General features: G+C 60.2%; 56 protein-coding genes (2 of these 56 only partly in view). 30 read left to right on the top strand and 26 right to left on the bottom strand.

Going from position 1 to position 55,846, the window contains the following annotated elements; all coding sequences use genetic code 11:
* The 3 genes from M0654_RS07930 to M0654_RS07920 all read left to right on the top strand — a co-directional run.
* Positions 1–665: the 3' portion of a substrate-binding domain-containing protein gene (locus tag M0654_RS07930; protein ID WP_248682603.1), read on the top strand. Its footprint begins 301 nt before the window's first position; 665 of the gene's 966 nt are visible here — the last part of the coding sequence; its start codon lies beyond the left edge, outside the window; it ends in the stop codon at positions 663–665.
* Between the two features lie 65 nt (positions 666–730).
* On the top strand, positions 731–1,318 hold the full coding sequence (locus M0654_RS07925) for a DJ-1/PfpI family protein (RefSeq protein ID WP_248682602.1): 588 nt from the start codon (positions 731–733) through the stop codon (positions 1,316–1,318).
* Positions 1,319–1,479: 161 nt separating this feature from the next.
* Complete coding sequence (locus tag M0654_RS07920; protein ID WP_248682601.1) at positions 1,480–1,791, top strand: EthD family reductase; 312 nt, start codon at positions 1,480–1,482, stop codon at positions 1,789–1,791.
* On the opposite strand, the gene M0654_RS07915 is transcribed toward M0654_RS07920, so the two are convergent.
* Entirely contained in the window at positions 1,781–2,383 is a 603-nt protein-coding gene (locus tag M0654_RS07915) for a TetR/AcrR family transcriptional regulator (RefSeq protein ID WP_248682600.1), read from the bottom strand. The two genes, M0654_RS07920 and M0654_RS07915, sit on opposite strands and share 11 nt — an antisense overlap.
* Before the next feature lie 120 nt (positions 2,384–2,503).
* On the opposite strand from M0654_RS07915, the gene M0654_RS07910 reads away from it, so the two are divergent.
* Positions 2,504–3,721 carry an MFS transporter gene (locus tag M0654_RS07910; RefSeq protein WP_248682667.1) on the top strand — a complete coding sequence of 406 codons (1,218 nt, stop codon included), beginning with the start codon at positions 2,504–2,506 and terminating at the stop codon, positions 3,719–3,721.
* 43 nt (positions 3,722–3,764) lie between these two features.
* On the opposite strand, the gene M0654_RS07905 is transcribed toward M0654_RS07910, so the two are convergent.
* Together M0654_RS07905 and M0654_RS07900 are read right to left on the bottom strand one after the other, a co-directional pair.
* On the bottom strand, positions 3,765–4,493 hold the full coding sequence (locus tag M0654_RS07905) for a class I SAM-dependent DNA methyltransferase (protein ID WP_248682599.1): 729 nt from the start codon (positions 4,491–4,493) through the stop codon (positions 3,765–3,767).
* A gap of 40 nt (positions 4,494–4,533) precedes the next feature.
* Positions 4,534–4,818, bottom strand: a complete 285-nt coding sequence (locus M0654_RS07900) for a DUF1127 domain-containing protein (RefSeq protein ID WP_248682598.1) — start codon at positions 4,816–4,818, stop codon at positions 4,534–4,536.
* Positions 4,819–4,915: 97 nt separating this feature from the next.
* On the opposite strand from M0654_RS07900, the gene M0654_RS07895 reads away from it, so the two are divergent.
* Together M0654_RS07895 and arsK are read left to right on the top strand one after the other, a co-directional pair.
* The gene (locus tag M0654_RS07895) at positions 4,916–5,731 is read left to right on the top strand and encodes an AraC family transcriptional regulator (protein WP_248682597.1); all 816 of its coding nucleotides are present in this window, start codon (positions 4,916–4,918) and stop codon (positions 5,729–5,731) included.
* Complete coding sequence (gene arsK / locus M0654_RS07890) at positions 5,724–6,926, top strand: arsenite efflux MFS transporter ArsK (RefSeq protein WP_248682596.1); 1,203 nt, start codon at positions 5,724–5,726, stop codon at positions 6,924–6,926. Before M0654_RS07895 ends, arsK begins: the two co-directional genes overlap by 8 nt.
* A 20-nt stretch (positions 6,927–6,946) precedes the next feature.
* On the opposite strand, the gene M0654_RS07885 is transcribed toward arsK, so the two are convergent.
* Entirely contained in the window at positions 6,947–8,029 is a 1,083-nt protein-coding gene (locus M0654_RS07885) for an FUSC family protein (protein WP_248682595.1), read from the bottom strand.
* Between the two features lie 303 nt (positions 8,030–8,332).
* Between M0654_RS07885 and M0654_RS07880 the strand changes: the two genes are divergently transcribed.
* The gene (locus M0654_RS07880; RefSeq protein ID WP_248682594.1) at positions 8,333–8,872 is read left to right on the top strand and encodes an AAA family ATPase; all 540 of its coding nucleotides are present in this window, start codon (positions 8,333–8,335) and stop codon (positions 8,870–8,872) included.
* A gap of 79 nt (positions 8,873–8,951) precedes the next feature.
* On the opposite strand, the gene M0654_RS07875 is transcribed toward M0654_RS07880, so the two are convergent.
* Positions 8,952–9,941, bottom strand: coding sequence for a LysR family transcriptional regulator (locus tag M0654_RS07875; RefSeq protein WP_248682593.1), 990 nt, complete (start codon positions 9,939–9,941; stop codon positions 8,952–8,954).
* A gap of 181 nt (positions 9,942–10,122) precedes the next feature.
* On the opposite strand from M0654_RS07875, the gene M0654_RS07870 reads away from it, so the two are divergent.
* The 7 genes from M0654_RS07870 (at position 10,123) to M0654_RS07840 (ending at position 17,895) form a co-directional block, all read left to right on the top strand.
* Positions 10,123–10,983 (top strand): D-amino-acid transaminase, encoded by an 861-nt coding sequence (locus tag M0654_RS07870; protein ID WP_248682592.1) that lies wholly within the window; start codon positions 10,123–10,125, stop codon positions 10,981–10,983.
* A gap of 37 nt (positions 10,984–11,020) precedes the next feature.
* Positions 11,021–11,866 carry an ABC transporter substrate-binding protein gene (locus M0654_RS07865; RefSeq protein ID WP_248682591.1) on the top strand — a complete coding sequence of 282 codons (846 nt, stop codon included), beginning with the start codon at positions 11,021–11,023 and terminating at the stop codon, positions 11,864–11,866.
* 4 nt (positions 11,867–11,870) lie between these two features.
* Positions 11,871–12,986, top strand: a complete 1,116-nt coding sequence (locus M0654_RS07860; protein ID WP_248682590.1) for an amino acid ABC transporter permease — start codon at positions 11,871–11,873, stop codon at positions 12,984–12,986.
* A 4-nt stretch (positions 12,987–12,990) separates the two neighbouring features.
* Positions 12,991–13,734 (top strand): amino acid ABC transporter ATP-binding protein, encoded by a 744-nt coding sequence (locus tag M0654_RS07855; protein WP_248682589.1) that lies wholly within the window; start codon positions 12,991–12,993, stop codon positions 13,732–13,734.
* Between the two features lie 25 nt (positions 13,735–13,759).
* Positions 13,760–14,797: a DmpA family aminopeptidase gene (locus tag M0654_RS07850; protein ID WP_248682588.1), complete on the top strand. Its 1,038-nt coding sequence runs from the start codon at positions 13,760–13,762 to the stop codon at positions 14,795–14,797.
* Positions 14,794–15,594 (top strand): M55 family metallopeptidase, encoded by an 801-nt coding sequence (locus M0654_RS07845; RefSeq protein ID WP_248682587.1) that lies wholly within the window; start codon positions 14,794–14,796, stop codon positions 15,592–15,594. The genes M0654_RS07850 and M0654_RS07845 overlap by 4 nt, the downstream gene beginning before the upstream one ends.
* A gap of 261 nt (positions 15,595–15,855) precedes the next feature.
* The gene (locus M0654_RS07840; protein WP_248682586.1) at positions 15,856–17,895 is read left to right on the top strand and encodes a TonB-dependent receptor domain-containing protein; all 2,040 of its coding nucleotides are present in this window, start codon (positions 15,856–15,858) and stop codon (positions 17,893–17,895) included.
* Positions 17,896–18,017: 122 nt separating this feature from the next.
* Here the strand turns inward: M0654_RS07840 and M0654_RS07835 are convergent, their stop codons facing one another.
* From M0654_RS07835 to M0654_RS07815, 5 genes are all read right to left on the bottom strand, one after another.
* Positions 18,018–18,320 (bottom strand): DUF2218 domain-containing protein, encoded by a 303-nt coding sequence (locus tag M0654_RS07835; RefSeq protein ID WP_248682585.1) that lies wholly within the window; start codon positions 18,318–18,320, stop codon positions 18,018–18,020.
* 56 nt (positions 18,321–18,376) lie between these two features.
* Positions 18,377–19,135 carry an iron ABC transporter ATP-binding protein gene (locus tag M0654_RS07830; protein WP_248682584.1) on the bottom strand — a complete coding sequence of 253 codons (759 nt, stop codon included), beginning with the start codon at positions 19,133–19,135 and terminating at the stop codon, positions 18,377–18,379.
* Positions 19,132–20,097 (bottom strand): iron chelate uptake ABC transporter family permease subunit, encoded by a 966-nt coding sequence (locus M0654_RS07825; RefSeq protein WP_390919784.1) that lies wholly within the window; start codon positions 20,095–20,097, stop codon positions 19,132–19,134. The genes M0654_RS07830 and M0654_RS07825 overlap by 4 nt, the downstream gene beginning before the upstream one ends.
* Entirely contained in the window at positions 20,087–21,049 is a 963-nt protein-coding gene (locus tag M0654_RS07820) for an ABC transporter permease (RefSeq protein ID WP_248682583.1), read from the bottom strand. The genes M0654_RS07825 and M0654_RS07820 overlap by 11 nt, the downstream gene beginning before the upstream one ends.
* A 75-nt stretch (positions 21,050–21,124) precedes the next feature.
* Positions 21,125–22,051, bottom strand: coding sequence for a siderophore ABC transporter substrate-binding protein (locus M0654_RS07815; RefSeq protein WP_248682582.1), 927 nt, complete (start codon positions 22,049–22,051; stop codon positions 21,125–21,127).
* Positions 22,052–22,304: 253 nt separating this feature from the next.
* Between M0654_RS07815 and M0654_RS07810 the strand changes: the two genes are divergently transcribed.
* Complete coding sequence (locus M0654_RS07810; protein ID WP_248682581.1) at positions 22,305–23,768, top strand: glycosyl transferase family protein; 1,464 nt, start codon at positions 22,305–22,307, stop codon at positions 23,766–23,768.
* On the opposite strand, the gene M0654_RS07805 is transcribed toward M0654_RS07810, so the two are convergent.
* Positions 23,765–24,886 (bottom strand): gluconeogenesis factor YvcK family protein, encoded by a 1,122-nt coding sequence (locus tag M0654_RS07805; protein WP_248682580.1) that lies wholly within the window; start codon positions 24,884–24,886, stop codon positions 23,765–23,767. The two genes, M0654_RS07810 and M0654_RS07805, sit on opposite strands and share 4 nt — an antisense overlap.
* A gap of 132 nt (positions 24,887–25,018) precedes the next feature.
* Here M0654_RS07805 and M0654_RS07800 point away from each other — a divergent pair, with 132 nt between their 5' ends.
* Positions 25,019–25,441 (top strand): ester cyclase, encoded by a 423-nt coding sequence (locus M0654_RS07800; RefSeq protein WP_248682579.1) that lies wholly within the window; start codon positions 25,019–25,021, stop codon positions 25,439–25,441.
* On the opposite strand, the gene M0654_RS07795 is transcribed toward M0654_RS07800, so the two are convergent.
* On the bottom strand, positions 25,438–25,881 hold the full coding sequence (locus M0654_RS07795) for a MarR family winged helix-turn-helix transcriptional regulator (protein WP_248682578.1): 444 nt from the start codon (positions 25,879–25,881) through the stop codon (positions 25,438–25,440). The genes M0654_RS07800 and M0654_RS07795 overlap by 4 nt on opposite strands.
* A 156-nt stretch (positions 25,882–26,037) precedes the next feature.
* On the opposite strand from M0654_RS07795, the gene M0654_RS07790 reads away from it, so the two are divergent.
* The 3 genes from M0654_RS07790 to M0654_RS07780 all read left to right on the top strand — a co-directional run bounded on the left by M0654_RS07790 (position 26,038) and on the right by M0654_RS07780 (position 27,640).
* Positions 26,038–26,850 carry an SDR family oxidoreductase gene (locus M0654_RS07790; protein WP_248682577.1) on the top strand — a complete coding sequence of 271 codons (813 nt, stop codon included), beginning with the start codon at positions 26,038–26,040 and terminating at the stop codon, positions 26,848–26,850.
* A gap of 99 nt (positions 26,851–26,949) precedes the next feature.
* Positions 26,950–27,180, top strand: a complete 231-nt coding sequence (locus tag M0654_RS07785; protein ID WP_248682576.1) for a hypothetical protein — start codon at positions 26,950–26,952, stop codon at positions 27,178–27,180.
* A 61-nt stretch (positions 27,181–27,241) separates the two neighbouring features.
* Positions 27,242–27,640, top strand: a complete 399-nt coding sequence (locus tag M0654_RS07780) for a hypothetical protein (RefSeq protein WP_248682575.1) — start codon at positions 27,242–27,244, stop codon at positions 27,638–27,640.
* 84 nt (positions 27,641–27,724) lie between these two features.
* Here M0654_RS07780 and M0654_RS07775 read toward each other — a convergent pair whose 3' ends face one another.
* Together M0654_RS07775 and M0654_RS07770 are read right to left on the bottom strand one after the other, a co-directional pair.
* Entirely contained in the window at positions 27,725–28,240 is a 516-nt protein-coding gene (locus M0654_RS07775; RefSeq protein WP_248682574.1) for a hypothetical protein, read from the bottom strand.
* Positions 28,241–28,246: 6 nt separating this feature from the next.
* Positions 28,247–28,684, bottom strand: a complete 438-nt coding sequence (locus tag M0654_RS07770) for a hypothetical protein (RefSeq protein WP_248682573.1) — start codon at positions 28,682–28,684, stop codon at positions 28,247–28,249.
* A 422-nt stretch (positions 28,685–29,106) separates the two neighbouring features.
* On the opposite strand from M0654_RS07770, the gene M0654_RS07765 reads away from it, so the two are divergent.
* Positions 29,107–31,056, top strand: a complete 1,950-nt coding sequence (locus M0654_RS07765; protein ID WP_248682572.1) for a methyl-accepting chemotaxis protein — start codon at positions 29,107–29,109, stop codon at positions 31,054–31,056.
* Positions 31,057–31,109: 53 nt separating this feature from the next.
* Here the strand turns inward: M0654_RS07765 and M0654_RS07760 are convergent, their stop codons facing one another.
* The 8 genes from M0654_RS07760 to M0654_RS07725 form a co-directional block, all read right to left on the bottom strand.
* Entirely contained in the window at positions 31,110–33,416 is a 2,307-nt protein-coding gene (locus M0654_RS07760) for a polysaccharide biosynthesis tyrosine autokinase (RefSeq protein WP_248682571.1), read from the bottom strand.
* A 118-nt stretch (positions 33,417–33,534) separates the two neighbouring features.
* Positions 33,535–34,533: a glycosyltransferase family 2 protein gene (locus M0654_RS07755; protein ID WP_248682570.1), complete on the bottom strand. Its 999-nt coding sequence runs from the start codon at positions 34,531–34,533 to the stop codon at positions 33,535–33,537.
* Entirely contained in the window at positions 34,530–35,438 is a 909-nt protein-coding gene (locus M0654_RS07750) for a glycosyltransferase (protein ID WP_248682569.1), read from the bottom strand. The genes M0654_RS07755 and M0654_RS07750 overlap by 4 nt, the downstream gene beginning before the upstream one ends.
* A gap of 20 nt (positions 35,439–35,458) precedes the next feature.
* Entirely contained in the window at positions 35,459–36,457 is a 999-nt protein-coding gene (locus M0654_RS07745; RefSeq protein WP_248682665.1) for a glycosyltransferase family 2 protein, read from the bottom strand.
* Positions 36,457–37,656 (bottom strand): glycosyl transferase family 1, encoded by a 1,200-nt coding sequence (locus M0654_RS07740; protein ID WP_248682568.1) that lies wholly within the window; start codon positions 37,654–37,656, stop codon positions 36,457–36,459. Before M0654_RS07740 ends, M0654_RS07745 begins: the two co-directional genes overlap by 1 nt.
* 40 nt (positions 37,657–37,696) lie before the next feature.
* Complete coding sequence (gene exoK, locus M0654_RS07735) at positions 37,697–38,494, bottom strand: endo-1,3-1,4-beta-glycanase ExoK (protein WP_248682567.1); 798 nt, start codon at positions 38,492–38,494, stop codon at positions 37,697–37,699.
* Positions 38,495–38,497: 3 nt separating this feature from the next.
* The gene (locus tag M0654_RS07730) at positions 38,498–39,655 is read right to left on the bottom strand and encodes an acyltransferase family protein (RefSeq protein ID WP_248682566.1); all 1,158 of its coding nucleotides are present in this window, start codon (positions 39,653–39,655) and stop codon (positions 38,498–38,500) included.
* 303 nt (positions 39,656–39,958) lie between these two features.
* Entirely contained in the window at positions 39,959–41,425 is a 1,467-nt protein-coding gene (locus M0654_RS07725; protein WP_248682565.1) for a lipopolysaccharide biosynthesis protein, read from the bottom strand.
* A 94-nt stretch (positions 41,426–41,519) separates the two neighbouring features.
* Here M0654_RS07725 and M0654_RS07720 point away from each other — a divergent pair, with 94 nt between their 5' ends.
* Entirely contained in the window at positions 41,520–42,506 is a 987-nt protein-coding gene (locus M0654_RS07720; RefSeq protein WP_248682564.1) for a glycosyltransferase family A protein, read from the top strand.
* On the top strand, positions 42,503–43,438 hold the full coding sequence (locus tag M0654_RS07715; RefSeq protein WP_248682563.1) for a polysaccharide pyruvyl transferase family protein: 936 nt from the start codon (positions 42,503–42,505) through the stop codon (positions 43,436–43,438). The genes M0654_RS07720 and M0654_RS07715 overlap by 4 nt, the downstream gene beginning before the upstream one ends.
* On the opposite strand, the gene M0654_RS07710 is transcribed toward M0654_RS07715, so the two are convergent.
* Positions 43,429–44,430: a glycosyltransferase family 2 protein gene (locus tag M0654_RS07710; RefSeq protein WP_248682562.1), complete on the bottom strand. Its 1,002-nt coding sequence runs from the start codon at positions 44,428–44,430 to the stop codon at positions 43,429–43,431. The genes M0654_RS07715 and M0654_RS07710 overlap by 10 nt on opposite strands.
* Positions 44,431–44,525: 95 nt before the next feature.
* On the bottom strand, positions 44,526–44,795 hold the full coding sequence (locus M0654_RS07705; RefSeq protein ID WP_118851763.1) for an exopolysaccharide production repressor protein: 270 nt from the start codon (positions 44,793–44,795) through the stop codon (positions 44,526–44,528).
* 690 nt (positions 44,796–45,485) lie between these two features.
* Between M0654_RS07705 and M0654_RS07700 the strand changes: the two genes are divergently transcribed.
* The 5 genes from M0654_RS07700 (at position 45,486) to M0654_RS07680 (ending at position 50,397) form a co-directional block, all read left to right on the top strand.
* Positions 45,486–46,166 carry a sugar transferase gene (locus tag M0654_RS07700; RefSeq protein ID WP_248682561.1) on the top strand — a complete coding sequence of 227 codons (681 nt, stop codon included), beginning with the start codon at positions 45,486–45,488 and terminating at the stop codon, positions 46,164–46,166.
* Positions 46,167–46,257: 91 nt separating this feature from the next.
* Positions 46,258–47,511: a polysaccharide biosynthesis/export family protein gene (locus M0654_RS07695; protein WP_390919777.1), complete on the top strand. Its 1,254-nt coding sequence runs from the start codon at positions 46,258–46,260 to the stop codon at positions 47,509–47,511.
* A gap of 7 nt (positions 47,512–47,518) precedes the next feature.
* Positions 47,519–48,799, top strand: a complete 1,281-nt coding sequence (locus M0654_RS07690) for an O-antigen ligase family protein (protein ID WP_248682560.1) — start codon at positions 47,519–47,521, stop codon at positions 48,797–48,799.
* A 40-nt stretch (positions 48,800–48,839) separates the two neighbouring features.
* A complete protein-coding gene (locus M0654_RS07685) occupies positions 48,840–49,853 on the top strand; it encodes an acyltransferase family protein (RefSeq protein WP_248682663.1) in 1,014 nt (337 codons plus the stop codon).
* A gap of 142 nt (positions 49,854–49,995) precedes the next feature.
* Positions 49,996–50,397 (top strand): DUF930 domain-containing protein, encoded by a 402-nt coding sequence (locus tag M0654_RS07680; protein ID WP_248682559.1) that lies wholly within the window; start codon positions 49,996–49,998, stop codon positions 50,395–50,397.
* A gap of 27 nt (positions 50,398–50,424) precedes the next feature.
* Here M0654_RS07680 and M0654_RS07675 read toward each other — a convergent pair whose 3' ends face one another.
* Together M0654_RS07675 and M0654_RS07670 are read right to left on the bottom strand one after the other, a co-directional pair.
* A complete protein-coding gene (locus M0654_RS07675; RefSeq protein WP_248682558.1) occupies positions 50,425–51,837 on the bottom strand; it encodes an alanine/glycine:cation symporter family protein in 1,413 nt (470 codons plus the stop codon).
* A gap of 124 nt (positions 51,838–51,961) precedes the next feature.
* On the bottom strand, positions 51,962–52,906 hold the full coding sequence (locus M0654_RS07670) for a bile acid:sodium symporter family protein (protein WP_248682557.1): 945 nt from the start codon (positions 52,904–52,906) through the stop codon (positions 51,962–51,964).
* A gap of 358 nt (positions 52,907–53,264) precedes the next feature.
* Here M0654_RS07670 and M0654_RS07665 point away from each other — a divergent pair, with 358 nt between their 5' ends.
* From M0654_RS07665 to M0654_RS07655, 3 genes are all read left to right on the top strand, one after another.
* Positions 53,265–53,525, top strand: coding sequence for a DUF4212 domain-containing protein (locus M0654_RS07665; protein WP_118851755.1), 261 nt, complete (start codon positions 53,265–53,267; stop codon positions 53,523–53,525).
* A gap of 13 nt (positions 53,526–53,538) precedes the next feature.
* Positions 53,539–55,305 carry a sodium:solute symporter family protein gene (locus tag M0654_RS07660; protein ID WP_118851754.1) on the top strand — a complete coding sequence of 589 codons (1,767 nt, stop codon included), beginning with the start codon at positions 53,539–53,541 and terminating at the stop codon, positions 55,303–55,305.
* A gap of 84 nt (positions 55,306–55,389) precedes the next feature.
* Positions 55,390–55,846 carry the beginning of a DUF294 nucleotidyltransferase-like domain-containing protein gene (locus M0654_RS07655; RefSeq protein WP_248682556.1) on the top strand. 1,370 nt of this gene lie beyond the right edge of the window, so 457 of the gene's 1,827 nt are visible here — the first part of the coding sequence; the start codon lies at positions 55,390–55,392; the stop codon falls past the right edge of the window.

The following is a 55,846-nucleotide window of genomic DNA, read 5'->3' as shown; positions in this document are numbered from 1 at the left end:
TCACTTCGGAGGAACTGACTGAGCCGGTCAAGCAGATCAAGCAGAACGGCACCTTCATCTCCGTCGTGGATCGCGGCCTGACGGACCAGGCAGTACAGGATCTTTACGTCGCAGGCGATAATATCGCTGTTGGCGCCAATACCGCACGCTGGCTGATCGACAAGCTCGGCGGCGAGGGCGAGATCGTGGTGCTGCGCGGCATCCCGACGGTGATCGACGACGAACGCATCAAGGGCTTCTCGGACGCCATTGCCGAAACGAAGATCAAGATCCTCGATATCCAGTATGCGAACTGGAATCAGGACCAGGCCTTCAAGCTGATGCAAGATTACCTGGCCAAATACCCCAAGATTGATGCTGTCTGGGCAAACGACGACGACATGCTTCTCGGCGTTCTGGAAGCGGTCGACAGCGCCGGCCGCAAGGACATCAAATATGCTCTCGGCGGCAACGGCATGAAGCAGGTGATCGAGATGGTGAAGAAGGGTGACGAGCGCACGCCGGTCTCCACGCCCTACCCGCCATCGATGATCAAGACGGCGATCTACATGACGGCCGCACAGTTCAACGGCCAGGCCCCGATGCGCGGGTCCTTCCTCCTGGGGGCGCCACTGATCACGCCGGAAAATGCGGATCAGTTCTACTTCCCCGATTCCCCCTTCTGACGGCTTTGGCGGTGCCGTGGCTCTGGCCCCGGCACCGCCACCAAACAAACGATAGGAGATATGACATGAGTGGCAAGAAGATCCTCATGCTGACCGGCGAGTTCACCGAGGAATACGAGATCTTCGTATTTCAGCAGGGGATGGAGGCCGTCGGGCATACGGTGCACGTGGTGTGCCCGGACAAGAACGCCGGTGACCGGATCAAGACGTCCCTGCACGATTTCGAGGGTGACCAGACCTATACCGAAAAGATGGGCCACTACGCTGACATCAACAAGACGTTCTCGGAAATCCGCGTTGAGGAATATGATGCCGTTTATGCGGCTGGCGGGCGCGGCCCGGAATATATCCGCACAGACAAGCGCGTTCAGGACATCGTCCGTTACTTCCACGAAAGCGGCAAACCCATCTTCACGATCTGCCATGGTGTGCAGATCCTGATGGCGGTTCCGGGCGTGCTGAAGGGGCGCAAGGTTGCCGGTCTTGGCGCCTGCGAGCCTGAAGTGACTGCCGTCGGCGGCATCTATGTCGACGTGAAGCCGACCGAAGCCTTCGTTGATGGCAACATGGTTTCGGCAAAGGGTTGGACCGGCCTTGCCGCCTTCATGCGCGAGTGCCTGAAGGTTCTCGGCACGAAGATCGTGCACGCCTGAAACTTTGTAAAACGAGCATCCTCGCGATTGCCATCACGAGGATGCGTTCCCATCTCGTTCGGAACGCGGTACGTCTTGAGTTCCGCCGGAACTGCTCGCGATCCGTGGGCGGGGGCTTTAAAAGTTCCTAGAACTGCCGATCCCCGGAGAGGAGCCAGATGATGATCAAGATGAGCGTCTATTACCCGTCCAACCGCGGCTCAAGATTTGATCACGACTATTACCGCACCCGCCATATGCCTATGATCAAGGAGCGCCTCGGCGACGCCTGCCTGCGCTACGAGATCGACCGCGGCATATCCGGCCGTGAACCTGGGACTACCCCCGAGTTCGTCGCGGCATGCCACGTTTGCGTGCCGGATCTTGAGACCTTCAAGGAGGCCTTCGAGCCCCACCGCGCAGACGTCGGAGCCGATGTCCAGAACTACACGGACATCGTGCCGATCGTGCAGATGAGCGAGATCATCGCTTAGGATCCTTCTCGATGCGCAGGCCTTCCAGAAGCGTCTTGAAACTCTTCACCGCCCGCTTTGATGTAGCGTCTGGATCGTCGGAATTGGCGATCCACTGAGCCGCACTGCTGCTCGCAGCATTGACGAGACGCGCAGCCGCCTCCGGATCGATATCGACGATCAAGCCATCGTTTCTCAGGTTTTCGATGCTTCGGGCGACGGTCGCGATGCAGTGATTGGCGTTCGGCCACTGCGACGGATCGCCGAGCACGGCCGGACCGTCACGGAACATGATGCGCTGGATTTCGGGTTCGAGGGCGGTCAGCACATAAGCGACGTTCTCATCAACAAACCCCTGCCAACGGTCTGACGTTTTGGAGGAGATGTCGCAGAGCCTTGCGGACATCTCCGCATCGATCTCTGCCACGACGGCCGCGAACAAGCCCTTCTTGTCGCCGAAATGATGATAAAGCGCGCCGCGCGTCAATCCCGCCTTTGCGGTGAAGTCATCCATGGATGCTTCTGCATAACCGAGCTCGCCAAAGGCGCGCCTTCCTGCGGATAACAGTTTCTGGCGCGTCTCTGCGATCATCTCGTTGCGTGATCTGCGCATCCAACCTCCAAGCATACATACGTTGCGTATGTTAATTGACATACGCAACGTATGTCTCTACGTATCTCACATACGCCGCGTATGTATGTAGCAGTTCCCTCTCAACAAGGAAACATTCCGATGTACAGTGCATACCGAAAGATATTCCGCGCACCCGGCGCCTTGGGCTTTTCGAGCGCTGGTTTCTTTGCCCGCCTTCCAATTGCGATGGCGCCCATCGGCATCGTGGCCATGCTGTCTCAGACGAGCGGCGAATACTGGCTCGCGGGCGCGGTCTCCGCGACTTTCGCGCTCACCAACGCGCTACTCTCACCGCAAATCTCGCGCCTCGTTGATCGGAAAGGTCAGACGGCCGTCCTGCTTCCGACGACAGTGGTTTCCGTAATCGCCTTTGCAGCTCTAATCTTCGCGGCTAATCGGGACTGGCCGGCATGGACGTTTTTTCTTTCGGCGCTTTTCGCGGCCACGATGCCAAGCATGCCAGCGATGCTACGGGCTCGCTGGACCGAAATCTTCCGCGGCAGGCCGGAGTTAAACACGGCCTTCGCGTTTGAGTCCGCCGCTGACGAGCTTGTCTATATCGCCGGGGCTTCGCTTTCCGTTGGCCTCGCGGTTTCGCTGTTTCCCGAGGCGGGCATGGTCGCGAGCACAGGCTTCCTGGCGCTTGGTACCTCAGCCTTCCTTGTTCAAAGAGGCACTGAACCAAAGGTGAGGGTGGTTAAGGAAGGTATACGTCAAGGCTCCGCTATCTGGCTGCGTCCGGTCCAGATCATCACGCTCGCCCTGATTTTCGTCGGCTCCACCTTTGCCACGGCCGAGGTCAGCGCTGTCGCGATTACCAAGGAACTGGGACGTCCCGATACTGCTAGCCTCGTCATCGGCGTTTATGCGACCGGTTCTTTCATCGTCGGCCTGATCCTTGGCGCACTCAACCCCAAGATGGCGCTTCAACGCCAACTGCTGATCGCGTTGACCGTGCTGGCGCTCACCGCATTGCCGCTTCTCGTCGCCAGCAGTTCCGTTGCACTCCTGGCCGCAGCCGTCTTCTTCAGCGGCATCGCAATCTCGCCGGTCTTCATCACCGCCTTCGGGCTTATTGAGCGCCGCGTACCGGAAGCGATGCTGACCGAGGGCGTGACTTGGGTGATGACCGGTGTGGGGATCGGCATGGCGTTTGGCGCCTTCCTGTCCGGCTGGGTGGTCGACACATTTGGCCCGAGCAACGGTTTCTGGGTCTCAGTCTTTGCCAGCGCGGCGGCATGGGTGACTGTGGCCGTGGCGCAAAACACCCTGGCCGGGGAACGCGCATCATCTCCTGAGCTAGCGCCGACGTCGTGAAGGCTTTTGACGGCGGCCTTCGCCGCCATCTACCGCCGCGAGCCTATGATTTTTGCCAGACCGACACATGCTTTCTGCTGACAGAGGTGAAGGGCTGTTTTTCCCAGCCGCCCCAGCGGTGTTGGAGTGTCATGCCCGCCAGCCGCGCCATGAGGTCGAGCTCGGCGGGCCAGACAAAGCGAAACGGCACCGACAGCTTCTGAGTTTCTCCATCCCGACGTTGGATATGATGGGACGAGAACTCCTGGGTCACCACATCAAACTCGTCGATGCCCCAGTGTGTGTCGCTGCAGGCGAATGCAACCAGCCTCTCACCGACAGGCAGCCGTTGAAGTGGCGGAACGCCAACCTCCACCAGGAAGACACCACCCGGCTTAAGATGCGCGGCCGCATTTTGGAAGCAGGCGACCTGCGCATCCTGGGTTGTCAGGTTGTTGATGGTGTTGAAGGCAAGATACACCAGCGAGAACTCGCCTTCGACGCGAATTGTCGCCATGTCGCCAATCGCTACCGGAATCCTCTCTCCGCCCTGCTTGGCGCGCAAACGAGAAACCATGGCGCGCGACAACTCTATGCCTTCAACGTCAACGCCTCTCGCGGAGAGTGGAAGCGCAAGTCGACCGGTTCCGATCGCGAACTCAAGAGCCCGCCCGCCATCCGCCAGTTCGACAAGAAGATCAACGATCGGATCAACCACCTCGGGTGCCGAGATCGCATCATCATTGTCGTAGGTTGCTGCGACCGCTTCATCAAAAAATCCGTCATCGTGCATCACACAATTCTCCTCCTTTCTTGGCCCAGCCGTAGAGCGTTTAGTTGAAGATCGGTCCGCCAAGCGTTTTGTGGACAGGCGGCGGAACTCCGGTATCGGCAGGGGTTATCTTGGCGCCTTTGGCCAAGCCGATTGTCGTCGCGGAGCCGGCGTGTTTGCGCGCCAGCTCAGTGATATCGCTGCGGGCGACACCAATGTCCGCCAGATCGCGATCGGATAGCCACTGCAGTTCCTGCTCGGTTGTCGCTTGCCGCCACCAGCGCGATACCACCGCAACAACGTCCCGATAGAACCGTCCAATCGGGTCAACTCGTTCTACTGACATGACTTTGTCTCCAGCCTTGGTTGCTGTGACGGTCAATCTACGTATCTGCGTCAAGACCTGTTATCGGTATCCTGTCAATAAATGTCGGGGAGACGCCATGATTGCCGCGGACAACCTGATCAACGTGCATCTGCCTGAAGATGCGGTCGGAGACTATCGGTTCACCGCCGTCGGCCAGGGTGGATCAGAGCCCGCTGGCCAGACATATACTTTCCATACACACCACCGTGCCCAATTGTTTCAGATCGTGCGCGGGTCGTTGCGGCTCGAGACGGAGGGTGGCTATTTCATCGTGCCGCCCGAGCGGGCCGTTTTCGTTCCCTCGGGCGTCTTGCATGAAGTCACTTATCTCCAGGAAACTGAACGCAGTTACCTCTTCTTCCGTCCGGAGGCTGTGGTCGATCTCCCTCGAGATGTCTCGGTGATCGGCACGACGCCGCTTCTCCGCGAACTTATCCTCGCCTTCCTGGAGATCCCGCGAGCAGACGCCGGCAGTCCGCGTGCCGAGCGGCTGGCGGCGGTCATTATCGACCAACTGGAGACGAGCCCGATTGCGCCGCTCTCGCTTCCGTCACCCACCTCAGGACGGCTGCGAGAGATTGCGGCCGGCATCCGCCGGGAGCCAGGCGAGGAGTGGCCGCTCAAGGAGCTCGCTTCCCGGGCAGCGATGTCGCCACGCAGCTTCCAGCGTCATTTCCAGTTGGAAACCGGCATGAGCTTTCGGGCGTGGCGCCAGCAGGCAAAGCTTCTCAAGGCTGTAGAGTGGCTTGCGGCCGGCAAGAGCGTTGGCGACATCTCCTTCGCCCTTGGCTATTCAGGGCCTAGCGCCTTCATTGCCGTTTTCAGAGCAGCCTTCGGAACCTCACCTGGGCGATATTTCCAAGGCAGCGAACGGGGTGATTTTCGTGGGTAATGGCATTTCTCGGGCAGCAGTGGTGGTCGCGCTTGGGGTGACGCAGATCGTCGGCTACGGCACGCTGTATTATTCGTTCTCGATCTTGGCGCCGCACATAGCCGCCGATCTTGGGATCAGCCTCCAACAGGTCTTCGCCGTCTTCTCCCTTTCCCTGCTATTCGGCGGGCTCGCAGCACCGATCATAGGCCGGCAGATGGACAGGCTCGGCGCCGCAACCGTATTGACGGTCGGTTCGCCTTTATCGGCCCTGACATTGGTATTCTGCGCCTGGTCACCGTCGATCGCCGTCTTTGCCATCGGGATCATCCTCCTCGAGGTGTCGTCGGGCATGGTGCAGTACCAGGCGGCCTTTGCAGCCCTGGTGGAAAACAATCCGAAGACGGCATCGCGCAATATCACCTATCTCACCTTGATCGGCGGCTTTGCCTCGACGATCTTCTGGCCGGTGTCTGCCAGCTTGCTCGGCCACATCACCTGGCGGGAAATCTATGTCCTGTTTGCTGCGCTCAATCTCGTGCTGTGCATGCCTCTGCATTTCTGGATCATGGCGCAGCGCATGGCTGTCAGCGCGAGTGGCGTGAGACAGACCCGCGAACCGGTTGTCGGAGCTATTCCAGTGGAAAACCGGCGCGAGGCGATGCTCATCGTATCCACCGCCTTCGCGATCTTGGGGTTCACCCTGTCGTCCATCCTTGCGCACATGGTTCCGATGCTCGGCGCTCTAGGGCTCGGCACTGCTGCTGTCGTTGTCGGCACCTTGTTCGGTCCTGCTCAGGTCCTGAGCCGATTGATAAACATGGTTTTTGGCACGCGATTGTCGCCACCCATGCTGGCGGTGATTTCCGCTGCCTTGATGGTCGGCGGCATCGTCATCCTTGGAAGTGTAGGGAGCTCACTTATGGGGGCGGTGGCATTTGCCATCTGCCTTGGGCTGGGATCCGGCATCAACTCGATCGCGCAAGGCAGCCTGCCGCTTTATCTGTTCGGCAGTGAAGGATACGGCGCGGTGACCGGCAAGATGGCCGCCGCGCGACTGGCGGCCGGAGCCGCCGCACCCTTCGCTTTCGCCGCTGCCATGGAGCGGGTCGGAATCGAGGTGTCGTTGTTTGCAACCGCCGCTTTGGGAGCCGTGGGCGTCGCTGCGTTTGGAAACGTGGCCGCCCGGGTGAGGCGACAGCAACGGGTAACGTAAGCTCTCTTTGATTTGCGCGCTCAGCCTGAACGTCTGGAGTGGTGATCCTCCAGGTGTCGCCGTTCCTCGACGGTGGAAAATAGCACGGCCAGCGCCATGCCCACGGCGGCACCAATCAGCGTGTCCAACACGCGCTCCGGCACCATGCCAAGATCGTTTGTCGGTCCGGCAAGGAAGGTCATGAGCAGCGCCATCGGCGTTACCAGCACTTGGCCCAGCGCATAATTGCTGCCGATGACGATTTCCGTCCCGACCATCAGGCAAACCACGACGGCGATGACGACCCAAACCGGTGGCCCCTGGGTCAGGAGCAGCCAGACGAAACCCGCGCCGACCAACGTACCGACCGTGCGCTGCAGCGCCCGGTTCATGCCGATATGCAGATGCGGCCCCTGCATGACGGCAACAGTGCCCAATGCAGCCCAGCCGGGATGCGCCAAGCCCAGCGCATAGGCTGTAAAGGCAGAGGCCGCGCCTCCGAGGGCGATCTGCAGAGATCGGTTGAGGCGGTCTCGTAGCGGATGCAGGGTTTCGCGGGGCAAGTCCGGCTCGCCGCGCTTGTAGCGCAGTGTATCGGTCAGCCTGCAGATGACCCACGCCAAGATGCCAACAACGAGAACTGCGGCGCTTCTTTCGGCCACCTGCGCAAGCGAACCGGTAAAATTGACCGAGGCGCTTGCCGCAAAAACGAAGATCAGAGCACCAGGGGGACCGAACCGACCCGTGGTGCTGATGAAGAAGAATGCACCGCAGCCGATTGCGATCAGCATGAGCTGCAGCCAGTCAGGTGCGCCTGCCCAACCTGCAAGCGAGACGACCGTCACCGCGAAGACCTGCCAGAGAAGGCACTGCAGGATGATCGAACTCCGATCTGCTCTCCGAGCAAACCGGCCAAACAAGGCCACGAGAGAACCAAGCGAGGCAAAGCCAATCAGGTGTGACCACGGCGAGACTGATACCAGGGGGAGCGCTATGGCTGCACAGAGTGCGGCCTGAACCCCGGCGACTACGCTGACCCGCCAACGCGCCTGGGGAGCGAGCGCCATGCTTTCGCGGATCTGGTGGGGCGTCAGCAGACGACGAATGGCATCTATGCGACGCATGGCGTGCGGCGCGCGAGGCGCTTCCCTGGATGAAGATCTAGCATGTGTTTGCCTCTTTCGACCGAGGCTTCAAGCCTCGCGAGGAAATATGTAGCGGGCCGCAGGCAGCGGCGGGCTTAAACTTATTGATTTAGAGATCTCTTACCGGACGAACATCGCCGAACCAAGCCCAAAGTCCGGCACCACCCCTGACCAGGAAGCAGACATAAACGGTGGCCTGGTTGAGACGATGCACTTGCCTCGACTTTGACACCTTCGGTTGCTTTGCCAAGAGACGTTGAATCCAATCGCGCTTGGTGTCTCATGCTGCCCTTGCATTCCCTTGGCGAACGCATCGTCGTCCTCGGCCCGTCCAATGCCGGCAAGTCGACCCTTGCCGTGGCGCTGTCAAAGAAGCTCGGTTTCCCTGCCATCCATCTCGACCAGCTCAAGCATCTGCCGAACACCGACTGGCAGCAGCGCCCGGATGCAGAATTTACCGCGCTTCATGATGCGGCGATCCTTGAAGAGCAATGGGTAATGGACGGCAATTATTCGCGCCTGATGCCCCAGCGCTTCGCCCGGGCGACTGGCGCAATCCTCCTGTCCTCCAACCACTGGCTGCGCCTCGGCAGGTACTTCAAACGGACGCTTATCAACCGCAGCGACCGCGCTGGGCATTTGGAAGGTGCGCAAGACAGCATCAAGTGGGAGATGATCCACTGGGTCGCCGTGAGGACCCGGGACAGTAGCCTCAAGTATGCGCAGGCGATCCGCCAGTCCGGTCTTCCCGCAGTGGAGTGCGGCACGGCCGCCGCGCTGAACCAGTTGTATCGCACCTGGGACCTGCCGACACTACGATGACGTACTCTGATGCCGAACGTGTGGCCATCAGACGGCGGCGGAGCGACCGCCAACGAACGCTTCTTCCCTACGGATAAAGCTACTCTCCTGAGGCCATTTGCATCACCGTTTCCGCGACAGGGAACTTTCGCCCGACGGCTGTCCCGCTTACCTGGCGGGCATTGTTCCAAAAGGCGTTGACGTTGCGCGTCTGGTTGCCGACATGCCGGTAGAGCACGATCTCGAGGTCAAGCGTCCAGTCCGAACTGGATGTTGCCGAAACGAGTTTGCCGGTCCGAAGTTCTTCCTCCACCAGGCTTTCCGGCAGCCAGCAGATGCCGGCGCCCGTGCAGGTCATGGTCTTGAGGCCGGCGCTGATCGCGTTCTCATGGACTGCACGCCGGCGGAAGCTGGGCTGTTGGGAAAAGAGCTTGCCCAGCGCCACGCCGAAGAACGAGCTGTAGCCATAGCTGAGATAGGGCAGGGTGAAGTGTTCGGCCAAAGCCTTGTCGAGAATGTTGTCTCCCGCCGTCCAGCGATCGCGATCGAGACGTAGCATGGGTGCCGCGACGGGCAGCAGGCGATCGCGGCCAACCGACAGGAAGTCGAAGTGCTCGCGGTCGAGATGAAGCGGAACCCGCGGGTTTGTATAGGTGAGGAAAAAGTCCGCCTCCCCATCCACGAGAGCAGCGAGATTGGCTTCGATGCCGCCGCGGTCGGGTATAAAGCAGAGACGGGTATCGGGCGCGGTCTTTTCGAGCACCTGCAGCCAGTTCGGAATGAAGGTGACAGTCAGCGTATGGAGCGCGGCGAACCTGACCATCCCTGCATCGGAAGCCGGTTGCAGCGTCTCGCGCGCCGCATAAAGTGCCCGGATCGTGTCTTGTGCGATGGGAAGAAAGCTGCGGCCCGCGGGTGTCAATTCCGCGGGAACCGCTCCGCGTTTGATGAGTGCAGCACCAAGCCAGACTTCCAGTTGCTTGATGCGTCGACTGAACGCCGGCTGCGACACGTTCCGCAATTCAGCGGAGCGCGAAAAGCTCGACGTATCCGCAAGCGTTACAAAATCTTCCAGCCACTTCAATTCCATTTAACACCGCCCCGCGCGAAGTCGCGCATCTTCTTCAACCCCCGCACCCGTTCATAAAGCCATTGATTTCGAATGAGTATGCATTTTTTGCATCATCTGCTGCTCAATGTGAATTGGCCAGTCTTTGTGCAGCGCAATAGGCTCCGACTCGGAAATGACATGCGAGGGGCTGGGCTAGGATATGGCCAGAATAGTGTATTGCGGCGGGGAGTTCGTCGCCGAGAACGAGGCCAAGCTGAGCCTGTTTGATCGCGGCTTCTTGTTCGGCGACGCCGTGTACGAAGTCACTGCCGTGATCGGCGGCAAGATGGTCGACAACGACTTGCATCTGGCGCGCCTGGAACGCTCGCTGTCGGAACTTTCCATCCCCATGCCGCTCTCACGTGAGGAGATCGAAGCGATCCAGCTTGCGCTCATCGAGAAGAACGCGTTGGTAGAGGGCACGGTTTATCTTCAGGTGTCGCGTGGCGCGGAAGACCGCGATTTCCTTTATTCCGATGGTCTGGAGCCGACCTTCATTGCCTTCACACAGGTCAAGAACCTGCTCGGCAGCAAGGGCCAGAAGCAGGGCTTGTCTGTCAATCTTGCTGAGGATCCCCGCTGGGAGCGCCGCGATATCAAGACGGTCATGCTGCTCGGGCAGGTGATGGCCAAGCGCCAGGCGAAGGCTACGGGCTTCGACGACACCTGGTTCTTCGAAGATGGCGCGATTACCGAAGGCGCGTCTTCGAGCGCGTTCATCGTGACGCATGATAGGCGCATCATCACGCGCGGCAACTCGAAGGCTATCCTGCCGGGCTGCACTCGTGCGGCGCTTCTCAAGCTTTGCAGCGCCCATGACGTTGTCTTGGAGGAGCGCCCATTCACCATTGCCGAAGCCCAGGGTGCGGCTGAGGCGTTCCAAACATCCGCAACCAGTCTAGTGACGCCTATCGTTCGTATCGGTGACGTCAGCCTGAATGGGGGTGTGCCCGGTCCCGTGACCCGGCAATTGCAGGCCTACTACCTTGAAACGGTAAACATACCCAAGGCAGCGGGCTAAGACCAAACCACAACGAAGCATCGACAGAGGCGAACACATGAAACTCAATTCGAAATTTATCGGAACTGCTCTTGGTTGCCTGATGGCATTGTCCGCTCCGGCACTTGCCGCCGAAGGCTATGGCGATTGCAAGCTCTATGGCGAGCGTGGCAGCGAGAAGGTCGAGACGGCTGTTCCCGGCCAGTTCACGGTGGTCATCAACCTTCCGGCAGTCGGCGAGTTCAACGGCGACACGCCTGAAACAGTCGAGAGCGGCCGCGAGTTCTGCATGGCAGTCAACATTGCGCACCGCCTAGGCATCGACAAGGTCGTGCTGAAGAACGCTTCCTTCGACTCGATCGTTGCTGGTCAGAACAAGGAATTCGACATCGCGCTTGCGCTGATCTCCGTGACCGAGCCGCGCAAGAAGGTCGTCGACTTCTCGACCCCTTATGCGAGTGGTGCTTTTGGTCTCGCAACGCGTGCGGATGCTCCTGTTGATGAAGCCGGCATCAAGACCACCAAGCTTGGCACCCAGGCCGGCACGATCATGGTTCAGTGGGCGCAGGAAAACCTGCCGGACGCCAAGCTCTCGGTATTCGACGATACGGGCGCCATGTTCACCGCCCTTGCCGCGGGCAATGTCGATGTCGTCATGACAGATATCTCTGTCATCCTGGGTCAGGTTGCAAACTCCAACGGCAAGCTGAAGGTCGTCGGCCAGTTCCCGAGCGGCCGCGATACTGCCGGTATCTACCAGAAGGGATCCGCTGCAAAGCCGGCAATCGACAAGGTCATTGCTGATCTTGCGGCAGATGGTACTCTCAAGGCTCTCGAAGAACAGTATCTCGCCGCCGAACGCGGCGGACTGAAGCCGGAAGATGTGCCGGTCTGGAAATACTGAGCTGATGGCTGGTTCGTCCTCAGAAATGCATAGTGAAACCGGGCGCGCTGCAACGTGGCGCGCCCGGGGCACCACGCAGACCCACGGTCTGCGCACAACACTGACGCTTGTCATCGCGATCTTCTGTTTCTTCCTCGTGGCCGTTTCGGCGCAGCACATCGGCAGCTATGCCGTCGAACAGGGCGTTTCCAAAGTCGCGGCCTTGATTCCCGGTGGCATCGCGGCCGTGGCCGCGGGTTACGTCCTGCTGCTGGCCATTCGGGCTGCGATGAAATCGGCCGCGGCGCGTCGTCATGCGGATGTCTATGAGGCACGCGCACTCGGCGCCGAGGCCTCGCTTGCATCGTGGAAGGCCTTGTCCTGGAGCGGAGCGCTGCTGGTGGTGACCGCCGGCGCCTGGTTCATGGCAGTCAATGACGCCGCAGTCAGTCGCACGTTCTTCGACCTCGAACTCATCCAAAGCTCGGCTGGCAAGGTGATCTGGGCCTTCGGCACCAATGTGACCATCTTCGCCGTCTCGGCTGTGCTGATCCTCGTATGGTCCTTGCTGATCGCGATTGCCCGCACGCTTCCCGGCGAGGCTGGCCGGCCCTTGCGTTATCTCGCAACGGCCTATGGTGACCTTTTCCGTGGCCTTCCCGCCATCATCACGATCTATCTCATCGGTTTTGGCCTGCCGCTCACCAATCTTCCGATCCTGTCGGATCTCGGCTCTACCTCTTATGCGATCATCGCCCTGACGCTGACCTATGGCGCCTATACGTCGGAGGTTTATCGCGCAGGCATCGAAGGCGTGCACCACAGTCAGGTCGCTGCGGCGCGCTCGCTCGGGCTCAGCCACACCAAGACGATGCGGTATGTCGTGGTGCCGCTCGCGGTACGCAACATCATCCCGCCGCTGATGAACAACTGCATCAGTTTGCAAAAAGATACGGCGCTGGTTGCCATCATCGGCACGATCGACGCCTTCAACCAGTCGAAGATCATCGCCGCCAACAACTTCAATCTCTCGGCTGTGACGACGGTTGCCATCCTCTTCATCGTCATCACCATTCCGCAGGCGCGCCTGGTGGACAAGTTGATCGATCGTGATCGTAAACGCATGCGAGCAGGGGGCTGAGCGCATGTCGCTTCTCGAAATCAATGGCGTCACAAAGCACTACGGGGTGCTGGAAGTCATATCCAACCTGACGCTGAATGTCGACGAACATGAGGTCGTCTGCCTCATCGGCCCCTCGGGCTGCGGCAAGTCCACGCTGCTTCGCTGCATCAACCGGCTTGAGGAGATCTCCTCAGGCGAGATACGCATCCATGGCGATCGCATTACCGGCCCGGGCGTGGATCTTGACCGGTTGCGTCGCGACATCGGCATCGTCTTCCAGGGGTATAACCTCTTCCCGCACATGACGGTGCTCGAGAACACCATCCTTGCACCGACCAAGGTGCTCGGTATGGGTAAGCGCGAAGCGAGCGAAAAGGCCATGGCCTTCCTGGAGCGGATCGGCCTTGCCCACAAGGCGAATGAATATCCGGACCGGATGTCCGGCGGCCAGCAGCAGCGGGTGGCCATCGTCCGCGCCCTGATGATGGATCCGATGCTGCTCCTCCTCGACGAGATCACCTCGGCGCTTGACCCGGAACTGGTTTCCGAAGTGCTGGATATCGTGCGCGATCTTGCGGCCCGTGGCATGACCATGATCCTTGCAACGCATGAAATGGGTTTTGCGCGCGAGGTGGCCAACCGGATCTGCTTCCTGCAGGCTGGACAGGTTTACGAGCAGGGCCCGCCGGCCGAATTGTTCGGCAATCCGAAGGGTGAGCGGACGCAGGCCTTCCTGAGAAGCTTGAAGAAAGCTGGCCGCATCTAACGGCAGCCGGACGAGGACATTGATCATGAGTACAGCCCGCAGCCTTGGCCTCTGGACCGATGGCGTCAACAGCCTCCCGACCGGCGCGAACAATGCCATCACCGATGTACCGGGCGTGACCGTCGGGCACCGCACACTTCAAGGTGACGGGCTTGCGACCGGCGTTACGGCAGTCGTGCCGCATCAGGGCGATCTCTTCCGCTCGAAGGTACGTGGGGCGGTGGAGGTCATCAACGGTTTCGGGAAGTCCGGCGGCCTCGTGCAGATCGCCGAACTCGGTACGATCGAGACGCCCATTCTGCTGACTAATACCTTCGGCGTCGCCGCCTGCACTGAGGCGCTGATCCGGCGGGCGATAGAGCAGAACCCGAAGATCGGCAGACAGACGTCGACGGTGAACGCCGTTGTTTGCGAATGCAACGATGGCCAGATCAGCGACATCCAGGCCATGGCGGTGACCGTGGACGATGCATTCGCTGCGTTGGATGCAGCCGCACCCGGCGTCGTCGAACAGGGCGCGGTTGGGGCTGGAACCGGCATGACAGCCTTCGGCTTCAAGGCCGGCATTGGCACATCCTCCCGTCACTTCAGCATGGGCAAACAGGAGTTCACGCTCGGTTCCCTGGTGCTCGCCAACTTTGGTCGCGCTGGCGACCTCACCTTGCCTGATGGACGCCGTCCTTCGCCGAATGACGTCAGCGCGCCGGAACAGGGCTCGATCATCGTCATCGTCGCCACCGACCTGCCGCTTGGCGATCGGCAATTGCAGCGCGTTGCCCGTCGTGCAGGCGCCGGTATTGCGCGTCTCGGTGCCTTCTGGGGCAACGGTTCTGGCGACATTGTGGTGAGTTTCACGACCGCCGACCAGGTTGTGCACGAAGGGCCTGATTTCCAGACCGTGCAGATGCTCGACAACGACCACATCGACCTGGCATTCCGTGCGGCGGCAGAGGCGACACAGGAAGCGATCTTGAATGCTCTCGCTGCGGCCCCGGCAACGACTGGCCGCTCCGGCAAGGTGTTCCCGTCGCTTGCGGATTGGGCGAAAGAGCAACAGAGATGAAGATCTTCCTATCCGCCGACATCGAGGGTACGGCCGGCATCGCCCACTGGGATGAGGCCGATCGTGAAAAGGCGGACTACCAAGAGTTTCGCGAGTTGATGACCGGCGAGGTGCTCGCGGCTTGCGAAGGTGCGCGTGCGGCGGGTGCAACCGAGGTTTTGATCAAGGACGCGCATGAGAGCGGCCGCAACATCATCGTTGATCGTTTGCCAGCCTATGCAAAGATCATGCGCGGCTGGTCCGGCCACCCGGACTCCATGATGTTCGGCATCGGTTCAGACTTCGCCGCTGCCATCTATACGGGCTATCATGCAAAGGCGGGGTCGGAAGCCAACCCGCTCGCCCACACCACGACGACGCGCGTTTCGCGCGTGCTCCTCAACGGGAAAGTCGCTTCCGAATTCACCTTCAATGCGCTCTGCGCAGCCCGCTACAAGGTGCCGTCTGCCTTCCTCGCCGGTGATGCCGAAATCTGCGCTGATGCACGCGCGTTAGTGCCGGACATCGAGACGGTCGCAACACTTGAAGGTTTCGGCCGCGCGTCACTTTCCATTTCGCCAGCGCAGGCGCGAGAGGCGATCTTCAACGGCGTGAAGACGAGCCTGGAAGGTCTCTCCTCGCGTACCGTGCCGACCGTCGATGGCCCGTACGAGGTAACGGTCGAGTTCGTGAACCCAACCGATGCCTATCGCGCGTCATGGTATCCGGGTGCTTCTATTTGCGGACCACGCGCTATCGGCTTTAAGTCTGATGACTTTTTCGAGGTCCAGCGCGCCCTGCGTTTTCTGCTCGATTGATCCGCAGGTTTTTTGCATTCCGTTGCCGTTTTTTGCTGACCGGAATGGGTGTGTAGACCGTCGTGCAATCGCGTGCGCCGGGGCAATTTGCGATCTTATGCATTTAGAAGCCTTCTAAAAGAGCCGTGTTGTTGGCTCCGATCTTCCTCGCTAAGAACCTGACTGGAATGTTCAAGTTTATGGGGTGATGCGTAAATGACAGGGGCAGCAGTTCCGGGGTGGAATAACAGCAAGGCTAGACGCAAGAGGGTGGTTCGGCTGATGCTGGCCGGAACAATCCTCAGCGCTGCCGGCAATTCCCTGGCGCAGGATGCGCAAGACGATTCCGTCCTCGAGACGATCGTCGTGACGGCATCCGGGTTCGAGCAGAACGTGAAGGATGCACCTGCGAGCATCACCGTCGTCACGCGCGAGGAGTTGGAAAAAGGTGCGTTCCGTGACCTGACCGATGCGCTTCGCGAAGTCCAGGGTGTCGCCGTGACCGGTGTTGCCAACGAGAAGGACATCTATATCCGAGGCCTGCCCGGCACCTACACATTGATCCTGGTTGACGGAAAACGGCAGAGCACCAGAGACGCACGCCCAAACGGAAGCTCCGGCTTTGAGCAGAGCTTCATTCCTCCGGTTTCCGCCATCGAGCGCATCGAGGTCGTTCGTGGTCCGATGTCCTCGCTCTACGGTTCGGATGCCATGGGCGGTGTCATCAACATCATCACGCGCAAGGTCTCGAACGCCTGGTCCGGAAGTGTCACGACCGAAGCCACCCTTCAGCAGCACAGCAAGTTCGGCAATAGCGGTCAGGTCTCCTTCTATGCCAATGGCCCGATCCTGAAGGATACGCTCGGCCTGCAGATCTGGGGACGTGGCTACAAGCGCGGCGAAGACAGCTTCCTCAGCGGCATCACGGGTGCCAAGGAAGGCGATATTGGCGGCCGCCTGACGCTGACGCCGAATGAAGACCATGACATCGTCCTGCAGGGCGGCCTGAGCCGCATCGAGCGCAAGGCGCGTCCCGGTGAAACCCTGGAGGCGACTGCCGCTGCCACCGAGCCTCACCACGACCGTGATCATTGGTCACTGTCGCATACCGGGCGCTGGGGACCGACAACCTCGGAATTCTCCATCCAGCAGGAATGGGGTACGCGCACGACCTACAACTATGATGCTGCGACCGGCAGTTTCGTGCGCAATCCGCGTGCACCGCAGATCCGCAACACCGTCGTCGACGGCAAGTTCACGACGCCGTTTGAACTTCTGGGCCAGCACACGGTCATCACAGGCGGGCAGTACATGGAAGGCCGGCTGCGTGACCAGAACCCGGGCCGGCGCACCGGTGTCACCGAAACTTTCAGCATTGAACAGTGGGCGCTGTTTGCCGAAGACGAGTGGAAGATCACGGATGACTTCGCACTGACCACCGGCTTGCGCCTCAACCACCACGAGGTTTACGGCGACAACCTGACTCCGCGCATCTACGGCGTCTGGAACGCGACCGACGACCTGACAATCAAGGGCGGCGTTTCGACCGGCTTCCGTGCACCGGACATCCGCCAGATTGCGCCCGGTTACGCCATGACGACCGGCGGCAGCGGCTGCTCCTACGGTCCGGCGGGCACCTGCGGCGTCATCATCGGGGATCCGGACCTGAAGGCGGAAACTAGCACCAGCTATGAAATCGGTGCGGTCTGGGAGCAGGATGATCTGGTTCTCGGTGCGACCTATTTCTACACCGACTTCAAGGACAAGATCAGCAATGCACTGGTCCTGAGGCCTGATGGTACGCCCGAGCGCTGGTCGGAAGATCCGAACTACCGGCTCTGGTACAGCTACAACATTGACGATGCGGTGATCCAGGGCGTTGAACTGACGGCCAAATGGTATGCGACGCCAGAGCTGACGGTGCGCGGCAGCTACACCTACACACATTCGGAGCAGCAGACAGGTGATTACGCTGGCTTCCCGCTCGCCCGCACGCCAGAGCACATGGCCAATATCCGTCTGGACTGGATCACGCCGATCGAAGGCCTTGAGGCATGGGTGTCCGGCAACTACCACGGTGAAGAAATCGCGGCTGGCGCCCGGATTGGAACGAATGGTCGTCCGGTGACGATCAATGGCCAGCCGGGACGCAAGTACGACGCTTACGCCACGTTCGATATCGGCGCGAAGTTCGACGCGGGCGAAGGCGTGACGATGAATGCGGCCGTCTACAACGTCTTCGACAAGAAGATCGAGCAGACGGACTTCAACACTGTCGTCGAAGGGCGCCGCTTCTGGCTCAGCGTCAGCAAGTCGTTTTGATCAAGACAACAGACGGCGCTGGTGGATTGCAGTGCCGGCTGTTTGCCCGAACCAAAAAAGGCCCCGCCGAGATCGATCGGCAGGGCTTTTTATGTTTTTACCCTCGCTGCGGGAGGCTGTGATCAGGCCTTCGTCCACTCGACCTGCAGTTCCTCACGGAAAGCAAAGCGGACAAGGTGGCGCACCACGACATCCTCCAGTTGTGGCAGGTTCTCGGTGTCTTCGGCCTCCACTCGGACAGCCAGCGCCGCATCTTCGGCCAGCAAGTAACAATCGCCGCTCATCAGGCTGATCTGGCCCCTGTGTTCGTCGAACGTCACGGGGCGCTTATGCGCGAAATGCTTGCACAACTGCTGCAGGTATTTGCTCGCATGTTCAGTCGGGATGCTGGCGTGGCTTTTCGCGCGGGTCTGCTGTTCGGTCATGATATCTTCTTCTGTCGTTGAGGTGACGTTTGGAGCGCGGCAGGCGACCCTCTCGGTTACGTGTAATAGACGGCAATCCGGTTTCCGCCGATGTCCTGGACATCGAACGGGCAGCCATAGGTCTGCTCCAGCGTATCGGGACGGATGATCTCGTGTGGTGTGCCCTGCAGGAAAAGCTTGCCGTCGCGCATGACGATGATGTGGTTCGAGTAGCAGGAGGCGAAGTTGACGTCGTGTAGAACCACGACCACCGTCTTGCCGAAATCCCGCGCGGCGTTGCCGAGAAGCTTCATCATGCCGACAGCATGGCGAATGTCGAGGTTGTTCAACGGTTCGTCGAACAGCATGTAGTCGGTGTCCTGGCAGAGCACCATGGCAACGAAGGCGCGCTGCCTTTGTCCGCCGGAAAGTTCGTCCAAGAACCGGTCACCCAGTTCTTCCAGTCCGAGATAACCAAGCGCGCGAACGATATGAGCCTGATCTTCCGCGGTCGTCCGCCCCTTGCTGTACGGGTAGCGCCCGAATGCGACGAGATCCCGCACGGTAAGCCGTGCCGTCATGTGGTTGTCCTGGCGCAGGATCGACAGCCGGCGTGCCAGCGTTTCACCTGAGGTGTGGGCAACATCCAGTCCGTCAACCAGCACCGTGCCTTGGTCGCTCGGAATCAGTCGGGCGATCATCGACAGCAGCGTCGATTTGCCGGCGCCGTTGGGCCCGATGATGGACGTGATGCCGCCCTTCGGCAGCTTCGCGGTGACATGGTCCACCACGGTTGTATTGCCATAGGCTTTGGTGACGTCAGCGATTTCGATCATCGGGCATTGCCCCTGAGAAGATAGAAGATGAAGAAAAGCCCGCCCGCAAACTCGATAACGATCGACAGCGCGGTGTCGAAAGCGAAGACGCGCTCAAGGATCGTCTGGCCGCCTACGAGACAGATAATTGCAATCAGGATCGCCGCCGGAAGGACGAAGCGATGTTTGCCAGTCGGCATCAGGATATAAGCGAGGTTGGCGACGAGCAGGCCAAAGAAGGTTACCGGGCCGACCAGTGCTGCAGAGGCCGAAACGAGCACGGTCACGATCGCAAGCACCGTCATCGTCACCCGCCGATGATCGACACCAAGCGAGATCGCCGTTTCCCGCCCCAAGGACATCACGTCGAAGGTGTGGAAGATCCGCAGTCCCAATGCACTAGCGCCGGCAACGAACAGCGTGGAGATCAGCAGAAGGTTCGAGTCGACCCCATTGAAGCTTGCAAACAACCGGTCCTGGAGAACCACGAAGTCGTTCGGATCGATTAGACGCTGGAGAAAGCCAGACAGGCTGCGGAACAGGGTGCCGAACACCACCCCGATAAGCAGCAGCAGGTGCAGGTCCTTCACTGCGCCGGAAAACATGAAGCGGTAGAGCACCAGGGAGAAGGCCAGCATAGCGCCGACTTCGATGGCAAACATCAATCGCGCATCGAGAGCGGACGTCGCAGCCGCGCCCAGCACGAATACGAAAAGCGTCTGCAGTAGCATGTAGAGCCAGTCGAAGCCCATGATCGCCGGTGTCAGGATGCGGTTGTTGGTGATCGTCTGGAACAGCACCGTCGAGACGGCAATGGAGTAGGCAACGAGGATCAGTGCAAAAAGCTTGGTGCCGCGGAATGACAGGACGAAGCCCCAGTTGCCGCGGGCGCCAATCGTCATGAAGGCGACAACTGCGGCAGCCGCAACGACCGCGATGATCGTGAGGACCACGATCGGCGAACGCTTCTTCTCATGCTGCACGGTATCGCCTCCGCAACAGCATATGCAGGAAGAAGATGCTGCCGATGATGCCGAGCACCGAGCCGACCGGGATCTCGTAAGGTGCGTTGACGATGCGTCCGACCGTGTCACACAGGAGCACGAGTGCTGCACCGCTGAGCGCGATCCACGGCAGCGTGTGGCGCAGCCGGTCGCCCATCGCCATGCTGACGAGATTGGGGATGATCAGGCCGATGAAGGGCAGAATGCCGGCGGTCACCACCACCGATGCAGTCACCATGGATACGATGACGAGGCCGAGCGTGACGACCTTGCGGTAGTTCAGCCCGAGATTGGTCGAAAAATCTTCCCCCATGCCGGCCACAGTGAAGCGATCAGCGGCAATATAAGCGGCCATGGTCAGCGCGAGCGCAATCCACAGCACCTCATAACGGCCCCGCAGGACCGCCGAGAAGTCGCCGCTCGTCCAGGCACCCATGGCCTGCATCAGGTCGTAACGGTATGCGAAGAAGGTGGTGCAGGCGTTGATGACGCCTCCGAGCATCAGGCCGACGAGCGGCACCAAAACGGGGGAGCGCAACGGTACCCGCCGCAGAATGCCGAGGAAGACAGCCGTTCCCGCCAGCGCGAAGGCAGCCGCGACCAGCATCTTCACCATCACCGGCAGGTCCGGCGCCACAAGAAGCACAAACAGCATGCCGAGGCTTGCCGATTCCACCGTACCAGCCGTCGAAGGTTCAACGAAGCGGTTGCGGGAAAGCATCTGCATGATCGTTCCGGCCACAGCCATTCCGGCGCCGGCCAGGATCAGGGCCAATGTCCGGGGCACGCGGCTTCCGGCGAGCACCATCAGCATCTTCTCGTCACCCTCGCCAGAAAGGAGGCGAAGGAGTGACACCTCGCTGACGCCCACAAACAAGCTTGCGACTGCGACGGCAGCGGTGGCCAGCAGGGCAAGGAGGAAGAGCTTCAAGACGTCACCATGAAAATGCAGAAGCGGCAGCAACCGATGAACCGGTTGCTGCCGATCATTTCTGTTCGGACCTGATTACTTGGCGTCGAAGGCCTTGGTCAACTGATCCACGGTGTTCTGCATGGCGGTGAGGCCACCACCAACCAAGTACCATGCGGTCGAGTCGAGATAGACAACCTGCTTCTTTTTCCAGGCAGTGGTCTGGGCGACGATCTCGTTGTCGAGGAATTTGGCAGCCGCCTGTCCGTCGCGGCCGATTGCTGCGTCGCGGTCGATGACGAACAGCCAGTCAGGGTTACGCTCGAGAATGTATTCGAACGAAATCGGCTGGCCGTGCTGGCCGACCTTGATGTTCTCATCCGCCTGCTGGACGCCGTAGTCCGTGAAGAGCAGACCGAAACGCGAACCCGCACCATAGGTGCTCATCTTGCCACCGGTGGTGAGGATGAGCAGACCCTTGCCGGCAGACGCTGCCTTGTCTTTTAGTGTAGAGACAGATGCGTCGAGCTTTTGAAGGGCAGCTTCAGCTTCGGCTTTCTTGCTAAAGACTTCCGCCAACGTCTCGACGTTCTGCTTGGCGCTTTCGACGAACTTCGTCTGGTCGATTGTCATGTCGATGGTCGGCGCGATTTTTGCCAGGTCCTCGAACTTCGCGGACGACCGGCCGCCGACGATGATGAGGTCCGGCTGTGCGGCGTTAACCGCTTCATAATCCGGCTCGAAGAGGGACCCGATATTCAGGACATCCGTGCCCGCATATTTCGAAAGATACTCGGGCTTCGCCCCAGAAGGAACGCCTGCGACTTCGACGCCGAGGGTATGGAGCGTATCAAGGCTCGCCATGTCGAACACAAGCACCTTTGCAGGCGTCGACGGCAGGGTAGTTTCACCCTTGCTGTGCTTGACGACGATCTCGGCAGCCGCCGATGGCATTGCCTGCGCAGCAAAGACCGCACCGGCAAGGGCGAGAGCAAGGTGGAAGGTCCGGGGTATTGCGAACATTATCATCTCCGCGCTCGGCCAAACGTGCTTGGCCAAGATAAGTTGAGTGGTTGAAGCCAGTTATCGACCGGCCAAGGGGAGCGTCAAATCATCTTTTCTTTAGCCATTCCAATTTGCGATTATCGCAAAATGGTGCCGGGTTCAAAAAGAAAGTTGAGAAGATGAGGAAGCTTATGTTACGCGCGACGGAACCCGGCAGGCAAGGTCGTTCCTGATCGTTCTGCTTGTGCCGACAAACATCTGACGACACGAAATGACGAACGACGGCAAGCTCCCACCGATCGGCAAGATCAAGCTTCTTCTCGCGCTCGATGCCCTGTTGCGGGAAGGAAGCGTGACGGGTGCTGCCGCCAGCCTGGAACTGCAGGTGTCCGCCGTCAGCCGCATGTTGGGAGAGTTGAGAAACCTCTACAACGATCCGATCTTCATTCGGACCGGCCGCGGCTTGCGGCCAACGCCGTTTGCTGAATCCTTGAGGTTGCGGGTTCGCGCGCTGGCGGAAGAAACGGAAGCGCTTCTGAAGGGAGAGGGCTGGACTCAAGCACCGGACGTACATGTCGCCCAGCCAGTGGTCGAACAGCCGGCGGATGGCTGGCAGAAGCGCTCAAGGGTCGCAGCCCCGCCGCTCGCGGTCTCCCGCGGCGACGTTCTCGAAGCTGCACCGACGCCGTCGGTGATCGCAAGGCGGATTGCTGCAATCGGCGACAACGAAGAACCGCAACGCAGACTGGCTAAATATATCGCGCTCACCTCCCCGGGCCCGGGACGAAGCCGCACGCTCGCGCGGGAGGAAGCGCGCGATGCTCTGACCATCATCCTGCGGGGGGAGGCAGATGCGGTGCAGCTTGGTGCACTGTTGATGACCCTGCAATATCGTGGACCGACGGCGCTGGAGCTTGCGGGATTCGTGGAGGCGATACGCGAGGCAATCGCTCCAACGGTTGCGATCAATCATCAGCCGGATCTGGACTGGCCGGTCTATGTATCGCCGCGTTGGAAGAGGCCGCCATGGTTCATCCATTCGGCACGGCTTGTCACGGCGGCGGGCTACCGCGTCGTCATGCACGGCCATTTCGGCAACGGTCGCGATAGCGGCAAGCTCGAGCAGGCTGCCGAGTACGCCGGCATCCCGGTCTGCGTAACGGCACCGGAAGTCTCTGCGGCGCTTGGCGCGTGCAACATCGCCTATGTGCCGCTGGCCGCCTTTGCGCCGCGCACGCAGAGCATCCTCAACCTCCACCCGCTGCTTGAAAGCCGCACGCCGCTTCACAACGTCGTGCCGCTCATCAATCCATTCGCTGCGTCTGCGACATTGACCGGAGCCCCAGGGGGTGCTTCGTTGGCGATCTATGGAGACGTCGTGAAGCTGTTGGGAATGGAGAACGTGACGATCTTGGGTGCCGTGCGCAGTTTCGCCCAGATCAATCCGAGCCGCGTGACAAACCTGATGCGCGTCATCAATGGTAAGGAGTCGAGTGAGCGGGTGCCGGCATGCTCGGGTATCACCGGTACCGGACTGCCAAGCAGCGGTTTCAGTCAAAGGGAATATTGGGAGGCCGTGTGGTCAGGCGCGGCTCGTGACGATCTGGCCGAGGCCTCGATCATCTATACAGCAGCGACGGCGCTCTTTGCGATCTCACGTAACTCGCGCAGCAGTTTCGAAGCCTGCCTGACTGAGGCAACGGATCAGTGGCTCAAGCGTAGGCGCCATACCTAGCCCGCGAGCGCCAGTATGCGTTCGGCAACCAGATCTCCGTCGTGTTGGCCTCTGTTCCAGGCATCTTCGAACTCATCTTCGATGAGGTCGTAGCCGGTGCCGGCATCTTGGGTTTCGGCGTGTGCCGTCAGGTAAGGAAAAGCGCCGAGCGAACGTCCAAACGGCAGCAGCACCCGGTTGGCCAGGACCTGTACAAGCGGTGCGGATTGGGTGGTGCTCACGTTCCGCCACGTGCAAAGGAACCGGTCCAGAACGTCGTTCAGCGTCATGCCCAGCGTTTCGCGACATTGCAGGATGTTGCCGACAAACAGCAACGGGCACCGTGCGCGTTCGACGGCCTCAGCGACGCCTCCGACAAGCAGATGCGGGAGAATGCTGGTATAAAAACTCCCCGGGCCGAACACCACCACATCCGCGGCCTCGACGGCTTCGATGACGGCGTTGTTTGCAGCAGGTTTCTTGCCGCTCTCACTGGTGAGCTCGATGCCCTCGATCCCGATTGCCGCATCGGCTTCCGACAGTTTTGTCAGTACGTCCTGCGGCGCGCGGCGCGCGCCGTTCCTGAGGCGGCCGGACAGGATCAGATCGCTGTCCAGCGAGGACGGCCAGACATTCCCGTCAATGCCGCAGAGCTTGCGGAACACAAAGATGGCGGTGTTTACGTCGCCGTTGTGAGCGATGCATGCGCCGGTCAGGATGAAGTTGCCGATGCTGCCGTTCCGGAAGTCGAAGTCAGGACCCGCCGCGGTCGCGAAGGTCCGCAAATAGTTCAGGATCGCGCCCCGGAGGCCCGGCTCCATGCGTTCCAGGAGAAGGTGTCGGCCCTCCGCATATAGCTGGAATTCCGTCCGAGCATCTCCAGGCTCGCCCAGAGCAGAGATGCGTGTGTTGAAGATCCTGACCACATCGCCCGAGCGACGTTCGCCGTGAGCCATGGTCATCAGCGCCTGCCGGATGTCGCCTACCGACAGGATTCCGAGCTTCTCGCGGATCAGCTTTGAGCTGCCGCCACTGTCCCAGGCAGGAACGACCCGCGTCAGGTGCACCTGTTTGCGCGCGAGCGCAATATTGATGGCGCGGCACGCTGTACCGCCGGAAAACAATACGATGCGCTGCATGAGCGCTCACAATCTCGGACTCTCATAACTGCGTCAGGCGCAAAGGCCAAGGCCGGCATCTTGCAACTGGGGCACAAAGAGCGTAGGCAAATATACAGTCAAACTGTATAAATCGCCAAAATAGGATTGGTCATGTCTGCAGAGAACAAGGAAGTAGTTCGTCGCTTCAACATCGAGGTGATCCAAAATGGCGACCGAAGCACGTTCGAAGCCTTGATGGCACCCGATTTCATCAACCACGCCGCGCCGCAAGGAATGCCGAACGGGCCGGACAGCATGTGGAGCACGTTCGAAAAGGTTCTTCGTCCCGCGCTGTCGAACCTCACCGTCACGATCCACGACCAGATCGCCGAAGGCGACAAGGTGACGACCCGCAAGACGATCAGTGGCGTCCATACCGGTACACTGCTGGGCGTTCCTGCGACAGGGCGAGAGGTCGCGATCAGCGTGATCGATATCGTCCGCGTCGAACACGGCAGATATGCAGAGCACTGGGGCTTGAACACACTGTCAAACGTGCTCTCTTCGCTCTCGAATCTTGAACCTGTGCGTTAGCACAGCCGCTCGATCAAACGAACCGCGGCTTCGAGCGTGCGCTTCTCCTCGTCTGACAGACGCTCCTCGATCAGGCGGGCGATCTGTGATGCGCGGGCCTGCCGGGCGCGGAATAGCTCGACCCGCCCGCCATCGGTAATGGCAAGAAGCTGACTGCGTCCATCCGCCGGGTTGGGCGTCTTTCTGATCAGCCCGTCAGCTTCCAGTTGGCCGGCGACGAGCCGCATGCTCTGATGTCGGACGCCGCGGCGGTCGGCCAGTTCAGCGACACTAAGTGGCCCCTCACGATCGAGAAGCGACAGTGTTTCTGATTGCGCCGTTGTTGGCGTCTTGGCTTCCGCCTTGATACGTCGAACAAACCGCCCCACGACCACGCGAAGGTTTTCCGCAAGCGCCAAGGCGTCTGCGTGCTTTGCGGAACGAGCGTCCTTGCCTGCCATGACCTTCTGCACCCTCGAGCGACTATCTTTGACTTCCATAGACCGAGAGGCGTGAGAAGAGAAAGAGCCACAGTTTCAAGGCCGGTCTGCAACGAAGACCGAAACGGTCAGTTACATCCCCGGAACTTTGAAATCGAACTGCCGCAGGAGATCTGAATGCCAGCATATGCCAACCGTCTTGAAAATCACGTTGCCCTCGTCACCGGCTCAAGCTCGGGTATCGGTTTGGCCATTGCTGAAGCGATGGCTGGCGAAGGTGCAAGCGTCGTCGTCAACTACCGTTCGGACGAGCAGGCTGCCAACGCGTTGGTCGAGCGGATCAAAGGCAATGGCGGGCGATCTGTGGCCGTGAAAGCGGACGTTTCCGAGGAAGAAGACGTCATCCGTCTCTTTGACGAAACCATCGCCGCCTTTGGCCGCGTCGATGTCGTCGTGTCGAATGCCGGGATCCAGAAGGATGCCGCAATTGCCGAGATGACCCTCCAGGACTGGAACACTGTCATCGGCGTCAACCTGACCGGGCAGTTTCTATGTGCGCGGGAGGCTGTTCGCCGCTTTCGAGCGCAGGGGAGGGAAGGCGCACCGGCACGAAGCAAGGGTACCATCATTGCCATGAGTTCGGTCCACGAGTTGATCCCCTGGGCGGGGCACATCAACTATGCATCGTCCAAGGGCGGCGTTCGCATGTTCGTGCAGTCTCTCGCCCAGGAAGTCGCGGCGGAAGGCATTCGGGTGAATGCGATCGCGCCGGGTGCCATCAAGACCCCGATCAACAAGGAGGCCTGGGAGACAGAGGACGCGCTGGAGGCGCTGCTAAAGCTGATCCCCTACGGCCGCATCGGCGAGCCTCAAGATGTTGCGCGGGCTGCGGTGTGGCTGGCGTCGGACGAAGCCGACTACGTCACCGGTACGACGCTGTTCGTTGATGGCGGGATGTCGCTCTACCCGGAATTTCGCGACAATGGCTGATCGAGTCATCTTTCGCTTGATCGAGGTGCATTTTCTCTAAGCAGGAGCGGCAGGATATTGTAGGGAGGGCCAACGAAACAGCGACAGGAGTTTTACCACATGAGCGAAACGACGGTAGCAGAGGCGATAGATCGGATCTACGCATCGCTTCAGGCCGATAATGCCGATCTTGACCAGCACATTGCAGTCCTGAAGGCTGCCTTGGCACGCGAGGGTCTGAAGGAAGCGGTCTTCGACCCGGCCAAGCTGGTGCAGAACAACCGGCAGGGCAGGAAGCTGATGCAGGCCTACTTTCGCCAGCGCGGCGTGACCGTCAAGTTCGAGTCGTAGACTCCGAGGCTCCGCGGCAACATAAGAAAGCGGTCGGCAGGGTGCCGACGAAGGAATACAGATGTCGATCACTGTACAGAAAACCATTCCCGCGGCGCGCATGCGCCAGTTCAACGAGATGGTGGATCGCTGGCTGCAGGAAGGCCCGATCAAGCTCGCCACCAACGCCACGCTGACGGCGATGGACAACGCCGAGATCCCGAAGGCTGAACAGGCCGCGATCATCGAGGACCGGGATATCATCATGAAGCACAACATGCGCCTTGGCCTGATCAGCGAAGTCTTTGCACCCGCGATCGAAAAGGCGGTGCGGTCGGCGCGCTCGGGAACGGAAGCGCAGGATGAGGTCGCTCGGTTGATCGTCACGGCGATCGGCCTTCGTCAGGACGACGACAGCGAGGTGATCACCTTCAATTTTCTCACCCAGAGTGAGGCAGACGCGTTCGACGCGCTAGTCTGAGGACGGGGCCACCTTCACGGCATTAGAACCTTGGGCATCGGTCGATGCCCAAGGTCGAGATATCCGAAGAGGAATGAGGGCTGATCAGGCCTCGGTCTTGGCAGCCTTGATCAGTTCCTTGACGTCGCCGAGGCCGCCCATCTTGGCCTTCCAGGTCAGCAGTGGTGCGTAGAAGCGCAGGTAAGCGAGCATCAGCACGATCGACAGGTAGAAGCACATCACGCCCATGTAGGTCGGGCTGAACAGGCGGTCGTAACGGCCGTTCAGGACGATGGCGTTATACCAAACGACAGCCGAGATCGGCATGGCGATAACCAGCCCGAGCGGCACGAAGCGGTTGAAGATCAGCATCAGGCCGCAAACGATTTCCAGAGTCTTGACGATGTCGAACAGGCCGACTTCGATCATGGTGACGAGCATCTGCGAGGACAGCGGCGTGTTGCCGACCGGCTGCGGAAAGATCGTCGGCAGGCCAGCCTGCGTCAGCCAGTAGGACGTGCCCGAGGTAAGCATCCAGCCACCAAGGTAAAGGCGTCCGAGCGTCAGCAGGATCTTCACGATCGTTGCGAGGTTCCAGGAGTAGGTGATTTCCTTCGACATGTCTGATTACTCCTGCGAAACGTAACGCTGAATGCTGTCGATGCGGCCGCCGCGCGGGCCAATGCGATAGACGTCGACAACCGTCTTCTCGATGCCTGCATCCGTCAGTTTGTGGATCGCGACGACGGTACGGCCGTCGCCAACGAGCGGCTGGAGCAGTTCCGACTTCACCTGGGCGCCATCAACGAATTCCGGGAAGAGCGCCTTGTCGAATTTCGCGTCCGAGGCGATGTATTCGCCGGCAGCCCATCCGCCCTTGGCGTTGGCATAGACCTCGTCACGGAAGTCCGTGAGCATGGTCTTTGGCATCTTGTCCAGGGCCGGGCCCCACTGCCAGCCGGGAGCGACGTGAAGCTGGTAATAGATGTTTACGAGGAAGAGGGCGGCGATGACGAGCGACGCTATGTACAGCGTCCGCTCCGATATACGTTGGGACCCAGACAAGTCCTACTCCTTGATTTGTTTCCGCGCCACACCAATTGTGGCTATTTAATGATATGTGTGACGCGGGTCGCTTACGCGCCTTGCCTGAAACAGACAACGCTCATATTCGTCATTGCACCCATGAAAAATCGGGGGGGCTCGCGCCGGGCGGCGTCGGCAGCTCCTTCGGATCTGCGCGGTTCTGGCTGCCCCGGTTTGGCTAAGGCATTCGTTTCATTGGAGTCGTCGGTGACGCCCGTAACGAACTGACCAGTGACTCTCGCAGAGAGCGATTTGGCCCCGAACCGCAAGCTACTAATTTTCGCCATGCAACTATAGGGTTTTCTAGTTCGGATTTTAGTAAATTCGAAAACTTAGGGTCGCGCCAGCAGCAATACCAAAATGCTCTGCTTCGTTTCTCGTACGCTGGATGGATGAGCCCAATGTCACGACCCAAAGTTAAAACCGCACTCGCCGGGATCCTGGTCCTGTTAGGCGTGGCATTCGCTGTGTTTGCGACCTTCGCGATCAACCGCATGGGAATGCTCAATAACCAGTTTATCGAGGTTATCGAGACGACGATGCCGAAGATCGCGTCGGTCAAGGATGTCGAGATCCAGGTGATGACCATCCGCAACGGCTATCGGAGCCATCTGCTTTGGTCGGATGCCGAGGGCAAGGCCGCGGCCGAACGGTCCATCGACAAGGCGCGCAAGGCGCTTGCGGAACGTTCGCGGAAGTTCAAGCTGCTCAACCCGAGTGAACGCGAAAAGCAGATGCTTGCTGAAGTTGAAGCTGCGGTCGAGAGCTACGTCGCAACCGGTGCGCGTGTGCTTGAGCTCTCGAAGCTCGGGGACGTGCAGGGTGCAAACAGGATTCTCACGAGTCAGATGGTGAAGCCGGCTGAAGCAGCAGCCGCGAGCCTCGAAGAGCTCACCAAGATGAGTGTCGCGGATGCAGTCGGATCCGAAGCAAGGGCGGAACAGGCTTATGCCTCTGCACTGACCGTAACGTTCGTGGCCCTCGCGGTGCTTGCCGCAATCGTGGCGGCTGCCATCTGGTTTGCAATCACCAATATAGCTCGCCCGATCGCCACCATCACCCATTCGATGAACAACCTTGCCAAGGGTGACGCGGAAACGCCGATTCCCTTCGCCGATCGCACGGATGAACTCGGCGAGATGGCTGCAGCCGTAGAGGTGTTCCGTAGCAACGCCCTAGAAAACCGCCGGCTGGAGCAGGAAGCCAATGCGCAGCGCTCGCAGTCGGAAGAACAGCGTCGCCGCGCCGCCGAACAGGAGCGCATTCGTGCCGAAGCCATGGCACAGGCGACGTCCGGTCTTGCCGATGGTCTCAAGCAACTGGCCGCCGGGAACCTGACCTTCCAGCTGTCGCAGTCCTTCGCCCAGGAATTCGAGACGCTCAGGACCGACTTCAACCAGGCCGTGGCTCAGCTTCGCCAGACGATTGCCTCGGTTGCCGAATCGACCGGCTCGATCGACAGCGGCTCGCGCGAAATCAGTCAGAGCGCCGAGGATCTGTCGAAGCGCACCGAGCAGCAGGCTGCCTCGCTCGAAGAGACCGCCGCAGCACTCGACCAGATCACCACCAATGTTGCGAATTCCTCCAAGCGTGCCGAAGAGGCCCGCGCAGTGGCAATCCAGGCCAACGAAAGCGCCAACCATTCCGGCTCGGTGGTTGCCAACGCCGTTGACGCCATGGGGCGCATCGAACAGTCGTCAAACCAGATCTCCAACATCATCGGCGTTATCGATGACATCGCTTTCCAGACCAACCTGCTGGCGTTGAACGCCGGTGTGGAAGCGGCACGCGCCGGCGACGCCGGCAAGGGCTTTGCAGTCGTCGCCCAGGAAGTACGCGAACTTGCACAGCGTTCCGCCACGGCCGCCAAGGAGATCAAGGATCTGATCCGCAACTCGTCTGGCGAAGTCGCCACCGGCGTCAAGCTGGTCAGCGAAACGGGTGAAGCACTGAAGACCATCGAGGGCTACATCGTCACCATCAACCAGCACATGGATGCGATCGCCACCTCGGCACGCGAACAGTCGGTCGGCCTGTCGGAAGTCAACACCGCCGTCAACCAGATGGACCAGGTGACGCAGCAGAACGCCGCCATGGTGGAGGAAGCCAATGCCGCCGGTGCAACGCTCGCCAACGAAGCAAGCCGCCTGCGCGAAATCGTCTCGCAGTTCCAGGTGGGCGCAGTTTCAGCCGCCAACCCGGTTCGACGTGCCGCTCCGGCCGTTGCCAGCCCCGCCGCCGCCCCGGTCTCTTCGCCGGCACGTGGCATGGTCAACAAGATCGCTCGCGCCTTTACCAGCAAAGGCAATGCTGCAGTCGCGGTTAGCAACGAGAGCTGGGAAGAGTTCTGAGACTAAACCTCGGGTAAGCTTGAGTAGGCGGGCATGGTCCCGCCTTCTCTTTTTCAGGCTTCGTAATACGACATGTACCGATCGCGGAACCGCTCTGGTGTTCCCGGGTCCGCATAACGCGACATTTGGGACATGTCGGTGTTGTTGAGGATCGCGCCGATCAGCTTTGAGGCGATCTGCGGTTCGGCCGACAGAACGTTCTGGACCGTCTTCTTCGGCGTCACACCCCACTGGGTGACGAAGATGAAGCCATCGATTTGCGACTCCAGCGCCTTGGCATCGATCACTGGCACCAGCGGTGCGAGGTCAACAACGATGACGTCGAACTTTTCCCGTGCGCTGTCCAGGAACCGCGACATTCCCGGCGATGAAAGCAGTTCGCTGGTATGGGCGAGCTTCCGCGCATAACCGGCGATCGGCATGATGGCGAGCTTTGAACGTCGGTCTACGCGAACAGCATGCATCCAGTCGACTTCGCCGAGAACGACTTCAACCAGCCCCGTCTGCGGCTCGGCTGAAAGCATCTTGGTCAGGCCTGGATTGCGAAGGTCTGCATCGACCACCAGGGTGCGCACACCGGCCGCCGAAAGGATGCCGGCGAAATTCGCCGCAACAGTCGATTTGCCTTCGCCCGGCAGGCAGGAGACAACACCGATCACCCGTGGGCTCTTGCCTTGCAGCAGCACATCACAGGCGAGGCGCGCATTGCGCAGCGTCTCGGCGAAGCTCGAGCGTGGGGCATCGACGGCGTAGCGCATCATTTGCCGGAAATCGACCGGTGCGCCATCCAATGGTGGCTTTGGCTCCTCGGCGGCAGGCGGTTCTGCGCCGAGCTTCTTGCCGGTGATATGCGGAAGGTAGCCAAGGAACCGCAGGCCCAGCTTGTCCTGGATCTCGTCACCGGTGCGGAAGAAGCGTTCACGCATCTCCAGGAAGCCAGCGAAGACGCCGCCCGCCATCAGCCCCAGCACGACGGATAGGGCCATGGTCAGGGTTTTTCTGGGGCTGGACGGAGCGGTGGGAACGCCTGCTTCGGAGATCACCCGCGCTTTGGCGATCGGGAAGGACTGCTGCTGCGATGCCTGTTCGAACCGGGTGAGATAAGACTGGTAGAGTGTCTTCAGCGCTGCGGCCTTCTGTTCAAGTTCGGCCAGTTGCACCAGCGAAACATTGGCTTCGGAGTTCGTGCCGGCAACCTTTTCGATACTCTCCCGCAGCGACTTCTCGCGCGAGCTCGCCACCTCGAACTCGTTTCGGAAGCTGCTGGTTAGTTGCTCCAGCTCTCGATAGATCTGCTGTGACAGCTCCCCCTTTTCGGAGGCAAGCGCGACGGCCTGCGGGTGATCCGCGCCGAACTGCTGGACGATCGCCTGCTCGCGCTCGTTGGCGGTGAGGTAGCGCTTCCTCAGGTCCTGGAGGATGGAATTATCGGTTTCGCGAGTGGACACGACGGCGTTGTTCACCGCCGCTTCGGGGCCCTTGTCGATGATCGCCTTGTATTGTTGGTAGCGTGCGGAGGCGGTCGCGGCATCGGCCTGCGCCACAATCAGCTGGCTGTTGAGATCCGACAGTTGCTGGGACGAAAGCAATTCGCCGCGTGGAGAAACGAGGCCATGCTCGCGCTTGTATTTTTCGACGGCAAGTGAGGCCTCCTGTGAGCGCTTGTTAAGATCGTTGAGCCGCTCTTGCAGCCAGACAGATGCTTTCTCGCTCGCGTCGAAGTTGGCGTTCAGCTGCTCCTCGATATAGGCATCGGCATAGGTCTTGGCGATCTTGGTGGAGAGGACCGGATCCGGGGAGCCGACGGCAAGCGCGATGACCGAGCTGCGGCCGATCCTGTTGACGGTCAGCGACTGCTGAAGCACCGCCGCAGCCTTCTCTCGTCGGCCATTTCGGACAGCGTCTTCTGATGCCGGCGTCGATGCGGGCGTCAGAGCGAAAACAACGCTCTTGACGGTGCTCTTGAGAAAATCGATCGGCGACCGCGGGGGATCCGTGACCAGCGGATTGTCCGCCAGTTGCGCCTCATCCACCACGCGCAGGGCGAGCGCCTTCGACTTCAGGATTTCAACCGCGCTCGACATGCGGTTGTCGATCTGCTGCGCACTCTTGATCTCTTCCTGCTCCTCCGCGTAGCGCGAGAGGTTGTCGTCGATGAGTATCTGCGTCGCGGCCGTGTAGGTCGGCGTTGCCGCAAACAGGTAGATCGCCGCCAGCACCATCGAGACAAGCACGCAGGCGATAATGATGCCCAGCCGACGCACGACGGCAGACCAGAGTTTGTCTAGGTCAATGAAGCCGTCGCTGTTCGGCTCGCTGTTTCGAAACATCGACCGCGATCGAAAGTTCATCTGATCCATGCGGCTACCTCAGGTTCGGCGCTGGTACGCCATTTGCTTCTGCGGCCCGGCGCAGTTCTGCAGCCGGATCGCCATGAACTTGTGGGCGGCGGCCACGACAACGGGCGCCGCGGCGGGATCAACCCGCTTCCTGCATGCGCTTTGGGGGCTTCGGCTTGTTGCGATTGACCGACCAGCGCGCAAAAACGCGTTGAACCCGCTTGGTGATCGGCATGCGCAGGTGACGTAACGCCGAAGGATTTGCGATTGCCGTTCCGATTGCCGCGCCGGGTGAGCGTGTCTTGATCGCATCAACAAGCGTCAGGAAGGCCTTGGCATCGAGGAGACTGCGCTTGCGGCGCAGTTGTGCCGCAAGCGCGCTGCCCGTCAGCGGGAAACGCGTGTTGAAGGCCTGGTCGGCCCTCAGCATGTCATCGACATGGCCGAGGGTGAGGACTCGCGAGATGGAGTCCTGCCGCAAATGGTAGACATAACCGGCGGACGGTTCGATGGCGCACAAAGCACCGCTCGCCAGAGCCGATGCCATCATGATGTAGTCCTCACCGATGCGCAGGTCTTCGCCGTAGCGGAGGCCGTGCTCGATAAGGAACGCGCGCGAAAACATCGGCTTCATGTAGCCGAAGTTGAAGGTCTCGCTGAAGATCACGTTCGAGCCGATGTAGTCCGCAAGCGAAATGGTCTTCCGCTTCGCCAGTTCGCCAGCGTCGAACATCCGGTAGGTCGGCGAGCCCTCCATGGGTACGATCTCGAGGTTGTCGACGACCACTTCGGCACCCATGTCCTCGGCACGTGCAATCATTGCCGCGGTCCGCTCCGGGAGAACCGTGTCGTCTGAATCCAGAACCGCGATCCAGCGACCAGTTGCCGAGGCAATTCCCGTGTTGCGCGCCTTGCCCGGCCCGCCATTCTCCGGTTGGCGGATAACCGTGATCCGTGGATCATCGAATGAACGGACAATCTCTAAGGTGCTATCCGTGGAGCAGTCGTCGACCACAACGACTTCCACGGAAACCGACACCTGCTCCAGCGCGCTCTGTATCGCGGGAGCGAGGGTATCCTCTGCATTGTAGGCAGCGATGACGAAGCTGACGTCCGGCTGTTGTGACGGCTCACTCATGATATTTTCACCAATCCGTATTGACGAATTTCCTGCATTCCGACGAGGCCCGAAACGACACCGGCATGGAGCACGCCGCGCAGGATGAATTGGTTGCGGCGAACCGGGGCCGCGGCAGTCAGTAGTGCGGCCAGCATGCAGTAGCTGGCCTTTGCCGCAGCGAGGCCGACCTGCAGGAGCCGACTGTTGCTCGCGTATTTGCTTGCCAGGATCCGTCCATGGGTCTGTCCGGACCGGAAGCGACGCTTGCAGAGCCAGGAAAGGCTGGCGCGGCCGTCAGGGACCGGTTCCGTGACGAGGGCCGCAGGGGCGAACTCGATCCGCCCGCCGTTCTCGGTCATCGCCGAGAAGAACTGTGTATCCTCGCCCCCGCTCTGCCCGAGACCCGGATCGAAGCGCCGGCCTGCGACGTGAAGTGAGCGCATGTCGAGGATCACGTTGCAGGTATATCCGGTCCTGATCGCGCCGGAGACCCAGACGGGCAACGTGGAATGCACGTCGCCGCGTCGCATCCATCCCGGCGCGTCATCGTCATAGATTGCACGGACCGGTCCAAGGACGGCGTCGGAGCCGGTTGTGCGTATCGTTTCGACCAGTTCCTGCAGCCATTCCGGGGACGCCACTTCGTCGTCATCGATGAAAGCGAGGTAATCGCCCTTGCAGGCGTCGAGGCAAGCGTTGCGCGCGATCGAGATGTTCGATTTCGGGCAATGCACATACTCGATCTCACCCGGCGAGGTCGCCCGCATCTCGTGGACCAGCGCCTGTGCGCTTGGCTCTGCATCATTGTCTGCCACGATGATCCGCACCTCGAGCCCCTCCGGAACCTGCAGCGCGAAAAGCGATGACAGCGTCTTGCGCAGCGCCGGGCGGCGGTAGGTGCACACGGCGATGTCGATGGACATCCGAGTTTGTGGCGAATGGGTCACTGCAAGGCCCTCCGTTTTCGAGGTGTCAGCAGTTCCGCCCAGAACCCGGCCGACCAGGCAAAGTGCATGATCATCGCCGATACGGCCGCGGCCGGCCCGTAGGGGTTCTTCTGCGAAACGGCGATCCAGAAACCATAGGCAACGCAGAGGCCGGCCCAAAGGATAAAGGGAACCGCGACAATCCAGTACAGGAACGCGAGAAGCGCCCCGGCAAAGACCGGAACTACAGCTAAGGGAAGCGCCTGACGGAGCTTGGGCAGCATCCGGTGCTTCATCATGTTCCGCGCGCGTCCCCGGCCGTAACCGAAATATTGGCGATAAAGGGACCACGCGGAGGAACGTGGATAGTAAGTCATGAATGTCTCGCTGGTCATCCAGATGCGGAAGCCCGAAGTACGCAGGCGGTGATCGAGTTCAGCATCTTCGTTGTGGCTGAAGCTCTCGTCATAACCACCGACGGCGCGGAAGGCGGCGATCCGCATCAATGCATGGTGGCCATGATCGACCCATTGGCCGCCGCCGCCGTCGCGATGTTTCGACCCGCCGTTTCCGAGTTTTGAGTTCTGGGCAACCGCGGTTGCCTTTTGGAAAAAGCCGAACCCGACGGTCTTCATCCCGACGACAACGGAGTCGGCCTGTCGATCGACTGCTTCTCGCAACAGAACCTGGCAATAGTCTGACGGATAGTCGCCGTGGGCATCGATCCGGATGAGAAATTCACAATCGTCACCGAACCGTTCGACCGCAAGATTGATTCCTGGCGCCTGCAGCCGCTTCGGATTGTCGAGGAGGTAGAGCGCGGGAACCTCCGCCCTCAGCGCCTGAACGATGCCGCGGGTGCTGTCGGTGCTGCCTCCATCGACCACAACGATCGGCATGCTCTGATCACCGCGTTCCTGGACGAGTTGGCGTAACAGCCGCTCGATGTTTGCCTCCTCGTTGAGGCAGGGAATTACGATCAGCGCTGCCGCCTGACTGGTGTTCGTATCCGTCATCATGACGTGCCTCCGGAGTGCAGGGGGGATGAGAGGGAGAGGACTTTCGTGTCAGCGTGACGCGGAAGATCTGCCAGGTGCCGCACCAGTGCACGACATTCCTCTGGCCCGGTGATCCAGGATTTCCTGTCGCTAGCCGCGATGGTGCCGACGAGATCGTTGTAGCGCTCGCGATCCATCCCGTTGAACAGGTTGACCAATTGGTCGGATGTCGCAGCTTCAAGTGTCAGGCCGACCGATCTACGCTGGAGAAAACGGCCCGTTTCGGTGGAAGCCAAAGCGATCGGCACCGCCCCGTAGAGCGAGCTTTCATAGAGCCGGTTCGGGAGCAGCCATTGCGAGTTCAGGCCCTCTTCGAAAAAGTCGATCGCCCAGGCAAAGTGGATGTCCCCGTAGATGCCGCCGAGATCCTCCGGATTGCGGTAAGGCCCATGGAACTCGACCTGCGGCGCCTGCCTGACCTGTTCGTCGAAGTCATCAAATTCGCTATAGGCGGGCCGGCCTCGCAACACGATTTCGACGCGCCCTTCCAGCCGCGCCGCGAGGTCCGTCAAGATCTGCAGGGATTTACGGCAACGAAGCGCTCCGAACCAACCAATCCGCCACGGCTGGCCAACAGCCGGAGCCGGCGGTCGACGCCATGCCGTCGCGAGGTCACCCTTGATGTCCAGTACCTTGTTCTCAACAAGCAGCGTCGGAAGATCCAACCGCGAACGCTGCTTGAAATAATTCTCGATGAATGCCGGAGAGCTTGTCAAAAGAAGGCTGGCGTTGCGGCCAAAATGTCCTTCGGCCAGTCGCAGCATGTATCCCTTGGCACCCTCGTCAAGAAGCAGCCGGTGGATGTCGAGACACTCATAGGCAACCGGAATCTCGCCACCGAACAAGCGCGAGGCACGTCCTGCAAGGGCCAGCATCTCAAGATTACGCGCGATGATGACGTCGGGCTTGCGCACATGAGCGAGCTTCTGCTTGAGCGCAAGCGAGGCTTTCAGCACGGCGGCCACCCGCTGGCCCATCTTGGCATCAGCCGTCCGTCCGAGAACCACGATCGGCACATCCGGGTCATCGGCAAGAACATTGCCCGCGCGCTGGAAGCCGGCGACGGTGACGCGGGCGCCGCCGGTCTTCAGCATCAGCACCCGTCGGCGTACCGCCGCGTCGCTCAGGTCATGCGCGAGATACAGAACCTCTGTCATTGATGCCTGCTTCCCTTGCTGCTTTGTGTCTGCGAACTGCTCAGTCAAGCTTACAAGCAACCGATTCCGGGAACTGGCAGTCGTCGCCTTGGGCAGTGAAGGCAACGCGTTCGACTTCCATCGTGCGTGGCCCCTGATAGGAGAACGCGCCCATCCAGTTCTTGAGCGTGTCGGAGCCCCAGAAGCTCAGGAAAATCTTCTGCGGGTTGGACGGGATTTTCCTGGTGTCCCTTACTTCATGGACGAGCTTGCCATTCACGAAGTAGCGCAACCGGCCTTCTTCCCAGATGAAGGCAAAGTCGTTGAAGGCCGCATCGGCCTTCTTGTCGAGGTCGACCAGCTTCTCGTTACCGCCCTTGGCCCCAACATACTGGTTCACCTGCACCTGGCGGGGGTTCTTGCCCAGTACCTCAAAGTCGATCTCGTCGTGCGGCTTCTTGTCGGTCGGACCGATATAGGTGAAGAAGGCTGAGTTGAAACCGGAGCCCTCGGCGGCCTTCATCCGCACCTCATAGGTGCCATGGCCGAATCGGGCGCGCGTCTGGATCTCGCCACAGGCGAACTTCCTGTCAGCGACCTCGGCAGCCTCGAACCCGAGCTGAAGCTTGCTGTCGTCCACGCGTACCTGTTTCTTTGACCATGCGCAGTTCTGGTGAGCACCGTTGCTCCAGCCGTCGGAAACATACCAGCGGGACGTGTCCAGCCTGTCGAATTCCTCTACAAAAGAGGCTTCGGAAGGTTTGTCCTGAGCAACGGCTTGAGAACCGGAGACGCTTGCTGCAAGCGCAATGGCGGCGAGCAGCACTGAGCCGCTCCTGGCAAAGGAGTTGTTCGACATATTTTATCTCCGATCTTGGCTGAACGCGGCGCCGCCAAGGGCGGTGGCGTCAGCGTCATCAACAGGACGGGAAGCGGCGACAACGCGTTGGCTGCGGCCTCGGCTTCCGGTCAGGATCTGGTAGGCGGTCGGCAGCGATCGGCCGATGATGGCATTCGATGCTATCAGGATTGTGAAGGTGACCAGGATCGCCAGCACGTAGAAGAATGGATACGCGGCATCTCCCGCGGCTCGATTCCACACCATCCACGCGACGACGAGTAACGGGTAGTGGCCACAGAAGACCCAGAAGCTCAGGCTTCCCGTTCCTGCCAGTTTCTGTCCGATCGTCGTCCGGATGAGCAGAGCTGACAGCAGCCAGAAGCCCAGCGCTCCGACGATCGACAGCGTGTTGCGCGCGAGTTCCAGCCAGAAAGGAAAGTCAGGACCGGTTGCGTAAAGGGTTGACGCGAGCACGACCGCGGCGAGCAAGGTCGCAATGACGCCGAGTGGCGCGTAACGATCAAGTGCCTTGGTGTTGATCCCGTGGACTGCCAGCGCAATCCCGAAAGTGAAGCTGAACAGGATCGACTTCTTGAGCACCACACCGATGGTCACATCAGGCAGGATCGCCAGGAAAAAAAGGCCGCAGCACGTCACCCACGGCGCCCGCGCGACAAGAGCGGCCAGAACCGGCGACAGCAGGATGCATACCAGCAGGTCCCGCAGGAAGTAGAGCGGCAGGTTGATCGGAAACCCGAGAAGGGCAACCGAGTAGTTGGCCATCTCAACAGCGTTGCTGTTCCAGAGGTCCGGGAAGTAACCGATGCCGACACCCACTTTCTGGATCAGGAGGATGGCCATCAGCAGCCCGAGGTTCCACAGCAGGAACGGCAAGAGGACCGTCTTGAGCTTGGACCGCACAACGGGCGCGAACTTGAAGTTCGCCAGCCCCCGCCGGAACAGCAGATAGCCAGAGATGGCGCTCAAGCAGGGAACGCCGATCCGGAACAGACTGTCCCCAAGGAACACCCTGAGCCAATCGAACAGCCCGAACCGGCCGAGGAACGGGCTCGTCTGAGGATCAAAAGGCACGTGCACAAACACGATGCCGCAGATCAGAAGGATGCGCATCAGGTTGATGCGGGAAGAAAGGATCTGATCGACCGCCAAAAGAGTCACCTCTATTTGGGCAGCGCCTCCCTCGCCACCGGTTCAGTCAAAGCAGACTGGCGCCCGCGTTCCGAAACCATCGGCTCCGGATGAGAGAAAAATGTGGCACTGCAGCAAAATCGGAAGGTCAGTCAGGTTGAGGGACCACTGAGGGGACCGGAGACGCGGCGCCAACCGCCGGTCACACAAGGCATGTTAGCCTCCTCTCAAAAACGTTACCGGTACGACATTTACGGTGATGAGCGGCAATGTAAGCGAGTAATGCTTGAATATCACGCACCAATAAGCTGCAATGTGGCCGCAATCGGGCAGCTAAACGGCAACAGTGCTTCGCGTGCGCACCAGTTGAAGCAGCTTGCGCAGCAGGACCCGTTCAGTGACGAGAAGGAGCGCGCCATAGATGAGTGCGCCGATTGCCGCACCGGCAGCCAATTCCAGATAGTCGCTGTCGAGCCGGGCGTGCAGAGGCGGCAGAGCGACGCGCACGCACACGGCCATGATCATCGCGTTGATCATCGAGCGGCTGCTGGTGAGCAGACCGCTGCCGAACGGAATGTTGTCAACGCGGAAGACGGCCCAGGAATAACCGAGCAGCGTGGTGGCGTTGACGATGCATAGCGCGATCATGGCATCGACCAAGTTGCCAAAGTGCGCGGCGAGAGCGACCGCAGCGGTGGTCACGACGGCTCGGATGACCGCTGACCAGAAGAGCGCCCGGCCGTGACCCGTCCCCTTCAGGTAGGGGATGAAGGTGCTGCACGGGGTGATGATGCCCTTCGACAAGGCAAGCAGCCCGAGCACCGGCCACGCGTGCGCCCAACCTGGTCCGAAGATTACCGCCATCGCGGGCTCGGCGACGGCCCAAAGACCGAACATGGCGGGCGCCAGCACCACTGTTGTCACCTGGGTGCTGAGCATCAAGGCGTCCGAACGGCGTTTGCGGTCATTTCCCATCAGGCTGAACGCCGGAAACAACACCCCCATGACGGCTGTCAGCACCACCTGATTGGGAATGCTGGCGAACCGGTTTGCGACAGAATATGCGCCCGCGTCTGCCAGGCCGAGCATGCGGGCAATGATGATCATCGGCGACTGGAATGTCGCGAAGTTGGCGATCTCCGACCCCATGACGCCGGAGCTGAAGGCGAGCAATGGCTTCAGCTTGCGGGGCCGCATCACGAGCCTGGGAAAATAACCTGCCGCGGAATAAAGCCCGACCAGCCGTATCAACGCCGACGAAAACAGCTGGGTCACGAGAGCCCAGACACCGAAGCCGAGATAGGCCATGCCCACGGCAATGATCGCGGCGGCCGATTCTGAAATCGTGCTCCACATCGCGTCCTTGCTGAAGTTCATTCGCTTGGCGAGAAGCGTGTAGGCGACATCTCCTGCAAGCTGGATCGGAATCAGCAAGGCCATGACCTGCAGCAGCGAAGCGCTTTCCACCGCACCCATCAAGCTTCCAAGCGGTGCAGCCCAGACGTAAAGGCAGAGCGACATCAGCACGGCCATGGCCAGATTGGCCCAGAAAACGCTGTGGACCGTCTCCTCGTCGGCATCCTGTTGCATAACGAGAGCGGCCGTCAGTCCGGCGCCGCCGATCATGGCCAGAAACTGCACCACTGTCAGTGCAACAGCCACCACGCCGAATTCGTCAGGAGACAGCAACCGGGCGAGGATAGGCACCGTGACAAACTTCAGCCCGAATGTGGCTGTCTTTGAAAGGACGCTCCATCCGACATTTGTGGTGATCGTCTTCACGCCATGAACTGGAGCCATAAATCAGATCCTGTAGCTGGGTTGTTCGGCGCGAGCCTGGAACGGCCTCTCACCAGCGAACTTTCATTCCATCAGGGACAGCAGGGGCGAAAAGATGGCGACATTCACAGTAGTGATTCCGTTCTATCAACGCGAGACCGGGATTCTGAGCCGCGCCTTGGCGTCGGTATTTGGCCAAAGCTTCCAGGATTTCGATGTTCTGGTTGTCGATGATGAATCACCCTTGCCGGCCGAGACCGAGTTGCAGGAAATGGACCCGGAGGCCCGAAAGCGGATCACTGTCATCCGCCAGGCTAATGCAGGGCCCGGCGGCGCACGCAACACCGGGCTCGACAATGTGCCGGCATCCACGCGCTTCGTTGCCTTCCTCGATTCAGACGACGTCTGGCTGCCGGACCACCTGAAGAACGCCCATGGCTGCATGACGCGCTTCGACGGCGATTGCTACTGGGCCTCCATGCAGGCGAGTGATGAATTTTACTACCATTTCGGGATGGCTGAGCTGGAAGCGCGTGAGGGCGGCCAGCGCCTGTCCGACGACCCGCTGGTTATCGAGGTGCCCGATCTCGCCAGCGTCATGTTGAAGAATTGGAGCTTCCTGCACCTGTCCTGCATGGTGCTGGGGAGGAACCTCTTCGAGACCATTCGGTTTGATGCCGCGCTGCGGTTGGCCGCCGAAGACGTCCTGTTCTTCTGCGACAGCATCCTCGCCTCGCGCCGCAACCTTTTGTGCGACGAGGCAGGCGCGGCGAGGGGAATGGGGCTCAATATCTTCCACAGCATCGACAACCAGTCGCCGCAGTTCCTGCAGCAGCAGTTCAATACATGGGAAGCGCTGGACAGGCTGCAGAAGCGTTTCGCGCGCCGACCGAAGGATGTTGCCTCCATCACCAGCTACAAGAACACGGCGCGCCAGCAGGCACTGTGGAGCCAGGCGGGCAGAGTGCGTCGGCGCAGCGCGCCAGATGTTCGCCTGCTTGCCCGCTGGGCGTGGCGCGACCCGGCAATCCTGCGCACGCTCGTCGAATTAGGGACCGGGAAGCTCACCCGTGGCCGCCAATCACAGGGAGAACAGCAATGAAGCCGTATCACTGGCCCTCACACCACGGCAATTTCGGCGATGACCTGAACCTCTGGCTGTGGGACGCTCTGCTGCCGGGACTGCGGGAGGTGCGGGAGGAGACGCTGCTGGTCGGCGTCGGCACCGTGCTGAACCCCACGCTTCTGTCGAGCGGCATCCACAAGCTCGTCATTGGCAGCGGATATGGCTACGGCAGCCCGCCCGACATCAGTGACCGGAGGGAATGGGATGTGCGCTGCGTCCGCGGTCCAAAAACAGCGGAACGGCTTGGTCTTCCACCTGAGATGGGGATCGTCGACCCCGCTGTGATGATCAGCGACATGAAAGAGTTTCGGAACCTTCCGAAGGTGCACAAGAAGACCTTCGTGCCGCACTGGGAGTCGGCAGAGTTCGGCATCTGGAAATCCGTGTGCGAGCCCGCAGGCCTCACCTACCTCGATCCGCGCGGTGAAGCAAAGGCGGTGATCCGCCACATCGCCCAGTCTGAGATGATCGTCGCGGAATCCATGCACGGCGCCATTCTTGCGGATGCGTTCCGAGTGCCATGGGTTGCCGTCACCACGTCGCCATCGATCAACGACTTCAAGTGGAACGACTGGGCCAGCAGTGTCGGCGTCCAGTACCGCCCGCGCTTCGTGCCCGTGTCGACTCGCGCCGAAGCGGTTGCGAAGAAGACACGCTTCTGGGGCATCAACTTTGAACGCGAGCAGATGGCCTCAAGCGACGCGTCCCATTCGGATGTTCTTGCACGCCCGAGACCGTCGCAAGGTGGTTTGCGTGGAGCGGCCAAGCAGATGCTCGCTGCCCCCTCGATACTATCGCTGTGGCAGGCAAGCCGGCAGGAACCTCAGTTGAGCAGGGACGATGTCCTCGCGTCCCTTAAAGTGCGTTTCCGCGACGTTCTGGATGGTGTGCGCAGGGACTATTTCTGAACCGCGGCAACGCCGTTCATCAAGTATCTGAAGCCGGTTTCCGGAGCCGCATCTGGCGGCTTCGGGCGGTAGCGCTGCGTCTTGTCGCGCAAGATCCCTGCCGCAACGGAAGGCATGGCAACCGGGTACTTGAGAGCAAACGACAGCGCCTCCGTCATGCCGCCCCGTTTCTTGCTGTCGAGGAAAGCGCGCAGATTGTAGCGCTCGCGAATGTGTTGCTCATGGCGCTTAAGCGCGGAGACAACGTCGGACGGCAGTCCGGGTGTCGCACGCACGTCGGCATCAACCTGATAGAGACGCTGCAGGTCTTCCGTCCTGTGCTGGCCGCTTAACGAATCTGCCCGCACGACCGCGCCATATCCAACGTGCTCGATCACCGTGTAGCGCGCCCCCTTCATCAGCGCGCGTAGATAAAGGTCGTAATCTTCGCCAAGCCGAAGGTTCTCGTTGTAGCCGAGCTGATGTTTTTCCAGGAAGCTTCGGCGCATGACCGGCTTCAGGAACCCTATCTCGCCGCGGCGCACGCCTGGCTGGCCGATATTTCCTTCGATGAATTCAAGGGTAGAGAGGGAACGCGCCCGCGGCTGGAAGGCCTGCGGGCTGCGCGGCGGATGTGCGTTTCTGGTGAAGGCGATATTATCAGCGATCAGATCCCAGTCCCGGTGTTGCAGCATGGCCTCAAAGCGGCCGGGAAAGAAGAAATCGTCGGCATCCAGAATCGCAATCAACGGCGCGCTCGAGTTTGCAATCGCGATGTTGCGGGCCGCGGCTGGCCCGCGGTTGATTGGCAACGAGATCACCCGGACGCGGTTCTGGTCATCGTTGGCTGCTTCCGCGACGGTGGCCGTTTCATCCGTTGAAGCATCATCCACCACAACCACCTCCGCTACGCCAGGCTGGGCAAGCGCAGAACGGATCGCTGTCGTTATCGTGGACGCGGCGTTCTTCGCAGCGATGATGACGCAGATTGCATTGGGATCATGTTCGGCCATTTATGCCCTCTCTCAGGATGTCTTGCGACATCACTAGAAGCTAGGAACATGACCTCGATGTGGAAGGAGGCTATTTTGAGCGCGATCTTTGCCGTTTAATGGCGCGCGATGTCGGCCGGGAGGTCATCGGCAGCCGGCGCATCTCCCGTCCGCTGGGCGAGAGGCGAATCAGCCGTGTGATGGCGTTGCCGCTTCTCCTGGCGAACGAGATAGACGATCCCGATAAAGTATCCCACCTGGAGCAGGATTGCGCAGACAATTGTTCCAAGCAACGTGGCCGAGAGGGAGCCGCTCTGCCAGTAAGCTGCCACGGCGAACACCAGCAAGACACAGATCATGCTAAGAAAAACGCGCGGCGCATACATAAATTCGTCCTCCCGGAGACGCAGATCTTGGACCGTCTGTTGGCTCCTCTCCACTTATTGAAACATATGGAGCTCAATAGGTACACAGGTTCAGCAGCCGATTATGCCTCCAACTGATGAAACTTTGGTAAGTTTCACGTTATCCGGGGCCCCCGTGAACAGCCTGTGAGCGCATGCTATGCCCCATCTGCGCCACAATTCCGCCCAATCCGGCAGCTGAAGCGGACCCGGATTGACCCAATCCGGAACGTGCTGATCAACTTTTGTTTCGAAGGTGTAGCGGGTGTAGCCGCAACTATCGCGGCGCAGCAATGTATTGCACTGCACAAAGATCAGGCAGCGGCTTGTAAAGCCTGCTTTTCGCATGAGCGCCCGAAGACGAAACAGCTCTAGACATGAGAGGGAGCGTAAGTCTCCCACCGTATTGCGAGGAAAGACGAGCATCAATTCATACGAGCTCAAGTGAACTGTCCTGACGCCTGACTTGGTTCCTACGCGACGGCCACGGGTGCTGCACTTGCAACTGCTATCGCGGCCACGCTCTCATGCCGCGAAATTCGCGACGCTGGCGCTGTTTCGAAAAATTCACAGTCCTACCAAATTGCGACCACAGACTTATCATTCCCTCTGACACGAACGAACCGCCGCAAGGCAACCGACACAATCGCACCCGTAGCATGGAGTCATTCTATGAAGTTAGCGACACGTTCGGCCGGATTGCCGTTCATGGACGCCGGGGAGGCTTCTTTAAGCCTTGCCACCGGAGGAGTTGCGAAACGCAGCTTTGACATCACCGCTGCGCTGGCAGCGTTGATCATATTCAGCCCGATCTTTCTTCTGATCATGGCGCTCGTGAAGTTTTCGGACGGAGGTTCGATTTTCTATGGGCACCGAAGGGTGGGCCACAACGGCCGGTACTTCCATTGCCTCAAGTTCCGCACCATGGTGATGAACGGCGACGAAGTGCTGCGCGCTTACCTCAAGGCCAATCCATCGGCCGCCGAGGAGTGGCGGAAGACCCGCAAACTGCGGGATGATCCGCGGGTGACCGCGGTTGGTGCTGTGTTGCGCAAGCTGAGCCTGGATGAACTACCACAGCTCATCAACATCCTGCGTGGCGACATGAGCGTCGTTGGGCCGCGTCCCGTGGTGGATGACGAGCTCAACATCTACGACGCAGACGCAATCTACTATCTCAGCACCCGTCCTGGTTTGACCGGGCTTTGGCAGATCAGTGGGCGCAACGATGTCTCCTACGAGAGCCGCATCGCGTTCGACACGCAGTACGTACAAAACTGGTCGCTTGTTCAGGACCTCCTGATCATCGCCAAGACTATCCCCGCCGTGTGCCTGTCACGCGGAAGCTACTGAGGCAGTAAGACGGCTCGCCCCGGGCCGCAGTTCTTCGGCGGAGATGACGTCATCCCGCCTTGTCTCGCAAGATAAGAGGCTAGGAAACAAGATGCGCACAAAGACGCCTGCATCGCGTCGAACCATGCCCTTCATCGGTGTCATGGTTGCCGGATTGGCCCTCACGTCGCTTTCCCCGGTTCATGCCCAGGATAACGTCTATCATCTCGGCGTCATGGATCAGGTGAGGATCCGCGTTGCTGAGTGGAAGGCAGCCGAAGGTACTGTCAGGGACTGGGGCGTCATCGGTGGCGATTATGCTGTTGGTCCCGGCGGCGCAATCGCCATACCCTTCATCGGTGAGCTTCAGGTGGCCGGCAAGACGACGGCGGAGGTTGCCAAGGAAATCGGCCAGCGGCTACAGGCGCAGTTCGCTCTTCGAACCGAGCCATCAGCCTCTGTCGAAATCGCAAAGTTCCGGCCTGTCTATCTGACCGGAGATGTCACGACGCCTGGAGAATATGCTTATGTGCCCGGCATGACCGTGCTCAAGGCGGTGAGCCTTGCCGGTGGTCTTCGCCGCTCCGACGCCGGCCAGCGCTTTGCCCGTGACTTCATCAACGCCAGCGGCAAATCTGCCGTTTACGGCAGCGAACGCGGCCGGCTGCTTGCCCGAAAGGCGAGGCTTCTTGCCGAGGTCGACGGCGCCGAAGAAATCGCCATGCCCGCGGCGCTGGAAAAGGTGCCGAATGCGCAGGCGCTGCTGGCCAGCGAGACCTCGCTGATGAAGTCACGACGCCAGCGTTACGAACTGCAGTTGAAGGCGCTCGCGGATCTTCGTGAACTGCTCGAGAGCGAGGTGAAGTCGCTTAGCCAGAAGGCGGAGACGCAGAAGGAACAACTGGCCATGGTCCAGAAGGACCGCGAGCGGATCTCTCGCCTCAGTGAGCAGGGGCTGGCGACAAGCCAGCGGCGCCTTTCGATCGAAGAACGGACAGCCGAGGTGGAATCGACGCTGCTCGACATCGACACGGCGTCGCTGCGCGCCAAGCAGGATATCAGCAAGGCGAACCAGGACGAGATCAACCTGCGCAACGACTGGGAGGCACAGCGCGCCAAGGAGTTGCAGGACACCGAGGCGGAACTCGAAAGGCTGGAGCTGGAACTCAACACCAGCAGGCAGTTGATGTCCGAGGCGCTGGCGCAATCGGCGGAAGCGCTGAAGTTCGACGCCACCAAGGCGTCCATCAAATACGTCGTGGTTCGCGATGAAGGCGAAGGACCGAAGGAAGTGCCGGTGGAGGAAACGACGCCTCTGAAGCCCGGAGACGTGGTCAAGGTCGCCTCCGAACTGCTGATGCAGTGAGACACGCATGAAGATTACCAAAGCGATACTCGTCGATCCGGATCGTAACCAGGCCTTTGGGCTTGGCGCCGTCGCGCTGTCGCTTTTCGTCTTCGCTTATTCCACCCGGTTCGGCCCGGTATCCATACTTCTGTATTACGCGCTCTGGTTTCCACTGGTGCTGGTGGATTACAGGAGGGTGCTCGGCCCGTACGCCCGCTATGGCTGGATCTTTGCCTTCGCCGTCATCTGTTTCCTGTCGAGCTTCTGGTCGGCCGCACCGTCAATCTCGCTACGCGCGTCGATCCAGTACCTGACCCACATCGTTTGCACCCTCATTGCGGTGCAGGTACTTGCTCCGCAGACGCTGTCGCGCGGCGCCATGCTAGGCTGCGCCGTGGTGCTGATGTATTCGCTGCTGGTCGGGAGCTATCACTACGATCCGCTAGACGGTACCTACAGCTTCGTCGGTGCCTTCTCATCGAAGAACCAGCTTGGTCTTTATGCCTCGCTCGGCGTGTTGTTCACCTTCACGACCTGTTTCGTCTTCCGGGCCCGTGGCATCTGGCTGGCGCTCTCCGGAAGCGTTGGCCTCATTTCCGCCTACTCACTTCTGGCATCCCAATCCGCAACCTCCGTCATCACCACCGCCGCGATCATCGGCCTGGGCATCGGCATGCAGATGATCGGCCAGGTGTCTCCGCGGCAGCGGCGACTTCTCATTCTCGCCGGCACGATCTTTGCCATCGGTGGCATCGCCTTTGCACTTCAGGCGGGGGGGATGGATGCCGTGCTGGGGATCTTCGGCAAGGACTCGACGCTGACCGGCCGCACCTATCTATGGCAGCAGGGGATCGAGGCGATCGGAGCTTCTCCCTGGGTTGGAGTAGGCTATCAAGGCTACTGGGTTCCGGGTTTCCCGGATGCCGAGCGCCTCTGGGACGACTTCTTCATCGCTTCGCGAAGCGGCTTCCATTTCCACAACACCTATATCGAGACGATGGTCGAGACGGGGCTGATCGGCACGCTTTTTCTGGTCGTTGTCCTGCTGCGCACCGCGGCGGGCCACTTTCGACAACTGCTGGTCCTAGACCGCAGCCCGGGTGCCTCTCTCCTCTTCCTCCTGACCGCCCTGCTGATTGTCCGATCCTTTGTCGAGATCGACGTGATGCACCCCTACCACGTTGGCTCCTTCCTGCTCTATTTCGCCGCGGGCCGATTGACGCTTCGGCAAAGACAGCAGGAGCCGGTTCCCGCAAGCGAACTCGCAAAACCAAAGCTCGGCCAGATCCGTATCGGCCTTGGGTGATCTGATGTCTTCGTCACCGCCCCAGCACAACAATCAGCCGATGAAGACGCTCTACGGCATCCAGTATTTGCGCGCCTTCGCGGCAACCGCCGTCGTCGTTTTCCATGCGGCGGAACGCACCGGGCTGCATTTCAACATCGGTGCCGCGGGCGTTGACGTCTTCTTCGTTGTCAGCGGCTTCATCATGATGGTGATCAGCGCCCGGCGACCGTTAAAGCCGCTCTCCTTCCTGCGCGACAGGTTGCTCCGCATCGCGCCGAGCTACTGGCTGGTCACGATGATCATGATCGCGGGCGCAGCCGTTGGCCTTTTTCCGAACCTCATCATCGAACCGCTGCACGCCATCGGCTCGTTTCTCTTTATCCCGGTGCCGTCTCCAAACGGTGGTCACCTTTGGCCTGTTCTGGTGCAGGGGTGGACCCTGAACTACGAGATCTTCTTCTATCTTGTGTTTGCAGCAGTCCTGTTGGCCTCTGCGAGGCAGCTGCTGCCGTTGCTCACAGGCTCGCTGCTCCTCTTGGTCGCAATCAGTAGTTTTGCCGCGGAGCCAAACCTGCTGGTGCGCTTCTACACAAACCCGCTGGTCCTTGAGTTTGCCGCCGGCGCCTGCCTTGCGCAACTGTGGCTGAAGGGCATGCTCCCACCCAAAGTCATCGGCTTGACGATGATCGTTATCGCGATCGGTGGCTTCGCGGCCATCGAGATCTTGCGCCTCGGATTTGACGCGTGGAGTTGCGGCCCGCTCGCCGCTCTTCTGTTGGCAGGCGTGCTGGCGCAGGAGAAAGCAGGGTGGCTACCCAGCCTGCCGATCCTGACCTATCTCGGCGACGCCTCCTACTCGATCTACCTCTGGCATACGCTGGCGCTGGCCGTCGTGGTCAAGGCTGGGCTACACCTCAGCGTTCCTCCTGTGCTCATCGCAGCGGTCGGAACATTCGCAGGCGTTTTCGTGGGTGTTGTCGCTTATGAGATGGTCGAGAAGCCGATCCAGCGTTTCGTCAAGCGTCGACGGCTGCCGGTCAATCCTGTCGTTTCCGGTCAACCGGCGCCCTAGCTTGTGGCGCTTGTTGGTCTCTATCCTGTGGTAACGCAATCGGCATCCGGGAACACCCTCGCGCGGTTGACACGGTCACGCCCCCGCGGCCATAGAACCCTTGTTCCACGCTGAGCTCACATAAGAATCTGGAGATCGACCAATGAGGCTTAAAAAACTCATTGTCATCGCGGGTCTTGCCATTGCCTGTTCAGAACAGGCCGCTACGGCATTGACGGATGACAAACTCAACGGCCAGCTGTTGAAACTTGATCCTGCGACTCGGCTCGAACAAACCTGTGACACTGAAGTCATGATGAGGATCAACGAGGAGAACAAGGACTTCAAGGTCGACAAGGTCATCGCTTACTCGCTGAGCGAGCCGACAGTCAGTGACAACCTGATCAAGGCGCCGGGCGCCGTGCTCCGGAGCCATGGCAACTGGTACCGCCTGTCCTTCCTGTGCGAGACGGGGCCGAGGCACCTCGATGCGCACAAGCTCCAATACCAGATTGGTCCGGTGATCCCGCGCGAAGAGTGGACGCAGTACTACCTCTACGACTGAGCCGAAGTACTCGAAGCGCGCCGCGGCTTACTTCTCCGACCAGATCGCCTGTTCGATCTTCCCCTTCAGTTCCGGATAGGCTTCAGGGTTGAACCGCGGCTCGCCCGTCTTTCGCTGTTCGAAATAGTCTCTTGTCAGCTTGGCAACCGTTCCTGAGAGCAACACGATGGCGACGAGGTTGACGGACGCCATCAATCCCATCGTGGCGTCTGCCAGATTAAACACGACTGCAACCGTTGTGTAGGCGCCCCAGATCACCATCAACAGGACCAGCGCCCGCAGCACGCCGATGCTGCCCCTGTTGTCCAGTTTCAGGAACACCATCGCGTTTTCCGAATAGGCGTAGTTGCCGATGATCGAGGTGAATGCGAAGAAGAAAATCGCGACCGCAATAAAATACCGGCCTGCCTCGCCGATATGCGCGACCATTGCCTCCTGAGTCAGCGGCGTTCCCGTGAGTTCAGTACCGGTCGTCATGACGCCGGAGAGCAGGATGAGGATGCCGGTCGCAGTGCAGATCAGCAACGTGTCGATGAAAACACCAAGAGCCTGCACGAAGCCCTGGCTCGACGGATGGTGCGGCGAGGGTGTCGCTACTGCGGCAATATTCGGGGCGGACCCCATGCCGGCTTCGTTGGAAAACAGTCCGCGCTTGATGCCGTTCAGCATCGCCCCGGCAACGCCGCCCGCCGCCTGTTCGAAGCCGAAGGCGCTCTTGACGATGAGGGCGATTACGCCTGGGACCGCGGTGATATTGGCAATGACCACGTAAAGTGCCATGCCGAGATAAGCGACCGCCATGAACGGCACGACATATTCCGCAACCTGGGCGATCTGCCGGATGCCGCCGAAGATCACGATGCCCGTCAGTATCGCAAGCGCGACTCCGACCCAGAGCTTTTCGACGCCGAAAGCACCCTGCATCGCATCGGCAATCGAGTTCGCCTGTACGGCGTTGAAGACGAGGCCGAAGGTGATGATGAGGCAGATCGAGAAGATGACGCCCGCCCATGGTGCCCTGAGGCCACGCGAAATGTAGAAGGCGGGTCCGCCGCGATATTGACCGTTGTGGTCGGTGACCTTGTAAAGCTGCGCCAGCGCGCTTTCGGAATAAGCTGTCGCCATGCCGACCGCAGCAACAACCCACATCCAGAACAGCGCTCCGGGGCCACCCAAAGAAAGCGCGACGGCAACGCCCGCAAGATTGCCCGTGCCCACACGTGAAGCGAGGCTGGTGCAGAGCGCCTGAAACGGCGTGATCCCGCTCGTGTCGTTTTGCGGCGTGCGCATCACCGAGCGGAACAGCTCCGGGAAGTGCCGAATCTGGATGAAGCCGAGACGCAGGGTGAAAAAGATGCCGACGGCGATCAGCCCGTAGATGAGGACGTAACCCCAGAAGATCGTGTTCAGGAAGTCAATGACGGCATTGAGAACGGTCACGGTGGTCCCCTCCCGCAGGAATGCTCATGCATCACGTCAGAAACCAGGCACCGAAGCACCTAGTCGTTCCGGTGGTGGGATGGTGGCACGTGAGGTGCAAAACCGCAACCTCACGTTTGTTTTGTTAGGGCTCGATCGCCTCATCCTCGGTGCGACTGGCAAACCAGTTTGCCAGCAGGGCACCGGAAATGTTGTGCCAGACGCTGAAGATTGCGCTTGGTACCGCAGCAAGCGGCGAAAAGTAGGCCGTCGCCAGTGCTGCACCCAGGCCGGAGTTCTGCATTCCGACCTCGATGGCGATGGCTTTGCGCTTGGCCAGCGAAAGTCCTGTAGCCTTCGCGGCAAAGAAGCCGAGCATGTAACCGAGCCCGTTGTGAAGGACGACGACAGCGAAAATCATCAGGCCGGATTGCACGATCGATGCCTTAGAGGCACCGACGACTGCGGCAACGATGAGAACGATGCCGATGACGCTGACGAGCGGCAGGGCAGGGATCGCGGCCTTGACCACGCCCGGCAGGAGCTTCTGCAGGAGCGCGCCGAGGGCCAGCGGCACGAGCACGACCTTGACGATGCTCAGGAACATCGCCCAGCCGTCGACCGGAAGATACTGACTTGCAAACATCCAGACGAGAAACGGCGTGATGATGGGAGCTGCAAGGGTGGTGACGGAGGTGCAGGCAACCGAAAGCGCGATGTCACCCTTCGACAGGTATGTCATGACATTGGATGAGGTGCCGCCGGGGCAGCAGCCAACCAGGATCACCCCGGCCGCAACTTCCGGCGACATCGGGATGATCTGCGTCAGCAGTACTGCCAGCAGGGGCATGATCAGGAACTGCCCGATGACGCCGATTGCAACGTCGAAGGGGCGCTTTACCACTTCGCGAAAGTCTTCGATCGACAGCGTCAGGCCCATGCCGAACATGATGATCGCCAGCAGCGTAACGATCCATGGGCCGAACTGCTTGAACGTATCGGGGAAAAAGAAACCAAGGACTGCAAATAGAATGACCCAGGCGGCAAAGGTCTTCCCGACAAATGCCGAAAGGGATGCCAGTGCTTTCACGTGCTTGCTCCAAAAGGACTGCTGCCGGACCCGTGTTTCCCGGCAAATGTGGCGGGCGGTTCCCCAACGCCCTTAGGTTCTGTGAGCCGGTGCTACAACAAGCGGATGACCATCACAAGCCACGCTCGTCGCTGAAGCGATGGCACCCTGCGCGGAAGCTTGCCGAGCGTATTGGTTCTCACTTGGACTTTAGTATTACGACCATTCGCGGGGTTGGCGCTTAGCTTGGCACAACTACGCTGGCGACTCTGCGTCACGTGCGCAGTGATCGGGGAGGAGTATCCCGAACTTTATCGACGGATGTGCAAGGAGGGGCGTGCCGAACGGCGCGCGCTTTGGAAAAAGCGGAGGGCTTTTCATGTCAGACAAATCGTCGTCCAATGCCTATTGGGCCGCGAATATTCGCATCATTACTATCTGCCTTATTATCTGGGCGATCGTCTCATACGGCTTCGGCATCCTGTTGAGGCCATTGCTTTCCGGGATCCCTGTAGGCGGAACGGACCTTGGCTTCTGGTTCGCCCAGCAGGGTTCGATCATCGTCTTCATAGCGCTCATTTTTTATTACGCCACTTACATGAACCGGCTCGATCGCGAGCACGGCGTGGACGAGCAGTAAGGGACGGGGAACAATGGATCAGTATACGCTTAACCTGCTGATCGTGGGGGCGTCGTTTGCGCTCTACGTCGGTATCGCGATCTGGGCCCGCGCAGGGTCTACAGCCGAGTTCTACGCTGCGAACCGCGGCGTCAATCCGGTGATGAACGGCATGGCAACCGCGGCGGACTGGATGTCGGCTGCTTCCTTCATCTCCATGGCCGGCCTCATTGCAGGCGTCGGTTACGGTAACTCGACCTACCTCATGGGCTGGACCGGCGGCTACGTCCTGCTCGCGCTGCTGCTTGCGCCTTATCTGCGCAAATTCGGCAAATACACCGTTCCGCAGTTCATCGGCGACCGCTTCTATAGCCAGACGGCTCGGCTTGTCGCAGTTGTCTGCCTCATCATCATCTCGGTGACCTACGTTATCGGGCAGATGACTGGTGCCGGCGTTGCCTTCTCGCGCTTCCTGGAAGTCGAAGTGTCCACCGGGCTCTGGATCGCGGCAGCGGTGGTTTTCGTCTACGCGGTTCTCGGCGGCATGAAGGGCATCACCTACACGCAGGTTGCCCAGTATCTCGTCCTGATAATCGCTTACTCGATCCCGGCGATCTTCATTTCGCTGAACCTCACCGGCAACCCGCTTCCGTGGCTCGGCCTGTTCTCCACCCATACCGAATCCAGCATGCCGCTGCTGCAGAAGCTCGACCAGGTTGTTACTGACCTTGGCTTCACCGCATACACTGCACAGGGCGACATGTTGAACATGTTCCTGTTCACGCTCTCCCTGATGATCGGCACGGCAGGCCTGCCGCACGTCATCATCCGCTTTTTCACCGTGCCGAAGGTTGCCGACGCACGCTGGTCGGCGGGTTGGGCGCTGATCTTCATCGCGCTTCTCTACCTCACGGCTCCGGCCGTTGGTGCGATGGCGCGTCTGAACATCATCGACACGATTTTCCCGAGCGGCCCGCAGGAACAGGCGGTTCTCTATGACGAGCGTCCGGATTGGATGCGAACCTGGGAAACCACCGGTCTCCTGAAGTTTGAGGACAAGAACGGCGACGGTCGTATCCAGTACTACAACGACAAGGCCGCTGGTTTCGCAGAAACCGCCGCGCAGCGTGGTTGGCAGGGCAACGAACTCGACATCAACAACGACATCCTCGTTCTTGCTAATCCGGAAATCGCACAGCTTCCGGGCTGGGTTATTGGCCTCATTGCCGCCGGTGGTCTCGCAGCCGCTCTTTCGACTGCTGCGGGCTTGTTGCTTGCCATCTCGTCGGCCATCAGCCACGACCTGATCAAGGACTATCTGAAGCCGGATATCTCCGAAAAGGGAGAGCTGATGGCAGCGCGTATTGCCATGGCCGGTGCGATCCTGGTCGCGACCCTGCTTGGCCTCAACCCGCCGGGCTTTGCGGCCCAGACGGTGGCACTTGCCTTCGGCCTGGCTGCGGCAAGTATCTTCCCGGTCCTGATGATGGGCATCTTCTCCAAGCGCATCAACTCGCTCGGTGCAACGGCTGGTATGCTGGTGGGTCTCATCTCCACCTGCGTCTACCTGTTCACCTACCTCGGATGGTTCTTCGTCCCGGGTACGAACACGCTGGAGAACATTCCTGCCAACCACCTGTTCGGCATTGCTCCGGCATCCTTCGGGCCGATCGGCGCCCTCCTGAACTTCGCGACGGCCTACATCGTTTCGATGGTCACCCAGGCTCCGCCGCAGCACGTGCAGGATCTTGTCGAGTCGATCCGCGTTCCGCGCGGTGCAGGCTCTGCAACCCATCACTGATATGCGCAATCAAGCGGGCGGCTTCGGCCGCCCGTTACTTCCTTTGGCGGCAGTGCGACATTGCATTGCCTGGTTGGGGGCAGCATGAAAACGGTCACCCCTGATATCCGCAAGTTCCTGGAAACCGTCCATCCTTACGATAGCCTGCCGGCTGACGAACTGGAGCGGGTTTCCAATCAATTTTACCTTCAGCGGGCCACTGCCGGCCGCGCGATCTACAGTCGTGGCGAACCGCTGGCCGGTCTTTTCCTGATCATGGACGGTGAAGTCGAGATCAGAGACCATTCTGGTGTTGTCATTTCGCGGCTGATGCCCCGCAACTCGTTTGGCGAACGCGGGTTGCTGGCCGATGGTCTTGCCGTCACCAATTCCTACGCACTCGCCGACACTCTGCTTCTTGTGCTGCCGGTCGCCCAGTTCAGGCGGTTGATGGCCGAGCAGCCGGTCTTCCGTCGTTTCTTTTCCCGCGGACCCGCCCGCGAAGCGAAGCGCGGTGACTACGCGCTGCGCAAGGGAGAGGAGTTGATGTCGAGGCCGCCGA

This window comes from Neorhizobium turbinariae, assembly GCF_023223505.1.
GTDB classification, from domain to species: Bacteria; Pseudomonadota; Alphaproteobacteria; order Rhizobiales; family Rhizobiaceae; genus Neorhizobium; species Neorhizobium turbinariae.
Note: the sequence above shows the minus strand (reverse complement) of the source record. Positions and strands in the feature narration are given on the sequence as shown.

What these genes read in the sequence shown, in the direction of transcription:
- M0654_RS07925 (WP_248682602.1), top strand. Translation starts at nt 731, where the DNA reads ATGAGTGGCAAGAAGATCCTCATGCTGACCGGCGAGTTCACCGAGGAA.
- M0654_RS07920 (WP_248682601.1), top strand. Translation starts at nt 1,480, where the DNA reads ATGATCAAGATGAGCGTCTATTACCCGTCCAACCGCGGCTCAAGATTT.
- M0654_RS07915 (WP_248682600.1), bottom strand. Translation starts at nt 2,383, where the DNA reads ATGCGCAGATCACGCAACGAGATGATCGCAGAGACGCGCCAGAAACTG.
- M0654_RS07910 (WP_248682667.1), top strand. Translation starts at nt 2,504, where the DNA reads ATGTACAGTGCATACCGAAAGATATTCCGCGCACCCGGCGCCTTGGGC.
- M0654_RS07905 (WP_248682599.1), bottom strand. Translation starts at nt 4,493, where the DNA reads ATGCACGATGACGGATTTTTTGATGAAGCGGTCGCAGCAACCTACGAC.
- M0654_RS07900 (WP_248682598.1), bottom strand. Translation starts at nt 4,818, where the DNA reads ATGTCAGTAGAACGAGTTGACCCGATTGGACGGTTCTATCGGGACGTT.
- M0654_RS07895 (WP_248682597.1), top strand. Translation starts at nt 4,916, where the DNA reads ATGATTGCCGCGGACAACCTGATCAACGTGCATCTGCCTGAAGATGCG.
- M0654_RS07885 (WP_248682595.1), bottom strand. Translation starts at nt 8,029, where the DNA reads ATGCGTCGCATAGATGCCATTCGTCGTCTGCTGACGCCCCACCAGATC.
- M0654_RS07880 (WP_248682594.1), top strand. Translation starts at nt 8,333, where the DNA reads ATGCTGCCCTTGCATTCCCTTGGCGAACGCATCGTCGTCCTCGGCCCG.
- M0654_RS07875 (WP_248682593.1), bottom strand. Translation starts at nt 9,941, where the DNA reads ATGGAATTGAAGTGGCTGGAAGATTTTGTAACGCTTGCGGATACGTCG.
- M0654_RS07870 (WP_248682592.1), top strand. Translation starts at nt 10,123, where the DNA reads ATGGCCAGAATAGTGTATTGCGGCGGGGAGTTCGTCGCCGAGAACGAG.
- M0654_RS07865 (WP_248682591.1), top strand. Translation starts at nt 11,021, where the DNA reads ATGAAACTCAATTCGAAATTTATCGGAACTGCTCTTGGTTGCCTGATG.
- M0654_RS07860 (WP_248682590.1), top strand. Translation starts at nt 11,871, where the DNA reads ATGGCTGGTTCGTCCTCAGAAATGCATAGTGAAACCGGGCGCGCTGCA.
- M0654_RS07855 (WP_248682589.1), top strand. Translation starts at nt 12,991, where the DNA reads ATGTCGCTTCTCGAAATCAATGGCGTCACAAAGCACTACGGGGTGCTG.
- M0654_RS07850 (WP_248682588.1), top strand. Translation starts at nt 13,760, where the DNA reads ATGAGTACAGCCCGCAGCCTTGGCCTCTGGACCGATGGCGTCAACAGC.
- M0654_RS07845 (WP_248682587.1), top strand. Translation starts at nt 14,794, where the DNA reads ATGAAGATCTTCCTATCCGCCGACATCGAGGGTACGGCCGGCATCGCC.
- M0654_RS07840 (WP_248682586.1), top strand. Translation starts at nt 15,856, where the DNA reads ATGCTGGCCGGAACAATCCTCAGCGCTGCCGGCAATTCCCTGGCGCAG.
- M0654_RS07835 (WP_248682585.1), bottom strand. Translation starts at nt 18,320, where the DNA reads ATGACCGAACAGCAGACCCGCGCGAAAAGCCACGCCAGCATCCCGACT.
- M0654_RS07830 (WP_248682584.1), bottom strand. Translation starts at nt 19,135, where the DNA reads ATGATCGAAATCGCTGACGTCACCAAAGCCTATGGCAATACAACCGTG.
- M0654_RS07815 (WP_248682582.1), bottom strand. Translation starts at nt 22,051, where the DNA reads ATGTTCGCAATACCCCGGACCTTCCACCTTGCTCTCGCCCTTGCCGGT.
- M0654_RS07810 (WP_248682581.1), top strand. Translation starts at nt 22,305, where the DNA reads ATGACGAACGACGGCAAGCTCCCACCGATCGGCAAGATCAAGCTTCTT.
- M0654_RS07805 (WP_248682580.1), bottom strand. Translation starts at nt 24,886, where the DNA reads ATGCAGCGCATCGTATTGTTTTCCGGCGGTACAGCGTGCCGCGCCATC.
- M0654_RS07800 (WP_248682579.1), top strand. Translation starts at nt 25,019, where the DNA reads ATGTCTGCAGAGAACAAGGAAGTAGTTCGTCGCTTCAACATCGAGGTG.
- M0654_RS07795 (WP_248682578.1), bottom strand. Translation starts at nt 25,881, where the DNA reads ATGGCAGGCAAGGACGCTCGTTCCGCAAAGCACGCAGACGCCTTGGCG.
- M0654_RS07790 (WP_248682577.1), top strand. Translation starts at nt 26,038, where the DNA reads ATGCCAGCATATGCCAACCGTCTTGAAAATCACGTTGCCCTCGTCACC.
- M0654_RS07785 (WP_248682576.1), top strand. Translation starts at nt 26,950, where the DNA reads ATGAGCGAAACGACGGTAGCAGAGGCGATAGATCGGATCTACGCATCG.
- M0654_RS07780 (WP_248682575.1), top strand. Translation starts at nt 27,242, where the DNA reads ATGTCGATCACTGTACAGAAAACCATTCCCGCGGCGCGCATGCGCCAG.
- M0654_RS07775 (WP_248682574.1), bottom strand. Translation starts at nt 28,240, where the DNA reads ATGTCGAAGGAAATCACCTACTCCTGGAACCTCGCAACGATCGTGAAG.
- M0654_RS07765 (WP_248682572.1), top strand. Translation starts at nt 29,107, where the DNA reads ATGTCACGACCCAAAGTTAAAACCGCACTCGCCGGGATCCTGGTCCTG.
- M0654_RS07760 (WP_248682571.1), bottom strand. Translation starts at nt 33,416, where the DNA reads ATGGATCAGATGAACTTTCGATCGCGGTCGATGTTTCGAAACAGCGAG.
- M0654_RS07755 (WP_248682570.1), bottom strand. Translation starts at nt 34,533, where the DNA reads ATGAGTGAGCCGTCACAACAGCCGGACGTCAGCTTCGTCATCGCTGCC.
- M0654_RS07750 (WP_248682569.1), bottom strand. Translation starts at nt 35,438, where the DNA reads ATGTCCATCGACATCGCCGTGTGCACCTACCGCCGCCCGGCGCTGCGC.
- M0654_RS07745 (WP_248682665.1), bottom strand. Translation starts at nt 36,457, where the DNA reads ATGACGGATACGAACACCAGTCAGGCGGCAGCGCTGATCGTAATTCCC.
- M0654_RS07740 (WP_248682568.1), bottom strand. Translation starts at nt 37,656, where the DNA reads ATGACAGAGGTTCTGTATCTCGCGCATGACCTGAGCGACGCGGCGGTA.
- exoK (WP_248682567.1), bottom strand. Translation starts at nt 38,494, where the DNA reads ATGTCGAACAACTCCTTTGCCAGGAGCGGCTCAGTGCTGCTCGCCGCC.
- M0654_RS07725 (WP_248682565.1), bottom strand. Translation starts at nt 41,425, where the DNA reads ATGGCTCCAGTTCATGGCGTGAAGACGATCACCACAAATGTCGGATGG.
- M0654_RS07720 (WP_248682564.1), top strand. Translation starts at nt 41,520, where the DNA reads ATGGCGACATTCACAGTAGTGATTCCGTTCTATCAACGCGAGACCGGG.
- M0654_RS07715 (WP_248682563.1), top strand. Translation starts at nt 42,503, where the DNA reads ATGAAGCCGTATCACTGGCCCTCACACCACGGCAATTTCGGCGATGAC.
- M0654_RS07710 (WP_248682562.1), bottom strand. Translation starts at nt 44,430, where the DNA reads ATGGCCGAACATGATCCCAATGCAATCTGCGTCATCATCGCTGCGAAG.
- M0654_RS07705 (WP_118851763.1), bottom strand. Translation starts at nt 44,795, where the DNA reads ATGTATGCGCCGCGCGTTTTTCTTAGCATGATCTGTGTCTTGCTGGTG.
- M0654_RS07700 (WP_248682561.1), top strand. Translation starts at nt 45,486, where the DNA reads ATGAAGTTAGCGACACGTTCGGCCGGATTGCCGTTCATGGACGCCGGG.
- M0654_RS07695 (WP_390919777.1), top strand. Translation starts at nt 46,258, where the DNA reads ATGCGCACAAAGACGCCTGCATCGCGTCGAACCATGCCCTTCATCGGT.
- M0654_RS07690 (WP_248682560.1), top strand. Translation starts at nt 47,519, where the DNA reads ATGAAGATTACCAAAGCGATACTCGTCGATCCGGATCGTAACCAGGCC.
- M0654_RS07685 (WP_248682663.1), top strand. Translation starts at nt 48,840, where the DNA reads ATGAAGACGCTCTACGGCATCCAGTATTTGCGCGCCTTCGCGGCAACC.
- M0654_RS07680 (WP_248682559.1), top strand. Translation starts at nt 49,996, where the DNA reads ATGAGGCTTAAAAAACTCATTGTCATCGCGGGTCTTGCCATTGCCTGT.
- M0654_RS07665 (WP_118851755.1), top strand. Translation starts at nt 53,265, where the DNA reads ATGTCAGACAAATCGTCGTCCAATGCCTATTGGGCCGCGAATATTCGC.
- M0654_RS07660 (WP_118851754.1), top strand. Translation starts at nt 53,539, where the DNA reads ATGGATCAGTATACGCTTAACCTGCTGATCGTGGGGGCGTCGTTTGCG.